The organism is Glycomyces tritici, assembly GCF_030403505.1.
This window is the reverse complement of sequence record NZ_JAUEMJ010000015.1, coordinates 1-55,089: the sequence shown is the minus strand read 5'-3', so window position 1 is coordinate 55,089 and position 55,089 is coordinate 1. Positions and strand designations below refer to the sequence as shown.

General features: G+C 70.8%; 57 protein-coding genes (1 of these 57 only partly in view). 26 read left to right on the top strand and 31 right to left on the bottom strand.

From position 1 onward, the window contains the following. The 4 genes from QWI33_RS28360 to QWI33_RS28345 all read left to right on the top strand — a co-directional run. On the top strand, positions 1–730 hold the 3' portion of the coding sequence (locus tag QWI33_RS28360; protein ID WP_289960054.1) for an MMPL family transporter. Its footprint begins 1,352 nt before the window's first position; 730 of the gene's 2,082 nt are visible here — the last part of the coding sequence; the start codon falls outside the window, past its left edge; it ends in the stop codon at positions 728–730. Positions 731–870: 140 nt separating this feature from the next. Continuing rightward, on the top strand, positions 871–1,110 hold the full coding sequence (locus QWI33_RS28355) for a hypothetical protein (RefSeq protein WP_289960053.1): 240 nt from the start codon (positions 871–873) through the stop codon (positions 1,108–1,110). Positions 1,111–1,150: 40 nt separating this feature from the next. Continuing rightward, on the top strand, positions 1,151–4,300 hold the full coding sequence (locus tag QWI33_RS28350; protein ID WP_289960052.1) for a helix-turn-helix transcriptional regulator: 3,150 nt from the start codon (positions 1,151–1,153) through the stop codon (positions 4,298–4,300). A gap of 409 nt (positions 4,301–4,709) precedes the next feature. Then, a complete protein-coding gene (locus QWI33_RS28345) occupies positions 4,710–6,248 on the top strand; it encodes a multicopper oxidase family protein (protein WP_289960051.1) in 1,539 nt (512 codons plus the stop codon). A 92-nt stretch (positions 6,249–6,340) separates the two neighbouring features. Here the strand turns inward: QWI33_RS28345 and QWI33_RS28340 are convergent, their stop codons facing one another. The 4 genes from QWI33_RS28340 to larB are packed head-to-tail and all read right to left on the bottom strand — an operon-like array spanning position 6,341 to position 9,599. Continuing rightward, positions 6,341–6,715, bottom strand: a complete 375-nt coding sequence (locus QWI33_RS28340) for a PH domain-containing protein (protein WP_289960050.1) — start codon at positions 6,713–6,715, stop codon at positions 6,341–6,343. Next, on the bottom strand, positions 6,715–7,089 hold the full coding sequence (locus tag QWI33_RS28335; protein WP_289960049.1) for a PH domain-containing protein: 375 nt from the start codon (positions 7,087–7,089) through the stop codon (positions 6,715–6,717). Before QWI33_RS28335 ends, QWI33_RS28340 begins: the two co-directional genes overlap by 1 nt. Beyond that, entirely contained in the window at positions 7,022–8,770 is a 1,749-nt protein-coding gene (gene larC, locus QWI33_RS28330; RefSeq protein ID WP_289960048.1) for a nickel pincer cofactor biosynthesis protein LarC, read from the bottom strand. Before larC ends, QWI33_RS28335 begins: the two co-directional genes overlap by 68 nt. A gap of 10 nt (positions 8,771–8,780) precedes the next feature. Beyond that, a complete protein-coding gene (gene larB / locus QWI33_RS28325; RefSeq protein WP_289960047.1) occupies positions 8,781–9,599 on the bottom strand; it encodes a nickel pincer cofactor biosynthesis protein LarB in 819 nt (272 codons plus the stop codon). Positions 9,600–9,796: 197 nt separating this feature from the next. Between larB and QWI33_RS28320 the strand changes: the two genes are divergently transcribed. The 3 genes from QWI33_RS28320 (at position 9,797) to QWI33_RS28310 (ending at position 12,439) form a co-directional block, all read left to right on the top strand. Beyond that, positions 9,797–10,528, top strand: a complete 732-nt coding sequence (locus QWI33_RS28320) for a glycerophosphodiester phosphodiesterase (RefSeq protein ID WP_289960046.1) — start codon at positions 9,797–9,799, stop codon at positions 10,526–10,528. Positions 10,529–10,641: 113 nt separating this feature from the next. Continuing rightward, on the top strand, positions 10,642–11,043 hold the full coding sequence (locus tag QWI33_RS28315) for an ATP-binding protein (RefSeq protein WP_289960045.1): 402 nt from the start codon (positions 10,642–10,644) through the stop codon (positions 11,041–11,043). Between the two features lie 67 nt (positions 11,044–11,110). Continuing rightward, on the top strand, positions 11,111–12,439 hold the full coding sequence (locus QWI33_RS28310; RefSeq protein ID WP_289960044.1) for a glycosyltransferase 87 family protein: 1,329 nt from the start codon (positions 11,111–11,113) through the stop codon (positions 12,437–12,439). A gap of 76 nt (positions 12,440–12,515) precedes the next feature. Here the strand turns inward: QWI33_RS28310 and dnaB are convergent, their stop codons facing one another. After that, positions 12,516–13,988, bottom strand: a complete 1,473-nt coding sequence (gene dnaB, locus QWI33_RS28305) for a replicative DNA helicase (RefSeq protein ID WP_289960043.1) — start codon at positions 13,986–13,988, stop codon at positions 12,516–12,518. A gap of 301 nt (positions 13,989–14,289) precedes the next feature. Between dnaB and QWI33_RS28300 the strand changes: the two genes are divergently transcribed. After that, entirely contained in the window at positions 14,290–14,679 is a 390-nt protein-coding gene (locus QWI33_RS28300; protein WP_289960042.1) for a hypothetical protein, read from the top strand. Between the two features lie 277 nt (positions 14,680–14,956). On the opposite strand, the gene rplI is transcribed toward QWI33_RS28300, so the two are convergent. The 4 genes from rplI to rpsF are packed head-to-tail and all read right to left on the bottom strand — an operon-like array spanning position 14,957 to position 16,572. After that, positions 14,957–15,418, bottom strand: coding sequence for a 50S ribosomal protein L9 (gene rplI, locus QWI33_RS28295; RefSeq protein ID WP_289960041.1), 462 nt, complete (start codon positions 15,416–15,418; stop codon positions 14,957–14,959). A 14-nt stretch (positions 15,419–15,432) separates the two neighbouring features. After that, positions 15,433–15,678 carry a 30S ribosomal protein S18 gene (gene rpsR, locus QWI33_RS28290; protein WP_270116456.1) on the bottom strand — a complete coding sequence of 82 codons (246 nt, stop codon included), beginning with the start codon at positions 15,676–15,678 and terminating at the stop codon, positions 15,433–15,435. A gap of 54 nt (positions 15,679–15,732) precedes the next feature. After that, complete coding sequence (locus QWI33_RS28285; RefSeq protein WP_289960040.1) at positions 15,733–16,242, bottom strand: single-stranded DNA-binding protein; 510 nt, start codon at positions 16,240–16,242, stop codon at positions 15,733–15,735. Between the two features lie 39 nt (positions 16,243–16,281). Further along, positions 16,282–16,572 carry a 30S ribosomal protein S6 gene (rpsF, locus tag QWI33_RS28280; protein WP_289960039.1) on the bottom strand — a complete coding sequence of 97 codons (291 nt, stop codon included), beginning with the start codon at positions 16,570–16,572 and terminating at the stop codon, positions 16,282–16,284. Positions 16,573–16,857: 285 nt separating this feature from the next. Between rpsF and QWI33_RS28275 the strand changes: the two genes are divergently transcribed. The 4 genes from QWI33_RS28275 to QWI33_RS28260 all read left to right on the top strand — a co-directional run bounded on the left by QWI33_RS28275 (position 16,858) and on the right by QWI33_RS28260 (position 21,354). Next, complete coding sequence (locus tag QWI33_RS28275) at positions 16,858–18,519, top strand: fumarate hydratase (RefSeq protein WP_289960038.1); 1,662 nt, start codon at positions 16,858–16,860, stop codon at positions 18,517–18,519. A 98-nt stretch (positions 18,520–18,617) separates the two neighbouring features. Beyond that, positions 18,618–19,610 (top strand): hypothetical protein, encoded by a 993-nt coding sequence (locus QWI33_RS28270; RefSeq protein ID WP_289960037.1) that lies wholly within the window; start codon positions 18,618–18,620, stop codon positions 19,608–19,610. A gap of 248 nt (positions 19,611–19,858) precedes the next feature. Next, positions 19,859–20,263 (top strand): hypothetical protein, encoded by a 405-nt coding sequence (locus QWI33_RS28265; RefSeq protein WP_289960036.1) that lies wholly within the window; start codon positions 19,859–19,861, stop codon positions 20,261–20,263. Positions 20,264–20,556: 293 nt separating this feature from the next. Further along, positions 20,557–21,354 carry an MHYT domain-containing protein gene (locus tag QWI33_RS28260; RefSeq protein WP_289960035.1) on the top strand — a complete coding sequence of 266 codons (798 nt, stop codon included), beginning with the start codon at positions 20,557–20,559 and terminating at the stop codon, positions 21,352–21,354. Between the two features lie 118 nt (positions 21,355–21,472). On the opposite strand, the gene QWI33_RS28255 is transcribed toward QWI33_RS28260, so the two are convergent. From QWI33_RS28255 to QWI33_RS28240, 4 genes are all read right to left on the bottom strand, one after another. Continuing rightward, complete coding sequence (locus QWI33_RS28255; RefSeq protein WP_289960034.1) at positions 21,473–22,669, bottom strand: glycosyl hydrolase family 18 protein; 1,197 nt, start codon at positions 22,667–22,669, stop codon at positions 21,473–21,475. A gap of 171 nt (positions 22,670–22,840) precedes the next feature. After that, positions 22,841–23,239, bottom strand: a complete 399-nt coding sequence (locus QWI33_RS28250; RefSeq protein WP_289960033.1) for an ArsR/SmtB family transcription factor — start codon at positions 23,237–23,239, stop codon at positions 22,841–22,843. Then, complete coding sequence (locus QWI33_RS28245; RefSeq protein WP_289960032.1) at positions 23,236–23,889, bottom strand: SRPBCC family protein; 654 nt, start codon at positions 23,887–23,889, stop codon at positions 23,236–23,238. The genes QWI33_RS28250 and QWI33_RS28245 overlap by 4 nt, the downstream gene beginning before the upstream one ends. Before the next feature lie 64 nt (positions 23,890–23,953). Continuing rightward, positions 23,954–25,318, bottom strand: coding sequence for a cystathionine beta-synthase (locus QWI33_RS28240; RefSeq protein ID WP_289960031.1), 1,365 nt, complete (start codon positions 25,316–25,318; stop codon positions 23,954–23,956). A gap of 177 nt (positions 25,319–25,495) precedes the next feature. Between QWI33_RS28240 and gnd the strand changes: the two genes are divergently transcribed. The 3 genes from gnd to QWI33_RS28225 all read left to right on the top strand — a co-directional run bounded on the left by gnd (position 25,496) and on the right by QWI33_RS28225 (position 28,609). After that, positions 25,496–26,926: an NADP-dependent phosphogluconate dehydrogenase gene (gnd, locus tag QWI33_RS28235; protein ID WP_289960030.1), complete on the top strand. Its 1,431-nt coding sequence runs from the start codon at positions 25,496–25,498 to the stop codon at positions 26,924–26,926. A 195-nt stretch (positions 26,927–27,121) separates the two neighbouring features. Continuing rightward, positions 27,122–27,916 (top strand): alpha/beta fold hydrolase, encoded by a 795-nt coding sequence (locus tag QWI33_RS28230; protein ID WP_289960029.1) that lies wholly within the window; start codon positions 27,122–27,124, stop codon positions 27,914–27,916. Between the two features lie 60 nt (positions 27,917–27,976). Then, a complete protein-coding gene (locus tag QWI33_RS28225) occupies positions 27,977–28,609 on the top strand; it encodes a TetR/AcrR family transcriptional regulator (RefSeq protein WP_289960028.1) in 633 nt (210 codons plus the stop codon). On the opposite strand, the gene QWI33_RS28220 is transcribed toward QWI33_RS28225, so the two are convergent. Genes QWI33_RS28220 through QWI33_RS28205 form a run of 4 tightly spaced genes read right to left on the bottom strand, consistent with a single transcriptional unit; the run spans position 28,606 to position 30,775 of the window. Then, positions 28,606–29,124, bottom strand: a complete 519-nt coding sequence (locus QWI33_RS28220; RefSeq protein WP_289960027.1) for an NUDIX domain-containing protein — start codon at positions 29,122–29,124, stop codon at positions 28,606–28,608. The two genes, QWI33_RS28225 and QWI33_RS28220, sit on opposite strands and share 4 nt — an antisense overlap. 11 nt (positions 29,125–29,135) lie before the next feature. After that, on the bottom strand, positions 29,136–29,654 hold the full coding sequence (locus QWI33_RS28215; RefSeq protein WP_289960026.1) for an NUDIX domain-containing protein: 519 nt from the start codon (positions 29,652–29,654) through the stop codon (positions 29,136–29,138). Beyond that, the gene (locus tag QWI33_RS28210; RefSeq protein WP_289960025.1) at positions 29,651–30,220 is read right to left on the bottom strand and encodes an NUDIX hydrolase; all 570 of its coding nucleotides are present in this window, start codon (positions 30,218–30,220) and stop codon (positions 29,651–29,653) included. The genes QWI33_RS28215 and QWI33_RS28210 overlap by 4 nt, the downstream gene beginning before the upstream one ends. A 24-nt stretch (positions 30,221–30,244) precedes the next feature. Next, on the bottom strand, positions 30,245–30,775 hold the full coding sequence (locus QWI33_RS28205; protein WP_289960024.1) for an NUDIX domain-containing protein: 531 nt from the start codon (positions 30,773–30,775) through the stop codon (positions 30,245–30,247). Between the two features lie 170 nt (positions 30,776–30,945). On the opposite strand from QWI33_RS28205, the gene QWI33_RS28200 reads away from it, so the two are divergent. Continuing rightward, positions 30,946–31,305, top strand: a complete 360-nt coding sequence (locus QWI33_RS28200) for a YybH family protein (protein WP_289960023.1) — start codon at positions 30,946–30,948, stop codon at positions 31,303–31,305. Positions 31,306–31,367: 62 nt separating this feature from the next. Here QWI33_RS28200 and QWI33_RS28195 read toward each other — a convergent pair whose 3' ends face one another. Both QWI33_RS28195 and QWI33_RS28190 read right to left on the bottom strand, forming a co-directional pair. After that, entirely contained in the window at positions 31,368–31,760 is a 393-nt protein-coding gene (locus tag QWI33_RS28195; RefSeq protein WP_289960066.1) for a DUF6220 domain-containing protein, read from the bottom strand. A gap of 19 nt (positions 31,761–31,779) precedes the next feature. Then, positions 31,780–32,781 carry a carboxymuconolactone decarboxylase family protein gene (locus QWI33_RS28190; RefSeq protein WP_289960022.1) on the bottom strand — a complete coding sequence of 334 codons (1,002 nt, stop codon included), beginning with the start codon at positions 32,779–32,781 and terminating at the stop codon, positions 31,780–31,782. A gap of 219 nt (positions 32,782–33,000) precedes the next feature. Here QWI33_RS28190 and QWI33_RS28185 point away from each other — a divergent pair, with 219 nt between their 5' ends. Together QWI33_RS28185 and QWI33_RS28180 are read left to right on the top strand one after the other, a co-directional pair. Further along, the gene (locus QWI33_RS28185; protein WP_289960021.1) at positions 33,001–34,155 is read left to right on the top strand and encodes a sensor histidine kinase; all 1,155 of its coding nucleotides are present in this window, start codon (positions 33,001–33,003) and stop codon (positions 34,153–34,155) included. Next, a complete protein-coding gene (locus tag QWI33_RS28180) occupies positions 34,152–34,814 on the top strand; it encodes a response regulator (protein ID WP_289960020.1) in 663 nt (220 codons plus the stop codon). The genes QWI33_RS28185 and QWI33_RS28180 overlap by 4 nt, the downstream gene beginning before the upstream one ends. 51 nt (positions 34,815–34,865) lie before the next feature. Here the strand turns inward: QWI33_RS28180 and QWI33_RS28175 are convergent, their stop codons facing one another. The 5 genes from QWI33_RS28175 to QWI33_RS28155 form a co-directional block, all read right to left on the bottom strand. After that, positions 34,866–36,284 (bottom strand): YihY/virulence factor BrkB family protein, encoded by a 1,419-nt coding sequence (locus QWI33_RS28175; protein ID WP_289960019.1) that lies wholly within the window; start codon positions 36,282–36,284, stop codon positions 34,866–34,868. Between the two features lie 75 nt (positions 36,285–36,359). Continuing rightward, positions 36,360–36,773, bottom strand: coding sequence for a DUF7144 family membrane protein (locus tag QWI33_RS28170; protein WP_289960018.1), 414 nt, complete (start codon positions 36,771–36,773; stop codon positions 36,360–36,362). A 144-nt stretch (positions 36,774–36,917) separates the two neighbouring features. After that, a complete protein-coding gene (locus QWI33_RS28165; protein ID WP_289960017.1) occupies positions 36,918–37,517 on the bottom strand; it encodes an anthranilate synthase component II in 600 nt (199 codons plus the stop codon). Between the two features lie 44 nt (positions 37,518–37,561). After that, positions 37,562–37,852, bottom strand: coding sequence for a hypothetical protein (locus tag QWI33_RS28160; protein WP_289960016.1), 291 nt, complete (start codon positions 37,850–37,852; stop codon positions 37,562–37,564). Between the two features lies 1 nt (position 37,853). Further along, positions 37,854–38,876: a class E sortase gene (locus QWI33_RS28155; RefSeq protein ID WP_289960015.1), complete on the bottom strand. Its 1,023-nt coding sequence runs from the start codon at positions 38,874–38,876 to the stop codon at positions 37,854–37,856. A gap of 300 nt (positions 38,877–39,176) precedes the next feature. Between QWI33_RS28155 and QWI33_RS28150 the strand changes: the two genes are divergently transcribed. Beyond that, positions 39,177–39,440: a cell division protein CrgA gene (locus tag QWI33_RS28150; protein ID WP_289960014.1), complete on the top strand. Its 264-nt coding sequence runs from the start codon at positions 39,177–39,179 to the stop codon at positions 39,438–39,440. A gap of 228 nt (positions 39,441–39,668) precedes the next feature. On the opposite strand, the gene QWI33_RS28145 is transcribed toward QWI33_RS28150, so the two are convergent. Beyond that, positions 39,669–40,826 carry a thiolase family protein gene (locus tag QWI33_RS28145; RefSeq protein ID WP_289960013.1) on the bottom strand — a complete coding sequence of 386 codons (1,158 nt, stop codon included), beginning with the start codon at positions 40,824–40,826 and terminating at the stop codon, positions 39,669–39,671. Continuing rightward, on the bottom strand, positions 40,819–41,337 hold the full coding sequence (locus QWI33_RS28140) for a YbhB/YbcL family Raf kinase inhibitor-like protein (RefSeq protein WP_289960012.1): 519 nt from the start codon (positions 41,335–41,337) through the stop codon (positions 40,819–40,821). Before QWI33_RS28140 ends, QWI33_RS28145 begins: the two co-directional genes overlap by 8 nt. Before the next feature lie 505 nt (positions 41,338–41,842). On the opposite strand from QWI33_RS28140, the gene QWI33_RS28135 reads away from it, so the two are divergent. Continuing rightward, positions 41,843–42,964 (top strand): aminotransferase-like domain-containing protein, encoded by a 1,122-nt coding sequence (locus tag QWI33_RS28135; protein WP_289960065.1) that lies wholly within the window; start codon positions 41,843–41,845, stop codon positions 42,962–42,964. Between the two features lie 309 nt (positions 42,965–43,273). Here the strand turns inward: QWI33_RS28135 and QWI33_RS28130 are convergent, their stop codons facing one another. Further along, the gene (locus tag QWI33_RS28130; RefSeq protein WP_289960011.1) at positions 43,274–43,594 is read right to left on the bottom strand and encodes a hypothetical protein; all 321 of its coding nucleotides are present in this window, start codon (positions 43,592–43,594) and stop codon (positions 43,274–43,276) included. Positions 43,595–43,752: 158 nt separating this feature from the next. Here QWI33_RS28130 and QWI33_RS28125 point away from each other — a divergent pair, with 158 nt between their 5' ends. Together QWI33_RS28125 and QWI33_RS28120 are read left to right on the top strand one after the other, a co-directional pair. Next, complete coding sequence (locus QWI33_RS28125) at positions 43,753–44,265, top strand: peptidylprolyl isomerase (protein ID WP_289960010.1); 513 nt, start codon at positions 43,753–43,755, stop codon at positions 44,263–44,265. A gap of 9 nt (positions 44,266–44,274) precedes the next feature. Next, positions 44,275–45,243, top strand: coding sequence for a rhomboid family intramembrane serine protease (locus QWI33_RS28120; RefSeq protein WP_435367609.1), 969 nt, complete (start codon positions 44,275–44,277; stop codon positions 45,241–45,243). 492 nt (positions 45,244–45,735) lie between these two features. Here the strand turns inward: QWI33_RS28120 and mobA are convergent, their stop codons facing one another. Beyond that, positions 45,736–46,368, bottom strand: a complete 633-nt coding sequence (mobA, locus tag QWI33_RS28115) for a molybdenum cofactor guanylyltransferase (RefSeq protein ID WP_289960008.1) — start codon at positions 46,366–46,368, stop codon at positions 45,736–45,738. A gap of 228 nt (positions 46,369–46,596) precedes the next feature. After that, on the bottom strand, positions 46,597–47,577 hold the full coding sequence (locus tag QWI33_RS28110) for a DUF4192 domain-containing protein (protein ID WP_289960007.1): 981 nt from the start codon (positions 47,575–47,577) through the stop codon (positions 46,597–46,599). A 302-nt stretch (positions 47,578–47,879) separates the two neighbouring features. Here QWI33_RS28110 and dnaE point away from each other — a divergent pair, with 302 nt between their 5' ends. Next, on the top strand, positions 47,880–51,422 hold the full coding sequence (gene dnaE / locus QWI33_RS28105) for a DNA polymerase III subunit alpha (protein ID WP_289960006.1): 3,543 nt from the start codon (positions 47,880–47,882) through the stop codon (positions 51,420–51,422). Between the two features lie 95 nt (positions 51,423–51,517). Then, positions 51,518–51,928 carry a hypothetical protein gene (locus QWI33_RS28100; RefSeq protein WP_289960005.1) on the top strand — a complete coding sequence of 137 codons (411 nt, stop codon included), beginning with the start codon at positions 51,518–51,520 and terminating at the stop codon, positions 51,926–51,928. A 1-nt stretch (position 51,929) separates the two neighbouring features. Here the strand turns inward: QWI33_RS28100 and QWI33_RS28095 are convergent, their stop codons facing one another. Then, positions 51,930–52,787 carry an oxidoreductase gene (locus QWI33_RS28095; RefSeq protein WP_289960004.1) on the bottom strand — a complete coding sequence of 286 codons (858 nt, stop codon included), beginning with the start codon at positions 52,785–52,787 and terminating at the stop codon, positions 51,930–51,932. Between the two features lie 105 nt (positions 52,788–52,892). Here QWI33_RS28095 and QWI33_RS28090 point away from each other — a divergent pair, with 105 nt between their 5' ends. Beyond that, a complete protein-coding gene (locus tag QWI33_RS28090) occupies positions 52,893–53,768 on the top strand; it encodes a LysR family transcriptional regulator (RefSeq protein ID WP_289960003.1) in 876 nt (291 codons plus the stop codon). Between the two features lie 95 nt (positions 53,769–53,863). After that, the gene (locus QWI33_RS28085) at positions 53,864–54,334 is read left to right on the top strand and encodes a carboxymuconolactone decarboxylase family protein (RefSeq protein WP_289960002.1); all 471 of its coding nucleotides are present in this window, start codon (positions 53,864–53,866) and stop codon (positions 54,332–54,334) included. A gap of 122 nt (positions 54,335–54,456) precedes the next feature. On the opposite strand, the gene QWI33_RS28080 is transcribed toward QWI33_RS28085, so the two are convergent. Beyond that, positions 54,457–54,804 (bottom strand): DoxX family protein, encoded by a 348-nt coding sequence (locus QWI33_RS28080; protein ID WP_289960001.1) that lies wholly within the window; start codon positions 54,802–54,804, stop codon positions 54,457–54,459. Positions 54,805–55,089: the final 285 nt, after the last annotated feature.

The following is a 55,089-nucleotide window of genomic DNA, read 5'->3' as shown; positions in this document are numbered from 1 at the left end:
CGGGCAGGTGGTGGAAGCCGAAGGGCTCGTGGAGATCGACGCCGTGCTGGAGGACGCGCCCGACAGCGACGCCGCCATGAGCACTGTGGAGCGCCTGCGCGACGCGGTGCACGCCGTGGACGGCGCCGACGCGAAGGTCGGCGGCCCCACCGCGATCCAGCTCGACACCCTCGAGACCTCCGAAAGGGACCGGGCCGTCATCATCCCGATCGTGCTCGCCGTCATCCTCGGCGTGCTCATGCTCCTGCTGCGGTCGATCCTCGCGCCGCTGCTGCTCACCGCCACCGTCGTGCTCTCCTTCGGCGCCACGATGGGCGTCTCCGCACTGGTCTTCAACCACCTCTTCGGGTTCCCCGGCGCCGACCCCACCGTGGTCCTGTTCGGCTTCGTGTTCCTGGTGGCCCTGGGCATCGACTACAACATCTTCCTGATGACCCGGGTCCGCGAGGAGTCGGCGCGGCTGGGCACCCGCGCCGGGACCCTGCGGGGCCTGGTCGCCACCGGCGGGGTCATCACCTCGGCCGGAGTGGTGCTCGCGGCCACGTTCTCGGCGCTCGCGGTCCTCCCGATCCTGTTCCTCGCGCAGATCGCGTTCGTCGTCGCCTTCGGGGTGCTCCTCGACACGGTCATCGTCCGGTCCCTCCTGGTCCCGGCCCTCACCTTCGACCTCGGCCGGGCCGTCTGGTGGCCCTCGCGGCTGTCCCGGGTAAGGCCCCTCAGCCGAAAGTAAGGGACTGAGGGGGCATCAGGCCCGAAACTAAGGCGGGTAAGGGCCCGCCCGACGCGGACGCCTGATGCCCCCGACCCGGCCTCAGCCGGAGCATTGGTGTCAGGCCGGAAAACCCGGCCGACGACACCGAAGGAAACCAGATGAACGACTTCGAACTCAACTACCTCCACTACTCCCGCTCCGAGGAGCTCATGAAGCAGGCCCGGAACGAACGCCAGGCCCGCGAGCTCGTCAACGCCGCCAAGGCCACCCGCCGCGGCGGCCACCACGTCCGCCACCAGGGCCTCGCGGCCCGCGTCGCCAAGGCCCTCGGCCGCGGCGAGCGGCCCGCCGAATCCACCGGAGGACGGGGCTCCGCCCGCGTGCAGCCAGCGAAATGACAGGCGCGGAACGTCGTAGGCCCGTGTCATGATTGCTGACATGCCGCGCCTGGGTTCCGACCTCCCCCTGTTCGCCCGCGACGCCGAACTCGCCTCGCTCCGCGAGACGCTCGACGCCGCCCGCGGCGGGCGCCCGGCGACGGTCCTCGTCTCAGGCGACGCGGGGGTCGGGAAGACCCGGCTCCTCCACGAATTCACCGACAACGCCGGTGACGGTGTCCTCACCGTCACCGGCCACTGCCTCGACACCGCCGACTCCGCCCTCCCCTACCTCCCCTTCGCCGAGATCGTCGGCGCCCTCGCGCGCGACAACCCCGACCTCGCCGCGAACCACCCCGGCCTCAGCCCTCTCCTCCCCGGCCACCCCACCCCCGCCGAAGGCGACCTCGGCCGCCTCGGCCTCTTCGAGGCCTTCCACGCCGCCCTCGCCGACCTCTCCGCCGCGCAGCCCCTCGTCCTCACCCTCGAAGACCTCCACTGGGCCGACCGCTCCAGCCGCGACCTCCTCGCCTTCCTCACCTCCCGCCTCACCGGGCAGCGCGTCCTCATCCTCGGCACCTACCGCGCCGACGCCGTCCACCGCGGCCACCCCCTCCGGCCCCTCCTCGCCGAACTCGTGCGCCTCCCCGCCGTGCAGCGCCTCCACCTCGACCCGTTCGACGCCCAGGACGCCGCCGACTTCGTGCGCGAACTCAACACCGGGCTCGACGAAGCGACCGTCTCCAAGATCGCCGCCGCCTCCGAGGGCAACGCGTTCCTCGCCGAAGAGCTCGCCGCCGCCGAGACCCACACCGTCACCTTCGAACTCGCCGAAGTGCTCCTCGCCCGGCTCGAACGCCTCCCCGAAGCGGCCAAGCAGGTCGTGCAGCTCGCCTCCGTCCTGGGCCGGCGCTTCACCTACCGGCGCCTCAACGCCGCCGCCTGGTCCATGCTCGACGAGACCGGTCTGCGCGCCGAACGCGAACTCGACCAGGCCCTGCGCGCCGCCATCTCGCACGGCATCATCGTCCAGAAGAGCGCGGACACGTACGCGTTCCGCCACGCCCTCCTCGGCGAGGCCGTCTACACCGACCTCCTTCCAGGCGAACGCATCCGCTACCACCGGAAGATCGCCGAAGCGCTCGCCGAGGACAACGGCAAGGGCGCCGAGGCCGAACTCGCCCACCACGCCCACGAATCCGGCGACCTCCCCTGCGCCCTCGCCGCATCCGTGCGTGCCGCAGACGAGGCCGTCGAACTCGCCGCCCCCGCCGAAGCCCTCCTCCACCTCGAGCGGGCGCTCACCCTCTTCGGCAAGGTCCCCGCCGAGAAGCGGCCCGAGGGCCTCACCGAACTGCGCCTCACCGTCCGCGCCGCCTCCAACGCCGAAGCCTCCGGCGAGATCAAACGCGCCCAGTCGTACTCGGCCGCCGCAGTGCGCCTCGCCGACGCCTCCGGCGACCGGCTCCAAGGCGCCTACACCCGCCGCAAGTACGCCAAGCACCTCCTCTCCATCGAAGGCGGCGAACAGGAGGCCCACCGGGTCGCCTGGGAGGCATGGCAACTGGTCAAAGACGATGAACCGCACACCATCAAGGCCTGGGCCCAGGCCGTGGTCGCGCGCACCGTCTACCACAGCCGCAAGTACGACGAGGCTGCCGAATGGTGCCTCCGCGCCATCGCCACCGCCGACGCGGTCACCGCGGCCGGCACCACCGACGACGAAGAGGGCCACCTCGCCGCCAAGGCCGACGCGATCCTCACCCACAGCATCGGCGCGTTCCGCCGCGGCGGCCAGACCCTCGCCGAGACCATCGTCCGCAACGACGAGGCCCGCGCGCTCGTGCTCGGCAAATGCTGGCACGAGGTCGAACTGCGCGCCCACTTCAACAACGGCCTCGTCATGGTCGAGGCCGCCCGCATCGCCGAGGCCCTCACCCACTTCAACCGCGGCATGGACCTCGCCCGCAGCACCGGCGACAAGTGGAGCGGCTACGGCCTCGAGACCGCGGTGCGCCAGGTCATCTCCAACTACATGATCGGCCGCTGGGACGAGGTCGACGTGAACGGCGAGATGGCCTCCAGCGTCCTGCCCGGCGTCGTCCTCACCCGCCTCGCCGCCGCAGTGCTCCTCGTCGACGTCGCACGCGGCCGCTTCGACGTTGCCGACCGGCGCCTCGACTACCTCGCCGACCGCTGGCAGCTCGACGGGCAGGTGCTCGCGCTGGCGGCGCTGTGCGGCGTCGAACTCGACCGCTGGCGCGCCCGCCCCGAGGACGCGGTGCGCCGCGCGGAGCGCGCGACCGAGCGGATGACCCGCATGCGCGGCTACTACCTGGCGGGCGTCTCGGTGTGCGCGGCCGGCGTGGGCGCCGCCGCTGACCTCGCCCAGCGGCTGCGCCGCGAGGGCGACGCGACCGGCGCGAAGTCCGCCGTCTCGGCGGGGGAGCGCCTGGCCGAGCGGGCCCGGTTCTTCAACGAGCACGGCCGCCCGCTCTCCGGCACGCTCGGCCCCGAGGGCCTGGCGTGGATCGCGCAGCTCGACGCGGAGGAGTCCCGCCTCTACGGCGACGGCGACCCGGCCCTGTGGCGCACGGCCGCAGCCGCGTTCGACTACCGCAACGCCGCGGCCGAGGAGGGGTCGGTTGCCGCGCAGCCGAAGCCCGCTGAGGACGCGGTCGGCTTCGCGGTGAACCTGGACGAGCAGGCGCGGCTGGAGCTCGCGCTCCGCGACCCGGTGGCGTCGGAAGCCCTGGCGCTGTTCGAGGCCGGGGCCGATGGCGCGGCGCCGGAGGACCGGACCTGGGCCGAGCCGTACCGGCAGGCGCTGGCGCACTGGCGGCTCGTGGAGGCGCTGCTGGCGGTGCCGGGAGCCGAGGCGCGGGCGGAGGCCCTCGCGGTGCTCACCGAGGCGAAGGCGACCGCGCTGCGACTGGGCGCTACCCCGCTGGTACAGGAGCTGTGCGCGCTCGCGGCGCGGGCGGGCCTGGACGCGGCGGTGCCGACGACGACGCCGTTGACGCCGCGGGAGCTCGCGGTGCTGCGGCAGGTGGCGCGCGGGCTCACGAACCGCCAGATCGGCGCGGAGCTGTTCATCTCGGAGAAGACCGTGAGCGTGCACCTCTCGCGGGCGATGGCGAAGCTCGAAGTCGCCGGCCGCGCCGCGGCGGTGAACGCCGCGCATCTGCGCGGCTTCCTCACCGAGGACTGACCGCGCCGGGTCGCGCCCGGTTTCGCCGCTGCTGCAACCCGATTCGTCTGGAGACCTTCGTGCCGTGCGCTCGCGGGTGCACAGGCGCGCCGCGCGCATACGGGCGGCCCCGGGTACCCACCCGATCCCACCTTCACCACTACCAGTGAAAAGGCCAGGCTCCCAGGCGGGTGCGACGGCCAGGTGTGCAGGCGGGGCCGCGCGGTTCGAACAGCAGCGGTCATTTCTGGTCAAACCGGATTGATGCCGGTCGGCGGGTTCATGCGAAAGAGGGAACGGAAGCGAGCGCCGCTCGCCCCGCACCGCTACCGGAGGTTGACGCTGCGGCCCGGCGTAGTCCCCGAGTGGTACGCGGATTGCCTTCCTCTGCCCGATGTAACGCGCAAGCCGCCGCACGAACATTGCAGCCATGAAGCGGCGTAAAGCACTGAAGTGGACCCTCATCGGCGTAGGGGGCGGGGTCGGGGCGGTCGTGCTCGGCGGGGCCGGGACCCTCGGGTACTTCTGGAACAAGTCCAAGCTCGAGACCGTCGGCAAGGTCGACTTCGACACCCCGCTGGCCGTCCCCCCGCTCGCCGAGTCGACCCGGGACGCCTCGGGCGCACGGGTCTTCAACCTCGAGATCCAGGCCGGCACCGTGGCCTTCAAGGACGGCCGCGAGACCGAGACCTGGGGCGTCAACGGCCCCTTCCTCGGCCCCACCATCCGTGCCAAGCGCGGCGAAGAGGTCGCCTTCGCCGTGCACAACGGCCTCGACGAGGGCACCTCGATCCACTGGCACGGCATGCACCTGCCCGCCGTCATGGACGGCGGGCCCCACCAGGAGGTCGAACCGGACGGCATCTGGACTCCTCAGTGGACGATGAACCAGCCCGCCGCGACCCTCTGGTACCACCCGCACCCCCACGGCCGCACCGGCGCCCACGTCTACCGGGGCCTCGCCGGGATGTTCATCGTCGACGACGACGAGTCGACGAGCCTGAACCTGCCCTCCGAGTACGGCGTGGACGACGTGCCCATGATCGTCCAGGACCGCAAGTTCAACGGCGACAACCAGTTCGACGACAAGTCCTCGTTCATGAGCATGCAGGGCGTCCTCGGCGACGAGATCATGGTCAACGGCACCATCGGCCCCTACTTCGACGTCACCACCCGCCTCGTGCGCCTGCGCCTGCTCAACGGCTCCGTCTCGCGCCTGTACAACTTCGGGTTCGGCGACGACCGGCCGTTCGCGCTCATCGCCACCGACGGCGGCCTCCTCCCGACCGCCTGGGAGACCAGGAGCCTCCAGCTCTCACCAGGCGAGCGCGCCGAGATCGTGGTCGCCTTCGAACCCGGAGAGACCGTCGCGCTCCGCTCCAACCCGGCCGACGAGGGCTACGAGGGCCCGCTCGGGCGCTTCAACGGCGGCGACGACCAGCTCGACATCTGCGAGTTCCGGGCCGCCGGCACCCTCGCCGACACCACCGAGATCCCCGAGGCCATGGGCACCGCACCGGATCTGGACGACGCCGAGGTCGCCGCCGAGCGCTCGTTCTCGCTCTCGGGCTTCAACCAGATCAACGGCGAGTCCATGGACCCCATGCGCATCGACTTCGGCGTCCGCGAAGGCACCGTCGAGGTCTGGGAGGTCGAGAACGCGGACGGCTTCATGCACAACTTCCACGTCCACGACGTCCAGTACCAGGTGCTCACCGTCGACGGCCGGGAGCCGCCGCCGCACCTGCGCGGGTGGAAGGACACCGTCCAGCTGCTGCCGCAGGTCAAGTACCGGCTCGCGATGCGCTTCGCGGACTACACGGACCCGAACCTGCCGTACATGTTCCACTGCCACATCCTCGCCCACGAGGACTCGGGGATGATGGGCCAGTTCGTGGTCCTCGCCGAGGACGAGGCGATCGGCACCGTCCCGCCCAGCGCGTCCGCGTCCTCGCACGGCGGGCACTGAGCCGCTCCGGGCCCGCCAGGGCCCGGGGACGAGAGCGGCGCCGGACCGGTCTCCGTAGGCACCACGTGAACCGGCCCGGCGCCGCACCCTCCTCAGAGGACGTACATGCCGATGAGGTTGGCGAGGTTCCGCACGTCGGCCCGGCCCTTGAACTCGAACCGGACCTTGCCGAGGCCGCTGAACCACAGGTCCAGTTCGGCGTCGAGGTCGAGCGTCCCGGCAGTCTCCACCGAGAACGCCTGGATCTTGCTGTAGGGGAGCGAGGTGTAGTCGCGCTTCTTGCCGGTGATGCCCTGCACGTTGACGGCGATGACCCGCTTGTCGGTGAAGACGACGGAGTCGCGCACGCCCCTGAACGCCGAGACCAGGTGCTCGCCGGGCACGAGCAGGGGCTGCAGTTCGGCGGCGATGCCCGCCGGGTCCACCTGCTGGAGCTTGAAGAGCGAGCCGTTCGCGAAGTCGATCATCAGAGCGTGCAGTTCGCGATGTGCTTGGCGATCGCGGGCAGGTCCACGTTCTCCTTGAACTCGAAGCGCACCTTGCCGAGGCCGCTGAACCACAGGTCGAGCTCGCCGTCGTTGTCCATCAGTCCGTCGGTCTCCACCGAGTACGCCTGGATCTTGTTGTAGGGCAGGGAAGCGTAGTCCTTCTTGCGGCCGGTGATGCCCTGCACGTTCACGGCGATGACTCGCTTGTTCGTGAAGACCACGAAGTCGCGCACGCCTTCGAAGACCAGGGCGACCGCTTCGCCGTCGGCCAGCAGGGGCTGGACTTCATCGCTGAAGCCGGGGTCGTCGGTGAGCTGGAGCTTGAATACCGAACCGTTCTCGAAATCGATCATGCGGGCAGGATATCGGTAAGCCCTCAGCGCCGGGGTCCGGTCGATACGCTTCGGCCGCAAGCGCAGTGGCCTGCGCGATCACCACTTTGAGCGGACGCGCCAAAGCGGCGGCCGCGGCGGCCGCGTCCTCGTACTCGACCGAGGCGTTCACGACCTCGCCGTGCTCCAGCGCGAGCTTCACCCCGATCGCGTGGCCGTCGACCTCGACGTGCGTGTACCGGCGTTCGAGCGCGTACTTCTCGATCTCGTAGGAGCGCATCCCGATCGTGGTGGTGTGCCGGACCAGCGCCGACCGCACCGCGTCGATCGTCTCGGGGCGGCACAGCACGTGGACCGTGTGCGCCGGACGGCCCTTCTTCATGAGGATCGGCGTCAGCCAGGCGTCCGAGGCCCCGGCGGCCAGCAGCGCCGCGAGGGCGGCGGGCCACAGCCGCGGATCGAGGTCATCCACATTGGTCTCGATGACGACGGGCTTCGCCGCCGGTGTCGCGGGAACGCCCTGGTGCTCCGGCTCCGCAGGCGATGCGTGCTCATGAGCCGGGCCGCTGTGTCCATGGCCGTGGTGCGCTGCTGGGGACTCGTGCCCATGACCGTGATGCGCTGCCGGGGACTCGTGCCCATGGTCGTGGTGCGCTGCCAGGGGCGCGTCCCCGTGCATCGCGCCATCGTGGGCGGGTGCAGCGTCTTCGCCTACGCGGGCACCGGTCGTGTCATGGCTGTGGCTGTGGCTGTGGTCGGCAACGTGACCGTGATGGTCGTGCCCGCCGGTGCCGGCGCGATGCACATGGGCGGTACCGGTTCTGCGCGGAGCAGCGACCTCGCGGCCGATGACGAGCCGCAGCAGGTTCGCGCGCTCCTGCGGGTCGCGACCGCCCGCGCCCACGCCGATCCGCTCGACCACCATCTCCGGCATCGACCCGTATCCCGAAGCCGCGGCGGCGATGATCGCCGCGCCCGTCGGCGTGCACGCCTCATACGGGACGCCCCCGACGACCGGCGCCGCCGCGTCCGCCAGCACCCGCAGCACCGCCGGGGCGGGCAGCGGGATCGACCCGTGCGAACCGCGCGTCGTACCGCCGCCCACGGTCACCGTCGAAGCGGTCAACCGCTCGATGCCCAAGGCCGCCAACCCGGCCGCCGCACCCAATATGTCCGCGATCGAGTCGAGCGCGCCCACCTCGTGGAAGTGCACGTCCTCCTCGTCGATCCCGTGCGCGGCGGCCTCGGCCGCCGCCAGCCGCGCGAACGCCCCCAACGCCAGCTTCCGGGCCGACTCCTCCAGCGTCGCGCCTTCGAGCATCGCCCGGATCGACCGCCAGCGCCGGTCCGTCGCGACCTCCGGGGCCTCGACGTCGACCTTCGTGCCGACCAGCCCGTGCCGCGTCACCCGATTGGCGCGCAAGCGGATCGGCTCGGTACCGAGCGCGTCCACGGCCGCCTGCATCACCGCCAGGTCCACCCCGGCGTCGACCAGCGCACCGAGGAACATGTCGCCGCTCGCGCCCGCCGAGCAGTCCAGCCATGCCACCACCACCGGGCGGCCTCCCTGGTGCGCCTTCACAGTGCCGCTTTCAAGAGTGCCGCTTCCAAGGGTGCTGCTTCCAAGAGTGCCGCCTTCACGAGCGCCGCTTCCAAGAGCACCGGCCTCGACCGTGCCGCCGTCCGCAGTGTCACCATCCACAGTGCCGCCTTCACGATGCCGCCTTCATGCCGAGCATCCGGGCGGCGGCCATCGCCGCGCCGAACCCGTTGTCGATGTTGACCACCGTGACCCCCGGCGAGCAGGAGTTCAGCATCGTCAACAGCGGCGCCAGCCCGCCGAACGCGGCCCCGTACCCGACCGAGGTCGGCACCGCGACCACCGGCGCGGACACCAGGCCCGCCACGACCGACGGCAGCGCCCCGTCCATGCCCGCCACCACGATCACGCAGGCGGCCTCCCGCAGCTCGCCGACCTTGTCGAGCAGCCGGTGCAGGCCGGCGACGCCCACGTCGGCGACCAGCCGCGTGTCGATCCCGTTGGCGCGGGCCACGATCCGAGCCTCCTGCGCCACCGGCAGGTCCGAGGTCCCGGCGCACACCACGGCGAGCAGCCCGGTCTCGGCGTCCGGGAAGTCGCCGACCGCGCACACCCCGCTCTCGACCAGCACGTCGTCGCCGAAGGACTCCCGCACCGCCGCAATGCACGCGTCGTCGCATCGGGTCGCGACCGCCACCCGGCCCGGGTGCGCCTCGCGCAGGGCTCTGAGCGCCCCGACGACCTGCTCGGGCGTCTTCCCGGCCGCGTACACGGCCTCGGCCGTGCCGGTCCGAGCCGGGCGGTCGGTGTCGATCTTGGCCCAGCCCAGGTCGCGGTAACCCGCCGCGACCGGCGCGGTCGAAGGCGCGGGCGCGCCGCCGGACGACGCCTGCGGAGCCGCAGCTTCCGGCCGACCGGTCGCCTCCGGGGCCGCGGTCTCCGGCCCCGCGTCGGACGCTTGGTGAGCCGTGAATTCTGGGTCATGTCGCACGCGTCCATCCTCCCTCCCCCGCCGCACCCGCCGCCACCGGAACCGGGCCCGTCCCAGCCGCGGGGACCCGCGCCCACCGCCCGGCGACGGCCCGGCGCTCACCCGGACCGCACCGCTCCGGGGACGTTCATCACCGCGTCCCCGGACGCACACCGCGAACCGGGCGCGGCGTCAGGCCCCTCGTCTATCGTCAAGGGGTGTCCCAGCCGCTGATCGCCGCCCACCGAGGCGCGAACGAGTTCCTCCCTGAGCACTCGATCGCCGCCTTCCGGCAGGCGATCGTCGAGGGCGCCGACGGGTTCGAGTTCGACATCCGCCTCACCGCCGACGGCCAGCTCGTGCTCCACCACGACCGCACCGTCAAACGCACCTCCGGCGCCAAGGGCGCCGTGTCGGATCTCACTCTCGAACAGTTGCGGGGGCTGAACTTCGCCCACCTGTTCCCCGACTGCGCCGGCAACCCCGAGGCCGAGCGCATCCCCACCCTCGAAGACCTCTTCGGTCTCGTCGTCGACTCGGGCAAAGACCTCAAACTGTTCATCGAGACCAAGCACCCCTCGAAGTTCGGGCCCCGCCTCGAGATGCGCCTGTGGGAGACGCTGCGGCGATGGCCCGGACTCGACGCCACGGTCATGTCCTTCTCCCGCGCGGCCCTCAAGACCTGGCGCGGCCTCGACACCGACACACCGCTCGTCTGGATCTTCGAGTACCCGTTCCGCCGCCCGCCCGAGGGGGTCCAGGTGCTCAGCTCGAGGGTCGACTACCTCGATTCGACCCCCGAATTCGTCGAACGCAGCCACGAAGCGGGCTACCAGGTGTACACCTGGACCGTCAACGACGCCGACACCGCCCACCGCATGGCGGGACTCGAGGTCGACGTCATGTTCACGGACCGCCCGGCCGCGATCAGGCACACCCTCGCGGGCTGAAGCGCCGCTCCGCGACGGACTCAGGGTCCGCCGGTAATGCTGGCGTCATGCCTTTGCAACAGGTAGGTTGCTGTATAGCCTCCCCACGGCACGGAGGAAGGAAGGGGACCGCGATGCCCGCTGCGATACCGGCGCCAGAGCGGCTGCGCGTCCCCCACCAGTCCGGGGCGGCGAGCCAGGTCCGCCGGTGGCTGCGCGAATCGCTCCCCGATCTCCCCGACGAGGTCCGCGACGACCTCCTCGTGTGCGCGACCGAGCTCGTCTCCAACGCCGTTCGGCACGCCCGCCCGCTCCCGGGCGGGGACGTGTGCGTGAGCTTCGAACTCGGCCCGTCCGACGTCGAGGTCCGCGTCATCGACGGCGGCTCCCGCACCCACCCGCACGTGTGCGCGGTCAACCTCGACTCGGCCCACGGGCGCGGCATGTTCATCGTCTCCAAGCTCTCCGCCGACTGGGGCGCCCGCTCCCTCGGCGACGGCACCCAGGAGGTCTGGGCCCGCATCCCGGTGCGCTGACCGGCCCGGGGCCGCACCGCCCGGATTGACCGGACAGGCCCTCGCCCCGCCCCCGTACGCTGTCCGGGTGTCCAACCGCCCGCTCTTCATCGACCTCGCCTTCTACGGCCTGGCCGCGCTCTTCGCGGGCGCGACCGCGCTGTGGACGACCCTCGACTCGCACGCCCAGTGGGGCGCGATCGCCTTCGGCGGCTACCTCCCCGCGGCGATCTGCGCCGCGATCCTGCTGGCCCAGCCCGGACCGGTGTGGCGCCGCCGGGCCTTCATCACCGTCGGCGCCGCCCTCGCCGTCACCGCGATCCCCTTGGTGTTCATGGCGATCGACCGCGCCGCCGGCGTCAGCGGCCGCGCCCAGGAAGAGGTCCTCGTCGTCGAGGCCTCCGGCGCCCGCCTCCTCGACACCGGCAGCCCCTACCTGCACGCCGACGCGATCAGCGCCCTCCCCGAACCGCTCCTGGGCTACAACCCGTACCAGCCCGGCATGGCGCTCTTCGGCATCCCCGCCGCGCTCCTCGGCGAGCACTGGTGGACCGACGCCCGCCTCTACTTCCTGCTCGCCGCCGCCGCTTGCGCGATCGGCGCGGTCCGGCTCCTGCGCGGCGGCTCCGGCAGCGACCCGGGCGTCACGGGCGCCGGCAAGGGCCCGCTGCTGCGCGCCGTCCAGGCCACGTTCGTCTTCCCCGTGTGCGCCTTGACGTTCGCCACCGGCGGGGACGACATGCCCGTCGTCGCCCTCATCGTCCTCGCGCTCGCCTTCGCCCACCGCGAACGCCCGCTCGCCGCAGGGCTCGCGATCGGCGCCGCCGCCGCACTCAAGCTCTTCGCGTGGCCCGCCGCCGTCGTGATCGCGTTCCTCATGCTGCGAGGCAGCGAGTCCCGCGCCGGTACGCGCCGCTACCTTGCCGGCTTCGCCGTGCCGGTCGCGGCGACGATGCTCCCGGTCCTGGCCGTGGACGCCCGCGGGTTCTTCGACAACGTGGTCGCGTTCGGCCTCGGCCACGGCGTGGTCACCTCGCCAGCGCAGTCGCCGCTGCCGGGATTCCTTGTCGCCCGGTACGTCCCGGGCGGCGACCTCATCGCCCCGGCGCTCCTCGGGCTCGCCGCGCTGGTGATCGCGGGGCTGCTGTGGACGCGCCCGCCGGTGACGGCCGCGTCGGCGGCGCTGTGGTGCGCGGCGGGGCTCTCGGCGGCGTTCCTGCTGATGCCGTCCACCCGCTTCGGGTACCTGCTGTACCCGGTGGTGCTGCTCGGCTGGTGGCTGCCGCTGCGCGATGCGGTGGCGGGCACGGTGACCGGGACCCTGTTCCAGGGCCTGGCGCAGGACGACGAGGCGGTCGACGAACTTGAGCAGGAGATCGGCCTCGGCCCGTCCATCGCGGTCGAGTGGTGGCGCTGAGGGTCGCTTCTCGGCGGAACCGCAAGGGGCCCAGCCGGAATGGACGGCAGATCCTCGGCGACTGGCCCCCGGCCTGCTACACGGCCATGTCGACGAAGCGCGAGAGGTGCAGCTGGGCCGCGACGGTGATCGTGTCCGTCGCGCCGTTGCGGTGCTTGGCGACGATGAAGTCGGCTTCGCCCGCGCGCGGCGACTCCTTGTCGTAGTAGTCCTCGCGGTGCAGCAGGATCACGACGTCCGCGTCCTGCTCCAGCGAACCGGACTCGCGGAGGTCGGAGAGCTGCGGGCGCTTGTCGGTGCGCTGCTCGGGTCCGCGGTTGAGCTGCGCGACCGCGATCACCGGGCACTGCACCTCCTTGGCCAGGAGCTTGAGTCCGCGGCTGATCTCCGAGACCTCCTGCTGGCGCGACTCGGTCTTCTTCGGCGAGGTCATCAGCTGGAGGTAGTCGACCACGATGAGCTTGAGGTCGTGGCGCTGCTTGAGCCGGCGGGCCTTGGCCCGGATCTCCATCATCGTCATCGAGGCCGTGTCGTCGACGAACAGGGGCGCTTCGGAGATGTCGCCCATGCGCTTGGCCAGGCGCGTCCAGTCGTCGTCGCTCAGGTCGCCCGAGCGCAGGACGTGCATCGGCACCCGCGTCTCGGCGCTCAAGAGGCGCATGACGATCTCGAGCTTGCTCATTTCGAGGCTGAACAGGGCCGCGGCGTGCCGGTGGTGGAGCGACGCGTGCCGCATGAAGTCCATTGCGGCCGTTGACTTGCCGGCGCCGGGGCGCCCGGCGACGATGATGAGCTGGCCGGCCTGCAGACCCGAGAGGAGCCGGTCGAGATCGGCGAAGCCGGTCGGGATGCCGGTCATGAGGCCCTGGCTCGCGCCGATCGCCTCGATCTCGTCCATCGCGGGCTGGAGGAGGTCGGAGAGGACCGCGAAGTCCTCGCTCTGGCGGTTGTCCGTGACCTCGTAGACGGCCTGCTGGGCGAGGTCGACGAGGTCGTCGATGTCGCGCCCGCCCTGGCCGCCGCCGTAGCCGTACTGGACGACCTTCGTGCCGGCCTCGATGAGGCGGCGCAGGATCGCCTTCTCCTTGACGATCTTCGCGTAGTACCCGGCGTTCGCGGCCGTGGGCACGGCGTTGAGCAGGTCGTGGAGGTAGGGGCCGCCGCCGATCTTGGCGAGGTCGCCGGTGTCGGCGAGGGCGGCGGCGATCGTGACGGCGTCGGCGGGCTCGCCGTTGCCGAACTTGTCGATGATCGCGTCGAAGACCATGCCGTGCTTGGGCTGGTAGAAGTCGCCCGGGCCGAGCACCTCGATGACGTCGGCGATCGCGTCCTTGCTCATGAGCATGCCGCCGAGGACGGACATCTCGGCCTGGTGGTCCTGGGGCGGGGTGCGCTCGTAGGCGCGGGCGGACCCGCCGCCACCGCCGCCGCTGCCGCTGAACGGATCCTCGGGCGGAGTGTCGAAATAGGAGCTGCTCGAGCCGTTCGCTCCCCGCGAGTAGACGCCTTCCGCCGACACGTCGGTCATGCCGTCCACCCCCTCGGTCACCGTGCGTTCATGGAGAATGTACCGCCTGCATACGACAGATGAGCGGCGTCAACGACGCTATGTCGCGCCGGGCACGGTTGCAAACGGGGCTGTGGACAACCCTGTGGACAAGGTTGTGGATAACCTGTGGATAACCGCGTCCGGCCTGTGGACAACCTGTGGACAGTTACATGAACCGGGCTCGAATCGCGGCGTTCACCTGTGGGGACGCCGTCCACCGCCTGTGGATGGAGATTCGATCGTGCCAACTTGCGGCTAAGGTGAGGGGCGACCCCGGCACGGATCAGAGGAGCGAGACCCCATGAACGCCCCCCGGCAACCCGAGCGCAGGCCCCGGCTCGACCCCGACGGCGACGACCGCCCGGGGGAGCGGGCGTTCACGCCGACGTTGCTCGTGACGCTCGCCTGGTACGCGGTGCCGATCGCGGTGTACCTGGCGTGGGTGCTGTGGCAGCCGCCGGTCGACGCGACGTGCGCCGAGGCGGGGTGCACAGTGGGCGGGCGGCTCTCGGCGGCGATCGCGGGCGGCTGGGCGTGGACGCTCTCGGCGCTCACGGCGAGCCTCCTGGTGGCGGTGCTCCTGCGGCTCCCGCGCGCGGGCTGGCGCGCCGGCGTGGCCGGCTCGGCGGCGGCGATCCTCGGCGCGGGCCTGGTGACGGTGGTGCTGCGAACGGCCGGCTGGGTGATCTGAGCGGCAGGGAGGCCGCCGGCCCGAGGCCGTACCGGGTGCCCCGGGATACCCGCCCGTTCCCACCTTCACCACTACCAGTGAAAAGGACACCGTCCCATACGCCTGCGACGCATTCGCGCGGGTTTCGAGCTCAAGAGCGGCAAGGGGTTCGAACACCAGCGGGGATATCGGGGCACAAGCGGCGAATGCCGCGGGCGGGGTTCATGCGAAGGAGTGAACGGACACGAGCAAGGCCCGCGACCTGAACGGTCGCGGGCCTGACTGTCGCTTTCGCGTCCTACTTCTTGCGGCGCTTGGCCGGCGTGACCTGAAGCTTGAACTTCGCGGTCACCTCCGGGTGCAGCTTGACCGCAACGTCGTAGGTGCCGATCGACTTGATCGCGGCGGGCAGCTCGACGCGGCGGCGGTCGATCTTCGGACCCCCGGCCTCGTCGACGGCCTTCACCACGTCGACCGCGGAGATCGAGCCGAAGAGCCGGTCCCCGTCGCCCGTGCGGGCGACGATGTGGGCGTCGGTCTTCTTCAGCTGCTCCGCAACGGCGCGAGCCTGGTCGAGGTCGTGGATCTGGCGGGCCGCACGGGCACGCTGGATCGCGTCGACTTCCTTCTGACCGCCCTTGGTCCAGGCGATCGCCAGGCCCTGCGGCAGGAGGTAGTTGCGGCCGTAGCCGTTCTTCACCTCGACCACATCGCCGGCCGAGCCGAGGTTGGGCACCTCATGAGTCAGGATGATCTTCATGTTGCGCTCCTTCCTTAGCGGGTCTGGCTGGTGTACGGAAGCAGAGCCATTTCGCGGGCGTTCTTGACGGCCGCGGCGATCTGGCGCTGCTGCTGGGTGGTCACGCCGGTCACCCGGCGGGCACGGATCTTGCCGCGGTCGGAGATGAACTTCCGAAGTAGCGCCGTGTCCTTGTAGTCGATGTACTCGATACCCTCTTTGTCAATCGGGTTCGGCTTCTTCTTCGGCTTCCGCAGGGGAGCCGATTTCGGGTTGGCCATGTGTCGTCTTGCCTCTTACTCGAGATCGTTACCGGACTGCCGAGGCAGTACCGGTTAGAACGGCGGGTCCTCGTCGAAGCCTCCACCGCCGGCGGAAGCGCCGGCAGGGGCGGCAGAGGCCCAAGGGTCGTCAGGTGCGGAACCGCCACCGGTGTTGCCGCCGCCCCCGAAGGAACGACCGCCGCCACCGCCGGAGCCTGCGCCCGACTTGTTGAGCTTCGCTGTGGAAAAACGCAGTGAAGGGCCGACTTCCTCGACGTCCAGCTCGTACACAGTGCGCTTCTCGCCCTCGCGGGTCTCGTAGCTGCGCTGCTTGAGCCTGCCCTGCACGATCACGCGGGTACCGCGCGACAGGGTCTCGGCGACGTTCTCGGCGTACTGGCGCCACACACTGCAGGTGAGGAACAACGCCTCACCGTCTTTCCACGCGTTCGACTCCTTGTCGAACGTGCGCGGGGTCGATGCGATTCGGAACTTCGCGACGGCGGCACCGGACGGCGTGTAACGCAGTTCGGGGTCGTCGACGAGGTTGCCGATAACCGTGATGACTGTCTCTCCTGCCATGACCTCTTCTCCCTAAGGTCTCGCAGTTACAGGGTCGGGTTACCGAAGCTCCGGTCGCAGCACCTTGGCACGCAGCACCGACTCGTTGAGTCGCAGCTGACGGTCCATCTCAGCGACGGGACCGGGCTCGGACTGCAGGTCGATGACGGCGTAGAGGCCCTCGTTGCTCTTGTTGATCTCGTAGGCGAGACGGCGCCGGCCCCAGACGTCGATCTTGTCGACGGTTCCCCCGGCGTCCTTGACGCCCTTCAGGAACTTGTCCAGTGTCGGGCTGACCTGGGCTTCCTCGATGTTCGGTTCGAGGATCACCATGAGTTCGTAATGCCGCAAGATAGCTCCACCCCCTTTGGTCTAAAACGGCTGCGGTCTCTCCGCAGCAGGAGGAATCACTTGCGCGTGCCGCGCCGTTCCGGAGAACCGGGCCGGTGCGGACAACCGGGCAATCGTACCTGCTTACAGGTGGTGCGCCACCGGCGCGCCGCCCGGATGTGACGCTACCGGCCGGGTACGACATTCAAGGGCCCGACACCGGAACCGGCGCGCGCTTCGCGGCCGGCGCCGACTGAGCTTCGCCTCACACACGGCCCCGGCACCCTGCGCGCTAAGTTGGAACGCGTGACATCGGAGTTCCGCTACACCGACCTGCTTCCCGTCGGCCCCGACACCGCCGAGTACCGCCTGCTCACCAAGGACGGGGTGAACACGGTCGAAGCCGCCGGGCGGCGCTTCCTCACCGTCGAGCCCGAGGTCCTGACGCAACTGGCGACAGAGGCCGTCAAGGACATCTCGCACTACCTGCGCCCCGCCCACCTCGCGCAGCTGCGCTCCATCCTCGACGACCCCGAGGCCAGCGGCAACGACCGGTTCGTGGCGATGGACCTGCTCAAGAACGCGAACATCGCCTCCGGGATGGTCCTGCCGATGTGCCAGGACACCGGCACCGCCATCGTCATGGGCAAGCGCGGGCGCCACGTCCTCACCGACGGCCGCGACGCCGAGCACCTCTCCCGCGGCGTCTGGCAGGCCTACCACGACCTCAACCTGCGGTACAGCCAGATGGCGCCGCTGACCATGTGGGACGAGAAGAACACCGGCTCGAACCTGCCCGCGCAGATCGAGCTGTACGCCGAGGGCGACGACGCGTACAAGTTCCAGTTCATCGCCAAGGGCGGCGGCAGCGCCAACAAGTCCTTCCTGTTCCAGGAGACCAAGGCGATCCTCAACCCCGACGCCATGATGCGGTTCCTCGAGGAGAAGCTGCGCGCCATCGGCACCTCCGCGTGCCCGCCCTACCACCTGGCGATCGTCATCGGCGGCACCAGCGCCGAGTTCGCCGTCAAGACCGCGAAGTACGCGTCCACGAAGTACCTCGACACGATGCCCACCGAAGGCTCGCCGCTGGGCCACGGCTTCCGCGACGTCGAACTCGAGCAGCAGGTCCTCGAACTCACCCGCCAGTTCGGCATCGGCGCCCAGTTCGGCGGCAAGTACTTCTGCCACGACGTGCGCGTCATCCGCCTCCCGCGCCACGGCGCCTCGCTGCCCGTGGCGCTCAGCGTCTCCTGCTCGGCCGACCGGCAGGCGATGGCCAAGATCACCGCCGAGGGCGTGTTCCTGGAGCAGCTGGAGACCGACCCGAGCCGGTACGTGCCGGACGTGCAGGAGGACGACCTCGCCGAGGACGTCGTCCGCATCGACCTGAACCGGCCGATGAGCGAGATCCGCGCGGAGCTGTCCAAGCACCCGGTGAAGACCCGCGTCTCGCTCACCGGGACGCTCGTCGTCGCCCGCGACATCGCGCACGCGAAGATCAAGGAGCGCCTCGACGCCGGCGAGCCCATGCCGCAGTACCTGCGCGACCACGCGGTCTACTACGCGGGCCCGGCCAAGACCCCCGAGGGCTACGCCTCCGGTTCCTTCGGCCCGACCACGGCCGGGCGCATGGACACCTACGTCGAGCAGTTCCAGGCCGCGGGCGGCTCGTTCGTCATGCTCGCCAAGGGCAACCGCTCCGACCAGGTCACCAACGCCTGCAAAACCCACGGCGGCTTCTACCTCGGCTCCATCGGCGGCCCGGCCGCGAAGCTCGCCCAGGACAACATCAAGTCGATGGAGGTCCTGGAGTACCCGGAGCTGGGCATGGAGGCGGTCTGGAAGATCGAGGTCGAGGACTTCCCGGCGTTCATCGTCGTGGACGACAAGGGCAACGACTTCTACGCCGAGACCCGCAAGCCCGTGCTCACGGTGGGCCGCAAGCCCAAGCTGACGGTCGCCTAGGCGAAATCGGCCGTGCCGAAACGGCGCGGCCCGCGTAGACTCGGGGGTACAGTGCGGCGGCCTTTCCGCCGCCTGTCCCTTGAGGAGCAGTGAGGCCGATGGGCCCTCCACCCCCTGTGGACCCGCGGATCCTCAGAACCCACGCCGGCAACCTGGAGTTGCTCGGCTACCGCATCGAACTGGTCGGGCACGTGAGTGCCGAAGCGGCCCTGTGCGAAGACGTCTTCGGCGACCTGTGCGCGCCGGTCGCGGCGCTCATCGAAGACCGGCGCCGCGACCAGGACGAGCTGACCGGTCGCTTCCCCGTGAACCTCGAGAACGCGACGCGCAAGCTCCACCGCATGGCGGACGGCAAGCGGAACGGCAACCGGGAACGCCGCGCCGACTACTGGGCGTCCACCGGCCGCGGCAGGAGCCGCAAGGCCCCTGAGGCCGGCACCGGCTCGCGGCCGAGCGGCGGAGGGGACTTCGACGCACTGGTCGCCAAGTTCCGGGAGCGCACCTGGCTCGACGACCGGCTCGCCGCCCGCGGCGCCGCCCCGGCCTCGACCGCTCCCGTGCGTTCCGGAGACGACGTGAACCCGGCGGCGCCGCTGGCGGACCCGCTCCGGTCGCTCATCGACCGGATGGACGTCGACCGCGAGGCCGCCGCCGCGGCCGCACGCCGCTGGGCGCTCATCGCGGCGGAACTGCGGGAGATCGCCGAGGACCTCGAATGGAGCATCGAGGCCGACCTCAAGGGGTGGCAGGGACCCGACCACCTCGCCTACCAGCACCTGATGGCGCGCAACGTGAACGGGATCGCAGCGGTCGCGGCGTCCGCCGCGGTGCTGGGCCACGCGGTCGAGGGCGCCGCGAGCGCGGTGCAATCGGCGCGCGAAGCGGTCTCCGGTCTCGTCGACCGGCTGGCGGCCGTCGGCCGTGAAGCCGTCCCGTGGTCCGCGCAGCGGATCCTCGGCCTGGTCCGGGCCGCGTTCGGGATCTGGGCGCTCGTGCTCGAGTACCTGCGGGCCCTGGCGCGGAGCATGGCGCACCTGCGGACGATGCTGGGCGTCCGGCGGTCGGGGGCACGTCTCGCATCGGAGCCGTAGGCTCCGCGGTATGCGGCAGCCTCGCCGGGATCGTCCGGTGACCGACACACGGCTGCACGCCCTCGTCGAGCGCGCCCGGATGCGGGGACGACCGCCCGCCCCGATCGACTGGGAGCAGGTCGCCGCCGAGACGGGCGCCGCCCCCGGACGGCCGCGGCGAGCGAAATCGAGCCGGCTTCGCATACGATCGGCGCGAGACCCGGACCTGCAGCGGCCGGTCCTCCCCCGGTATCCGTGAAAGGCTCCGCATGAAGCTCCGCTCGTCGCTCTGGATCGCCCCGATCGCCGCGCCGCTCGGCGTCCTGGCCATGCTGCCCGTACCCCTCGTCGATCAGGACGTGAACTACTCCGACCCCGGCTTCCTGCTCGCGGCGGCAGTGGTCGCCGGCGTGCTCGTTCTCCTCGCCCTCGGTGTCGCCCTCCGGTATCCGGGGATGGAGCTGGTGGAGGAGCGGTTCCTCGTGCGCGGCAAGTACGGATGGAGCCTCCGACAGTCGCTCCGGGCGGGCGAGCGGTGGGTGATCGCGGGGAACCAGCTCTGCCTTCAGCGGAAGGACGGCTCGCTCGTGAAGCTGCGCGTCGGCAGATGGGCGGTCAACCGGCGCGACTGGGCCGAGCTGGAGAAGTCGCTCCCGTTGCTCGACCGGTACTGAACGCCCACCCGCACGGCGGTGGCGGCCCGGCCGCACACCGTCGCTTGTGGTCCGAACGGTCGGTCTTCATTGGCCGTACGGGGCGTCCTTCGGAGTGCGCCGACCCCCTCTGACTAGATTTGTCCACATTTCACAGTTGCCGCACCGCCTTGGGAGCGGTTCCTTTGAGCGGCATAAGCATGACAAAGCCGCAAATCGGGAGATTCGCGAGGCCACTGAGGACGCCGCCGGCCGGTTACGATTCGCAAAACCGTACTGGTCAGTACAACATCCCTCACCTCTGGAACGCCCCCATGATCGAGCACTTCTCGTACGGCTACCTCACCCTTCCGATCGCATTCCTGGTGTCCATGACCGGATCGGCCCTCGGCCTGCTCATGGCCCGGCACGCCCGCCGCCACGAGCAGCCCGGACGCCGCGCCCTCTGGCTCGCCGTGGCCGCGTTCGCCATCGGAGGCAACGGCATCTGGGTCATGCACTTCGTCGCGATGCTCGGCTTCGCCGTCGAGGACGCGGAACTGCGGTACGACCCCGCACTGACGGCGTTGAGCGCCCTCGTCGCCGTCGCGGTCGTCGCCTGCGGCCTCCTGGTGATCGGCCTGGGCCGGTACTCGACGCTGAAGCTCGCCGTCGCCGGCCTGTTCACCGGCGCGGGGGTCGCCGCCATGCACTACATGGGGATGGCCGCGGTCAGCACGGACGTCGTGCTCACCCACCGACCCGGGTACGTGGCCGCGGCCGTCGCGATCGCCGTCGTCGCGGCAACCACCGCGCTGTGGCTCTCGTGGCGGGTCCAGCGCGCCGCCTCGATCTGGCTGGCCGCGGTCGTGATGGCCCTGGCGGTCAACCTCATGCACTACACGGCCATGTTCGGCGTCGCCACCGCCGGCGACTCGACCGCGAGCGCCCACGGCGTGGACTCGATGGACCTCGTCTTCCCCATGGCCACGCTCACCGCGATCGCGATGCTGATCCTCGTCTACACCGTCGTCATCGTCCCCACGGACGCCGAGATGCGCACCGAGGCCCGCATGACCTCCCTCGAGGGCCAGTTGCGCCGGGCGGCCGACACCCCGTCCTCTCGAACGTGAACGGCTCGGCCCGGTCGATCGACGGACTCCTCCGCGAGGCCGTCACCGCCTGACGCGACGACGAAATGATCCGGCCCCGCTCGATGAGCGGAGCCGGATCATTGGTGTGGACCTGCTGCTATCCGACGGTGTCGGCGAAGTTGTAGCCGTTCGTGGCGTCCCAGTTGATCGACCAGGTCATGGCGCCGCCGATGCCCGGGTAGGCCTGGTCGGGCACGAAGTTCCCGCAGCTCTGGCGGGTCTCCAGGCAGCGGATGGCGTCGTTGACCATCGCCGGGTTGACGTAGCCCGAGCCGGCGGCGCTCGGCACGGCCGGCAGGCCCAGGCCGACCTGGCCCGGATCGAGTCCGGCCTTCAGCTGGATGCAGGCCAGCGCCGTGAGGAAGTCGATGTCGCCCTGGGCGTACACCTGGCCGTCGCAGCCGAGCATCGAGCCCGAGTTGTAGTACTGCATGTTGACGATCGTCAGGAGGTCCTTGGTGTTGATCGCGAGCTGCGCGTAGCTGCCCTGGGCGGACTGGAAGTCGATCGTCTGCGGCGCCATCGTGTATGTGAAGCCGGGCTTCGAAGCGTTGATGGAGCGCAGCGCGGTCTCCATGGGGCCGGGGTTGATGCCGTGCTCGAGGTCGATGTCGACGCCGTTGAACCCGTACTCGTTCATGAGCCCGACGATCGAGCTCGCGAAGGCCGCCGCGGTGGTGGCGTTGTTGACGGTGACGGTGCCCCGCTCGCCGCCCACGGAGATGACGACGTCCCGGCCCTGGGCCTTGATCGCGGTGATGTCGGCCTTGAACTCGGCTTCGGTGTACCCGGTGTTGGTGAGGCTCGAGTCGAGCGCGAAGTCGACCTGGCCGGGCGTGGCCGTGGACTCGGCGAAGGCCACGGCGACGATGTCGTACGAGGCGGGGATCTCGTTGAGCTCCATGACGCCTGAGCCGTTGTCGAAGTTGTGCCAGTAGCCGGTGAGCAGGTTGTCGCTGTGGCCGGGGCCGCCGGTGGGCGGGTCGGTGGGCTCGCCGGTGGTGGGCGGGGTGGTGGGTTCGCCGCCGTCGCAGGCGCCGAGGTCCTGCCAGACGCCCCATTGGCCGGTGGTGCCGGGGGTCTCGCCGGTGGTCCACCATTTGGCGCGGTATTCGCGGCCGGCGTGGCTGACCTGGTCGCCGCCGACGTAGACCGCGCTGGACTGCCAGGCGGCGCCGACGCAGGCGACTTGGGCGGAGGCGGTGTTGGCGAGGGCCATGGGCACGGCGATTGCGGTGCCGGCCACGGCGAGGGCGGTGGCGGCGACGATGGCCGCTCTTCGATTGCGTCTCAAGGGACCTCCAAATATAAAGATTCCTAAATATATGCTCCTCATCGTGTCCGGGCGCGGGGTGATTGTCAAGGCGGCCGGGACAGAAAAATCCGACTCGCCCGGTTTGCGAGCGCCCTTTGCAAGGCCTGCAACCGAATGAGTCGGATACTTTCCTATTTGGATTCTCGGCGGCTACGCGGCCCCGCGGCGGCGCTCGCGGGCGGGGCGGTCGGCGAGGCGGCGTTCGCGCCGGCCCCGGGCCAGCTCGGTCTCGAGGGCGTCGAGCGGGCCGGCGAAGCCGTCCGCGAACCGCTCCAGCCAGGCCCGCACGCCGTCGAGGCCGTCGGCGTCGGCGCCGTAGATGCGCCGGGTCCCCTCGGCCCGCACGGTCACCAGCCCGGCCTCGCGCAGCACCTTCAAGTGCTGGGAGACCGCCGGCTGCGAGATGCCGAAACTCGCGCCGAGGAGCTCGGCGACCGCCCCTGCCGGGCGCTCCCCTTCGCTGAGGAGCTCCATGATCCGGCGGCGCATCGGGTCGCCCAGGGCGTCGAACGCGGCCTCGGCCGATCCGCCGTCGCCTGCCCCGCTCACGCTTCCGGCTGCTGCGGCGGCACCGTGTAGAACGCGACGACCGCGTCGACGGCGGCCTTCGCCTCGTCCGGGTCGTCCCCGTCGGCGATCGCGGCCGCGCCCCAGGCGTCGCCGAGGCGGCGCGCGTAGTCGGCGCCTTCGGGTCCGGTCATCCACCGCTCCCACTCGTCGGGGTCCAGCGACGCGTCGGTCTCGAGGTAGTAGCCGAAGCTGTGCAGGAGCCCGTCCCAGCCGATGCCGACCGCGCCGGGCCCGTACTGGGCCCACATCGCGGGGTCGACCGGGGCCTCGTGGACGAGTTCGAGCACCGTGCCGCCGCCGTCCTCGCTCAGGCGCACCTCGAGCCAGGACATGCCGCCGCCGAACTCCCAGGTGACGGCCAGCAGCTCGGGGGCGTCGCAGCGTTCGATCGTGCCGCCGGCCTGCGCCTCGAACTGGTACCGGCCGCCCACTTCGAGGTCGCCGCTGACCGGCTGGAACCAGCGCGGGAGCCGTTCGGGGCTGGTGAGCGCGTCCCAGACGTCGGGCCGGGGGGAGCGGTAGGTGCGGCGGGCGACGAGGACCTTCGTCGCGGCGCCGCCCCGCTCGCCGGTGCGGATCTCGCGGACGACCATCGCGGCCGACGCGATCGGGTCTTTGGGATCGGGCATGTCGCCTCCTAATATAAGTTTGAACTTATACTAGGAGGGTGTCGGCCGCTCCGTCAAATGAACATCAGTGTTCGACATAGCTGAGCAGGTCCTGCCGGGTGAGCACGCCGACCGGCTTGCCCTCCGCGAAGACCATGAGCGCGTCCCGGTCGTGCAGGGCCGCGACCGCCCGCTCCACCTGCTCGCCCGAGCCGATCGTCGGCAGCGCGCCCCCGATGTGCCGCTCGATCGGATCGTGCAGCGTCGCCCGCCCCGAGAACAGCGCGTCCATCAGGTCCCGCTCGGCGACCGCCCCGGCCACCTCGCCGCTGGTCACCGGCGGCTCCGCCTTGAGCACCGGCATCTGACTGACCCCGTACTGGCGCATGATGTCGATCGCCTCGCGCACCGTGTCCTGCGGGTGCACGTGGACGAGCTCGGGGATCTCCCCGCCCTTGCTCGCCAGCACCTCGCCCACCGTGGTCTCGCCCGAGCCGCCCATGAACCCGTACTCGGTCATCCACGCGTCGTTGAAGATCTTCGAGAGGTACCCGCGCCCGCCGTCCGGCAGGATCACCACGATCACGTCGTCCGGCTTCGCGTCGCGGGCGACCGCGAGCGCGCCGACCACGGCCATGCCCGCCGAGCCGCCCACGAGCAGCCCCTCCTCGCGGGCCAGGCGCCGGGTCATCGCGAACGACTCCGCGTCGGTCACCTCCACGATCCGGTCGGCCAGCTCCCGGTCGTAGTTCGCGGGCCAGAAGTCCTCGCCCACGCCCTCGACCAGGTACGGCCGCCCGGTGCCGCCCGAGTACACCGACCCCTCCGGGTCGGCGCCCACGACCTGCACCTTCCCGCCCGAGACCTCCTTGAGGTACTTGCCGATCCCGGTGATCGTGCCGCCCGTGCCGACCCCGGCGACCAGGTGCGTGATCTTCCCGTCCGTCTGCTTCCACAGCTCCGGGCCGGTCTGGTGGTAGTGCGAGGCCGGATTCGCCGGGTTCGAGTACTGGTCGGGCTTCCACGCCCCCTCGATCTCGTTGATCAGCCGGTCGGAGACCTTGTAGTAGGAGCGGGGGTCCTCCGGATCGACCGCGGTCGGGCACACCACGACCTCGGCGCCGTACGCCTTGAGCACGTTCCGCTTGTCCTCGGAGACCTTGTCCGGGCACACGAACACGCACTGGTAGCCGCGCTGCTGCGCCACCATCGCCAAGCCCACGCCGGTGTTCCCGCTGGTGGGCTCCACGATGGTGCCGCCCGGCCGCAACGCCCCGGAGGCCTCGGCCTCGTCGATCATGCGCTGGGCGATGCGGTCCTTGATGGACCCGCCGGGATTGAGGTACTCGACCTTCGCGAGCACGGTCGCGGCGAGGCCGTCGGTGACGGAGCCCAGCCGCACCAGCGGGGTGTTGCCGATGAGGTCGAGGACCGATTCGTAGTACTGCATGCTCACAGCCTAGGGCCACCGGGCGTGCGGACGGGACGGAGCGCGGCCCGTGTCGGGCGGCGTCGCCTCGCACGCGTCCCGCTGCGTGGATACGATCGGCGGTGGGACCGCCTCCGCCGGGCCGCTCGGCGAGAATCAGGGCGCACACCTCTGACGCAACGTAGGGAGACACAAGGCATGAGCACCGCCGACATCGGCGTGGTCGGGCTGGCCGTCATGGGCTCCAACCTCGCCCGGAACTTCGCCCGCCACGGATTCACCGTCGCCGTCTACAACCGCACGCACGCCAAGACCACTGAGCTGATCGAGGCCCACGGCGATGAAGGCGACTTCGTCCCCTCCGAAGCGCTCGCCGACTTCGTGGCCTCCCTCAAGCGCCCCCGCAAGGCCATGATCATGGTCCAGGCGGGCAACGCGACCGACGCCGTGATCGACCAGCTCGCCGCGCTCATGGAGCCCGGCGACATGATCATCGACGGCGGCAACGCCCACTTCGAGAACACCCGCCGCCGCGAGGCGGCCCTGCGCGAGAAGGGCCTCCACTTCGTCGGCACCGGCGTCTCCGGCGGCGAAGAGGGCGCGCTATTGGGCCCGGCCATCATGCCGGGCGGCTCCGAGGAGTCCTACGAGTCCCTCGGCCCGATCCTCGAGGCCATCAGCGCCAAGGCCCCCGACGGCACCCCGTGCTGCTCGCGCCTGGGCCCCGACGGCGCCGGGCACTTCGTCAAGATGGTGCACAACGGCATCGAGTACTCCGACATGCAGCTCATCGGCGAGGCCTACGACCTGCTGCGCCGCGGCGTCGGCATCGAGCCGGCCGACCTCGCCAAGACCTTCTCCGAGTGGAACGCCGGCGAGCTCGACTCCTACCTCATCGAGGTCACCGCCGAAGTCCTCGGCCACGTCGACGCCGCCACCGGGAAGCCGCTCGTCGACGTCATCGTCGACCAGGCCGGCCAGAAGGGCACCGGCCGCTGGACCGTCCAGATCGCCCTCGACCTGGGCGTCCCGGTCACCGGCATCGCCGAGGCCACCTTCGCCCGCGCGCTCTCCAGCGGCACCAAGCAGCGCGAAGGCGCCGTCGACGTCCTCACCGGCCCCACCGCCAAGGTGGACTTCCCGGCGGACTTCGTCGAAGACGTCCGCCAGGCGCTGTACGCCTCCAAGATCGTCGCGTACGCGCAGGGCTTCGACCAGATCGCCGCCGCCAGCGCCGAATACGACTGGGGCATCGACCTCGGCTCGTGCTCGGCCCTGTGGCGCGCGGGCTGCATCATCCGGGCGCGCTTCCTCGACCGCATCACCGAGGCGTGGCGCTCGAACCCGGAGCTGCCGACGCTGCTGGCGGCGCCGGAGTTCACGAAGATCGTGACGGACGCGCAGGACGCGTGGCGGCGGGTCGTCTCGACGGCGGCGCTGGCGGGCATCCCGACGCCGGGCTTCTCGTCGGCGCTGGCGTACTACGACGGGCTGCGTTCGCGCCGCCTGCCGGCGGCCCTGATCCAGGGGCAGCGGGACTTCTTCGGGGCGCACACGTACAAGCGGGTGGACCGCGAGGGCACGTTCCACACGGACTGGTCCGGGGACCGCTCGGAAGTCCAGCTCTAGGCTCGTTCTCGACGGCGCCGCCCCTGCTCACGCGAGCGGGGGCGGCGCCGTTTCGTCTGCCGCCGTAAGGAAGGCGGGCATGACGGCGGTCACTTTTACACTCCTGGGTTTCCTTTTTCGGCGCGTCGGTGTAGTCTCGAATTACACCAAACGGTTTCCTAAGGAAACCATTAAGTCTCCTCGAAGGGTCTCGTCATGCCGAGCATCACCGTCGCCGCCGCCCAGGTCGCCTACCGCGTCGTCCCCTCCGCCTCGGGCGCCGAGCGCCGCCTCGTCCTCGTCCACGGCACCGGCTCCGGCGGGGCCGAATTCGTCTGGGGCCAGCTCCTCGACCACTTCGCCGCCGACCACACCCTCGTCCTCCCCGAACTCTCCGGCACCCTCGCGACCACCGACGACGGCGCACCCCTCGCCGTCGAGACCCTCGCCCGCCAGGTCATCGCCGTCATCGAAGCCGAAACCGCCGAAGGCGAGACGGTCGACCTCGTCGGCTTCTCCCTCGGCGGCGCCATCGTCGCGGCCGTCGCCGCACTGCGCCCCGACCTCATCGCCCGCCTGGTCAGCATGGCCTCCTTCGCCCGCTCCGACCACGGCGGATTCCAGCAGTCGGTGCGCCTGTGGCAGTCCCTCGCCGACGACGCCGAGCGGTTCGGCCAGATGGCGGCCACCCTCGCGTTCAGCCCCACCTTCCTCGGGAGCATCGACGCCCCGACCCTCGCGATGATCAACGCCGGCATGGTCCCCGACGAGGGCACCCTGCGCCACATCGACCTCGACCTGCGGCTCGACATCCGCGACCTGCTGCCCCGCATCACCGCCCCGACCCTCGTCGTCGGCAACGCCAAGGACGCGCTCGTCCCGGTCGACCTCACCCGCGAGGTCGCCCAGGGCATCGCCGGCAGCGCCTACGTCGAGCTCGACAGCGGCCACGTCACCTTCGCCGAGCAGCCCGAACGCGCGCTCAAGGAGGTCACGGCGTTCCTCGCGTGAACCGCCGGCGTCCCCGGTCAATAGAATGTGGTCCGCACCGAGTGCCGTGAAGGGGACCAGATGACCGTGGACACCGGCAGGACCGGTCGACCGGACAAGCGGCGCGCCATCGTGCGCGCCGCCAACTTCGTGTTCGGCAGGGACGGCTACACCCGCGCCACCGTCGACGCCATCGCCCGCGAGGCCGGGGTCTCCAAGAAGACCATCTACAACCACTTCGCCGACAAAGAGGCCCTGTTCCTGACCGGCGCGCTCGAGGCGTCCCGGGAGCTCTCCGAGGAGATCACGGCCCTCGCCGACCGGCACCTGCACAAGATCGTGGAACTGGAGGCCGAGCTCATCGACTTCGGCGTCGACCGCACCCGGGCCGTGCTCACCAGGGACGACCACGCCGCGATCGCCCGGACGATCCGCGCCGAGGTCACACACCTGCCCCAAGAGATCCTCGACGCGTGGATGGAGACCGGGCCGCTGCACTCCAGGCGCGTGGTCGCCGAGCACTTCCGGGCCCTGAAGGCCAAGGGCCTGCTGGCCTTCGACGACGCCGAGAAGGCCTCCGCGCACTACACGCTGCTCACCTTCACCCCTGTGGCCGAGCGGACCTTCTTCGGGGCGCTGCCGTTCGAGGAGCGGGAACTGGTCGAGACGACCACTGAGGGCGTGCGGATGTTCCTGCGGCTCTACGGGGCCTAGTGGCCCCAGCGGGGGCTGTGCGTGCCGCCGAGCTCCACCGGTTCGGCCGGGACGTCGCCGTCGCGCAGGCGCTTGACGAGCGCCACGGTGCGGTCGGGCAGGATCGTCCCGTCGGCCGCCCCGCACTGGTCGATCGGCAGCCACGCGAAGTCGAACTTCTGCTCGTACGCGTCGCCGCCCGTGACCCGCGGCGCGAACCGCTCGGTGCGGTAGAAGAAGTACCAGTTCTTCTGCACCAGCAAGCGCCCCTTCGGGAACGCCGTGAACACCCCGAACGCCACCGGGCCGACCAGCGCCTCCGGGTCGATCGCGCACCCGGTCTCCTCGCCCGCCTCACGCACGGCCGCCGCGCGCAGGTCCTCGCCCGCCTCGACGCCGCCGCCGGGGGTGATCCAGCGCGTGACGCCGTCGAGGCACCGGTCGCCGCCCATGTGCAGGACCGTGTCGTGCTGGTCGAGGAAGATCACGCGGGCGGCGATGCGGAAGACCGCGCCGGTCTCGGATTCGATGCTCACAGCAGGCTCCTTCACGCCGCGCCCAGGCGGCGGCCGATGGTGTCGAGCTGGACCGGTTCGTCGGGCACATCGCCGCTGATGAGCCGCTTGACGAGGTGCAGGAGCGGCTCGACCTGCTCGAAGCCGTCCGTGGTCAGGAAGTCGTCGACCGGGATCCAGTTGAACTCGAGGTCCTGCTCGTAGGCGTCGCCGCCGGTCACCCGCGGCGCGAACCGCTCGACGCGGACCAGGAAGAAGTGGTTCTCCTGCGTGAACGTGCTGCCGGGGCGGGTCTTGCGGTAGTGCTGGCGGGCGACCGGGCCGATCAGGTCGGCGGGGGCCACCCGCAGGCCGGTCTCCTCGTAGAGCTCGCGCGCGGCCGCATCCCGCATGGACTCGCCCGGGTCGATGCCGCCGCCGGGGAGGATCCAGCGCGCGGGGCGGTCCGGGGTCGCGTACCCGCCGATGAAGAGGACGCAGTCCTGTTCATCCACGATGATCCCCCGGGCTCCCCGCCGGTCGATTCGGATGGGTTCGTTCGTCGCGCTCACCGGTCAAGTATGGGGGCACGCTCCGTAGCCGTCCACCCTCTATCGGGGTCCCACGTCCAAGCGCCCCACGGAATCTGCACGGGCGCAACGGGAACCATACCGGCCATGAGTCCCTTGAGCAGGTCCGCGACCGGTGCCGGGAACACCAGCGAGTCGACCGCCGCCAACTCCTGTGCGCCGAGCCACCGCGCGGCGGTGAACTCCGCCCGCTCGACGTCCTCGAGCCCGTCGCGCACCGGCGCGAAATGCGGCACCCGCAGGAAGAAGAACGAGTCCCGCGAATGGATCACCAGCTCCGGACTGTCCGACCAGTCGCCCTCGGTCTCGGCCACGACCGGCCCGAGCGCGCCCGGGTCGATTCTGAGCCCGGTCTCCTCGAACACCTCTCGGGCCGCGCCCTCGGCGAGCGACTCGCCCGCCTCGAGCCCGCCGCCGGGCGTCACGTAGTACTCCACGCCCGGACCCATGTAGTCGCGGCTGTAGAACAGCAGCACCCGGTCGTGCTCGTCCACGAGCAGCACCCGCGCGCACCGCCGCCGCACCGCCTTGCCCTCAGAGGCCACCATGCACCGAGTATCCGGCCGTACCGCTCATTCGGGCAACGGGAAGCGCTTGGTGTCACCCCGCCAGTTCACCCACGGGAGCTCGACGGCCTCTGCCGGGACGTCACCACTGAGGAGCCGCTTGGCCAGGTCCGCGACGGGCACCGGGAAGATCCCCTCGTCGATGGCCTTGACCTCGTCGATCGAGAGCCACGCCGACCCGGTGAGCTCGCCGATCTCGCTGGCCTCGAGGTGCGCGAAGTCGACCGTGAAGCGCTCGACGCGCAGGAGGAAGAACAGGTGGTCCTCGAACCCGAGCCACCAGGTCCCGAGCGTGTGCCCGACCGGCTCCCCGAGCGCGACGGGGTCGACGCGCAGCCCGGTCTCCTCGAACAGCTCCCGGGCCGCCGCTTCGGCGGCGCTCTCCCCGGCGTCGATGCCGCCGCCGATCGTCACGAAGAACTCCGACTCCGGGGTCACGAACCCCGAGCTGTGCAGCAGCAGGACCCGGTCCTGCTCGTCGACGACGAGCACCCGGGCGCAGCGCCTCGGCTCCACGTGCGGTCCAGCGGTGTCCATCCGCCCAGTATGCGGCCCGCCGACGGCACCGGCAATCACCGAGCAGCCCAGACCCCGCCCGCACCGGCCGCTGTGACCGGAATCGCGGCGCCAATCGGCGAAAGACCCTCACATCAGGGCGGCGCATCTGGTCGGCTCAATGGAACCGCCGAAACGAGAAAGGGATACCAATGGCAGCAGACGGCAAGCACGCCAACGAACCCGAACACGTCACCCGCCTCGTCGCGGAGCGGCTCAACGCGGGCGACATCGACGGCATCGCCGAACTCTACGAGGACGACGCCGTCATCGCGTTCCCTCCCGGCCGCACCACCACCGGCATCGAAGCGATCAAAGCGCTCTACGCCGGCATCAGCGAGCAGGGCGGGAAGTTCCCCACCGACGAAGAGCAGCTCCCCACCGTCCACTACGGCGGCCTCGCACTGACCTCCACGATCAGCGCCGACGGCAAGGGCACCCGCACCCAAGTGCTGCGCCGCCAAGCAGACGGCACCTGGAAGCGGATCATCGACCGCCCCGAAGTGCGCTGAGCGAGCACAGGGAAAGGCCCGCGGCGGGGTGTCGCCGCGGGCCCGGTTCCCTGGTCGCGAACTCAAGCGGCGGCCGGCGCCGCCTCGGCCTCGACCGGCCTGCGGTCCTCGATCAGCTGCTTCGCCAACCGGCCCGAAGCCTCCGCCAGACCCATGATCATCAGCGCGTTGATCGCGTGGAAGCCGAAGATGACCTGCCCCGGCGTCGTCCCCGCCACGCTCACCAGCGCGATCAGCGACTGCAGCACCACCAGCCCGAACACGCCCGCCGCCAGGCCCACCAGCTTCCCGCCCGACCGCGCCAGCGCCGCGAACAGGATGCCCAGCAGCGCCACCACCGCGATCACCCGGCCGTTCATGATGTGCAGCGAGAACGACTCGTCCGGCGAACCGGTCCCGATCGCCCCGTACCCGGCCAGGAAGAACTGGATCCCGATCAGCACGTGCAGGAGCATCACCCACACCCGGTAGAACCTAAGCATTGACACTCCTCGTCTCGATCTCGTCCTGCAGGGCGTCGACGCCCGTCATCGTGCCGTAGGCCAGCAGGTGGACCACGCAGTGATCCGAGTGCTTCTCGCCCCGCCACGCCCCCACATGCGCCTCGTTCACCGCGGCCGGCGCGAGCGCCGCCGCCACCGCCAGCCGCGCCCCCAGGGCCGGCCCCGGCTCCAGGCCCTCACCGCCCACCAGCTCCGGGAGGCTGGTTCCGACCGTGTCGCCGCGGACGCCGATCGTCCGCGCCACCGCCTCGGCCGCATCGCCCCCGAGCAGACCCGGTCCCGATGCGGCGTACGCCCGCAGCGTCCCGTACGCCGACCCCACAGGCGAACCCGCCGCCCACTCCGGCTCGCGCACCCGCAGGCCCCGCGCCCAACCCGGCCGGTCCTCCAGCAGCGCCAGGCTCGTACCCGGCTCCAGGTCGGCCATCACCGCCGCCCGCAGCGTCCGCGACGCCACCGAGCGGCCCAGCTTCGTCGCCGTCACCGGATGCGGCGACTCGTTGTGCGCCAGCACCTGCACCAGCCGCGTGATGAACTCGAACACCAGCACCGTCCCGATGAACCGCGGCGCGGCCGACGCCCTGAACGGCCCCTCCGGGCCCGGGTCCAGCGCCCACGCCGCCAGCGGCGCCCACTCCTTCGGCGGGCTGCCCGCGCGCAGGCCCTCGGCCAGCGCCGACTCGCCCAGGGCGTGCAGCAGCACCGTGTGCGCATCAGTGCAGAACCGGCAGCCGTTGCGCACCGCGATCGAGGTCGCCACGACCTCCTTCGCGAGCCGCTCCTCAGGGCCGCCGACCATCAGCGACTCCCGCAGCAGCGACCACATGGCCGCGAGCAGCTCCGGTGCGGGCGAGAGCATCTGGAACGGCGCGCCGACCGCGCCAAGCTCCCGCTTGGCCTGCGCGTACACGTCGGCGACCAGCCCGTCCGCCTGTCTGGCGTCGACCGGTTCCACATATCTGATCTGGGGCATGGGGTCCTCCTCGGTTCGCTTCGCGCCGAACGGTTCCCACGAGCGGCGCGTCATGCCTCCAGCCTCCCCGCCGCACGCCCGCGCCGCGTCGTCTCTGCGCTGGCTTTCCGGCCCGCGACGAGCGCCGCATTCGCGGTCCCCGTGTACACCCTGCGCGGTACGCGGCGGCTCCACCGCGGGCCGATGCCGAGGTGACGGCCCCGCCCTAGGATTGGGGCCATGTCGATACCCCTCGGGAGCCGCCTCGCAGGGCCGCGGCTCGACCTGGTCGTCGCCGCGGTCCTCCTCGGCGACACGCTGATCTCGGGCGCGGCCGTGGCCGTCGACGGCGGCCTGCCCTGGTACGGCTGGCCGCTGCTCGCCGTGGGGCCCTTGATGTTCCCGCTGTGGCGGCGGTACACGCGCACGGTCATGCTCGTCACCGTCGCGGCCCTGGTCGCGGTCGGGCACCTGCACGTGGGCCCGCTCGCGGCCGTCCCGGCTCTGGTGGCGATCGCGGTCTCGATGTACCGGGGGCACCGCAAGCTCACGGTCGGCCTCGTGGGGGTCGTCTCGGCCGTCACGATGCTCGGGAACTGGAGCGCCGCGGACTTCCGGTTCACGGGTGCGGTCATGGAGCAGTCCATGCTCGTCATCGGCTGGCTCCACGTGGCCCTCATCTCCGGCGAGTCGCGCCGCCAGCGCGACGCGTACATGGCCGAGGCCGAGCACACCCGCGAGGAGGCGGTCAAGCGCAAGGCCGCCGACGAGCGCGTGCGCATCGCCCGCGAGCTGCACGATTCGCTGACCCACTCGATCTCGGTCATCCGGGTGCAGGCCGGGGTGGCGCTGCACTTGGCGCGCAAGCGCGGCGAGGAGCCGGCGCCGGCGCTCGTCGCGGTCGAGGAGGCCGCGAAGGACGCGACCCGGGAGCTGCGCGAGACCCTGACGATGCTGCGCGACGACGAGGGCCACCGGCTCTCGCGCGTCAAGCCCCTCGCCGACCGGTACCGGGGCCTGGGCTTCACCATCGATGTGGAGTGCGAGGTCGACGAGGCCGCGGTGCTCGACGAGGAGGTCGACCACGCCGCGTACCGGATCGTGCAGGAGGCCTTGACGAACGCCGTGCGCCACTCCGACGGCGACCGGGTGCGGGTCCGCGTGCGCCGCGGCGACGACGCCCTCGTCGTCGAGGTCGCCGACAACGGCCGGGCCCGCGACGTCAAGCCCGGGCGCGGCCTCACCGGCATGCGCGAACGCGCGGACGCCCTCGGCGGGACCCTCGACGTCGGTCCCGGCGAGTTCGGTTTCACCGTCACCGCCCACCTGCCCATGCCCAGCTCGGAACCGCTGATCCCGGTCCAGGCCGCCGCCCGACCGGGGAGTCCGCGATGATCCGAGTCCTGCTCGCGGACGACCAGCCGCTCATGCGCGGCGGCTTCCGCGCCCTCATCGACGCCGAGGACGACATGACCGTCGTCGCCGAGGCCGCCGACGGCCCCACCGCGGTGCGCCTCGCGGGCGAGTACCGGCCCGATGTGGCCCTGCTCGACGTCGAGATGCCCGGCGGCGACGGCATCAGCGCGGTCAAGGCGATCGCCGCCGACGAGCGCCTCGCGTCCCTGCGGGTCGTCATGCTCACCAACTACTCGTTCGACGCGTACGTCTTCGACGCCCTCCGCGCCGGCGCCGCCGGCTACCTCGTCAAGGACACCGAGCCCGAGGAGCTGCTGCGCTGCGTGCGGGCCGCCGCGGCGGGGGAGACGCTCCTGTCGCCGCAGATCGCCGCGAAGCTCGTCGCCGAGTACGTGGCGCACCCGCCGTCGCGGCTCGCCGGGCAGGTCGAGGGGCTCACCTCGCGCGAGACCGAGATCGTCGCGCTCGTCGCGCGAGGGCTCACCAACGGCGAGATCGCCGAGCGCCTCTTCATCAGCCCGGCCACCGCGAAGACCCACGTGCACCGCGCCATGATGAAGCTGGCCGTGCGCGACCGCGCGGGCCTGGTCGTCTTCGCCTACGAATCGGGTCTGGTGCAGCCCAAGGGCGCCGCTTGACCGCTCGCCAGGCGCCAAACCCTTTAGGAATTGGACGGCCCGGGCGGGAGGTCAGTCCTCCATCGCCCGCATGGGCGCGCCCGCGTCCTGGGCGGTGCGGGCGAGGTCCCGCAGCGCCGCGGTGAACGCCCCATCGACGTGCGGCTCGAGCGCAGCGGCGAACGCGGTGATGTCGTCGGTGCTCACGACCGCCCCGAAGTGCGCGTCGCGGCCGCACCAACCGGCGTCCTCGTTCCAGTCCCGCACCAGCCGCGGCAGCGCCGCGTACCCGCCCGGCGGTGCCGTCTCGATCAGCTCGCCGAGCGCCCGGCCCAACCGGAGGCGGTCCACATCGACGGTGAACAGCGACCCGTCGAGTTCGTACCAGAACCGGTACCGGCCCGTGCTCGGGCTGCTGCCCGTGGGCTCCAGGAACGCGGCGACGGTCACGACCTCCACGATCCGCTCGAGACGGCGGCCGTCCACGAACGCGGTCCATCGCTCTTCGACCGCCGCATCATTACGCGCGGGTCGCTCAAGATTTTCAGTGTCAGGATCGGCACCGGTCTCGGCACCGGTCTCGGCACCGGTCTCGGCGTTGGTGTCGGTGTCGTCCTCTTCCTCAAATGCGGCGGCGCTCGGTTCGCCGGCCTCGCCCGCGGCCGTGCCCGCCGTGTCCGTCTCCGGCTCGGCCGTCGCGTTGTACTCGGCCCCGAACAGCAACGCCGCGTTCGTGATCCACAGCCACACCAGGAACACGATCGCGCCGCCCAGGGCGCCGTACGTCTTGTCGTAGCTCCCGAAGTTCGTCGCGTACAGCCCGAACGCGACCGATGCGGCGATCCACAGCACCACCGCCAGGGCCGCGCCGGGCGCGCGCCGCCGGAAGGTCGAGCGTTTCGCCGGGGCGAGCCAGTACAGCATCGCCACGATCACCATGACCAGCACGATCACGGCGGGCCACTTCACCCAGGTCCACACCGTGACGGCGGCCGAGTCGGCGTTGACCGCCTCCCCGATCGCGCGCGCCACCGACCCGCCGGTCGCGGCGACGAGGCCGGTCACCGCCGCCAGCGCGCCCACCACGACGGTGAGCACGATGCGCACGATGAGGACCGTCCACCACTTGCGGGTCTCGTCGGTCCCGTTGACCGCGTTGAGGGCCCGCGAGAACGCCGCCACGTAGTTCGACGCCGCCCACAGAGCGGCGACCAGGCCGACCAGGGCGAGCAGGCCCGCGGCGGCAGGGTTCATCTGGAGCCGCGCCACGGCGTCTTCGATGATCTGGAAGCCCTCGCCCGGGGCGAGCGTGGCGACGCCGTCCAGGAGGGCGGCGGTCGCGTCCTCGTCGAGCATGCCGATGATCGACGCGCCCACGAGTATCGCGGGGAACAGCGACATCACCGAGTAGTACGTGAGTGCCGCGGCGGTGTCGCCGCGGCTGCCGCCGGCATACTGCTTGGCGGCCTTGACCAATGATCGGGCGCCCATGACTCCACCGTGCCAGGCTTCGCGCGGGGGCGGGCCCGTTCGCGCGAACTCGGCACCCTCTTCAGGATCGGCTGCTCAAGAAGTGCCGCGGGTGCGCGTGGCGAGGCCCCAGATGACGAACACGTCCAACGCGATCACAATTGAAGTCCACAGAGGATACTGTGGGGCGAGGAGGACCTGGTTGACCGCCGAGACCGCTGCGACGACCATCGCGGGCACCGGGTGCGCGCCCCAGCGCGCGAAGCGGCTCCAGACGCCGAGCTGGCCGAGCCCGAACACGATGGCCGCCAAGCCGATCGCAAGGTTCACCCAGCCCCAGCCGGTGTTGTCGCCCCGGTACCAGTAGCCGCCGCCGGTGAAGACGAAGACGTCGCCGCCCGCGACCGCGTACCCGATGGCGACCTGCCAGGCGCCCATGAGCAGCAGCAGGACCCCGGCGGGCACAGAGCCGCCCGCACTGCGGCGAGGCAGCCAGTCCTCTCGAGTCATACGGGTTCCCCTGGGGCGATGCTCGGCGCCGACGACGCCGCTTGCGCACACAGCTTAGGCGACGCGGCGTCCCGATCGCGGCTTCCACGCTCGCCGCCGCCCGCACAGGGGCCGCGCCGCGATCGCGCGCCCGTTCTGCGGTGTCTAGGGGGTGTTGTCGCCCGCCGGCCCTTCCAAGCGGCGCAGCCAGTTGCCCAGCAGCGCGCTGCCGTCCTCGGTGAGGATCGACTCGGGATGGAACTGGACGCCCTCGACGTCGACGCTGCGGTGGCGCAGGCCCATGACCGTCCCGTCGTCGCTGTGGGCGGTCACCGTGAGCGGGTCGCGCACGCTCGAGGGCTCGACCGCGAGCGAGTGGTACCTGGTGGCGGTGAACGGGTTCGCGAGGCCGGCGAAGACGCCTTCGCCGTCGTGGCGGATCGGGGAGGTCTCGCCGTGCCGCAGTTCGGCCGCGCGCGTCACCTCGGCACCCCAGTGCTCGGCGATCACCTGGTGCCCCAGGCACACGCCGAGGACCGGCACCTCGCCGGCGAACCGGTCGAGCAGGTCGTGGCCGAGCCGGGCCTCGTCGGGCCGACCCGGCCCGGGGGACAGGAGCACCCCGGCGGGGCGCAGCCTCACGGCCTCGTCCACATCGGTCCGGTCGGAGCGGCGCACCTCCACCCGGGCGCCCAGCGCCCGCAGGTAGGAGACGATGGTGTGGACGAACGAGTCGCGGAAGTCGACGACGAGCACGCTACCCATCACGGTCTTCATCACCGCCCCCACCAGTGCGTTCGATCCTTGCTCTACTCCCCGTCTTCGGGGGACTCCGCGGTCTGCCAGTCCTCGGGGTCGAAACCGGTGCCCGGGCAGTCCACCCCGGGCGTGCAGGTCTCGTCCTCGGCCGGCGCGCCGGTCTCGCCGTTCTCGACGTTCACGCCGCCGGCCGGGTCGACGTTGCTCCACGGCATGAGCGGACGCACTGCCGGGAACACCACGAACCACAGGAGCGCCACCATGCCGACGCTCAAAGCGACCGAGCCGATCAGTTTACCCGGCAGCCCGCCGGGGAGCTTCCTCCAGATCCACGAGTACACGTCAGACCTCCGGGTCGATCGCCGCGTCGGGTAGGTCGCCCGCGGGGTCGCGCTCGATGGTGTCCACCAGCTGCGAGTAGACGACGTAGCGCTCGTAGTTGTCCCACCGCGGGTGGCAGGTGAACAGGGTCAGCCAGTAGTCCTCGTCGCCGGGCTCGGTGCCGGGCTCGCCCGGGACCGGCGCGGTGATGTCGATTTCGGTCTCGTTGACGACCTCGTGCGACTGCACCTCGTAGATGTAGAAGTTCTCCTTCGTCTCGATGACGACCTTGTCCCCCGGTTCGAGGGAGCGGATCTCGGAGAAGATCGCGGGCACGTTGTGGCCGGCGAGCGTGAAGTTGCCCTGCTCGCCCGGGAAGGCGCCGTCGAGGAAGCGGCCGGGCGCGTACTCGATGTCGGCCGGCTCGGTGCCTTCGACGAGCGTCCATGACTCGGCCCGGACGTCGGGCGCCCACATGCGCGCGAACGCGTCGCCCAGTTCGGGCACGGGCGCGCCGTCGACGCCCTCCTCGCCCTGGACCTCGTCCTCCCAGATGTTCTCGAGGTCGCCCGAGAGGGTCTCCTGCTCGTTGTTGATCTCCTGGGAGACGCCGAAGACCTCGTACCCGGCGTAGAGCAGGACGACCGCGCCGAGGGTGATGAGGGTTTCGCCGAGGCCGCGCACGGTGGTGCGCAGGCCGCCGTCGCTGCGGTGGCGCTTGACCGAGCGCTTCTTGCGGGCCTCGCTGTCGGCGCCGGGCGGGGCGGGCGTCTCGTCAGGGGGGATCACGGGCAGGATCGCGGTGCCGTCGGGCTCGGGCACGAGGGGCGCGTGCCGGACCTTCTTCGCGAGCCCGGGCGGGCGGAGCGCGGTGGTCCGGTCGGGGTCGGCGGCGGTGGGGGCGGCAGGAGGGGGCGGGACGCTGGCGCGGCCGGGGCTCGGCGAGGCGCCCGCCACCGGTCCCGGCGAAGGCCGCCGGGCAGGCGGCGGCTCGTTCGCGAAGGGGGACCAGTCCTGATCGCTCACCTGGAACTTCGCCTCCATAGCGCCGGTGTTCTCTTCGTAGGGGATCTCGTAACCATAACGCGCGAGGCAATCCTAGGGTTGTACTGCGAGCCCGAATATCAACCGAACGGGCAGGTCTGCGCAGGGCTCGCGTGGGCGCACGCCGCGCCCGGGGCGGCGTGCGCGCGTCGTGATGGAGTGCGGTGCGGTCCAGGCGCTTCGGCCCTCGGCGCGGCCTCCGGGCCCCGGGGTGTGAGCTACGCGATCCCGCGCGGACGGCCCGTCACCGGCGGACGGTACCCTGGACGCCGGACATGTCCCTCAGTTGGAGAGTCGTCGATGCCGAAGTCACGTGTGCGCAAGAAGAAGGTCTACTCGAGCTCCGGCGCGGGTACGAGTTCGACCTCGGGCGAGAGCTACGAGCCGAGCCCGATGTGGGTGCCGATCACCGCTGTCGCCCTCATCGTCATCGGCATCGGCTGGCTGACGCTGTTCTACCTCTCCGGCATGGCCTTCCCGGTCGGCTCCTGGGGCTACTGGAACCTCGCGGTCGGCTTCTCCTGCATGGTGGCCGCCCTGCTCGTCCTCTCGAAGTGGCGCTGACCCGCACCCTTCGCTGAGGCGGACCCGTTCGCCCCACGCCCGAACGGCGGAGGCGAGGCCCCCTCGCCTCGTGTTCGAACCCTTCGTCGTCGAACAGTGTCGGACCCCCGGCGTACCTTTATGCCAGGGGTCCCTAAGGGCGGATTTATCAGGATATTTCCTGACGCGCCCTGATTCGCCTCAGTGGCGGGACCCGCCGTTCGCGAGCCCGCCTCGCAGCCGACGGCGTCACAGGAGCTCGAACACGGTCGCGTTCGCCATGCCGCCGCCCTCGCACATCACCTGGAGCCCGCGCCGGGAGCCGGTGTCGCGCATGTAGTGCAGCATCGTCGCGGCCAGCCGCGCCCCCGAAGCGCCCAGCGGGTGCCCGAGCGCGATCGCGCCGCCGCGCGGGTTCAGACGGTCCTCGTCCGCGCCCGTCTCCGCCAGCCAGGCGAGCGGGATCGCGGCGAACGCCTCGTTCACCTCGAACACGTCGATCTCGTCCAGGTCCAGGCCCGCGCGCTGCAGAATCCTCGCGGTCGCAGGGATCGGCCCGTCCAGCATGAGCACCGGGTCCGAACCGACCGCGCACGCCGCCGCGATCCGCGCCAGCGGCCGCACCCCGAGCCGCCGCGCGTGCTCGTCAGTGGTGATCACCAGCGCCGCCGCCCCGTCCGAGATCTGCGAGGCCGACCCGGCCGTCACCGAGCCGTCCACGGTGAACACCGGCTTCAGCCCGGCGAGCTTCGCCATGCTCGTGTCCCGCCGGAAGCCCTCGTCCACCGCCACATCCCCCACGGGCGCGATCTCATCGGCGAACAGGCCGCCGTCGCTCGCGGCCGCGGCCTTCTCGTGGCTGGCGAGCGCGAACGCGTCCATCGCCTCCCGCCCGATCCCGTACCGCTCGGCCACCAGCTCGGCGGCCAGACCCTGGTTGAACAGCACCGGCGCTTCCGAGTCCACGTGCGCCGCATAGCGTTCGCGCACGACCGGCCCGTACGGCAGGCCCGCGCCGGCACCGACGCTCGACCCCATCGGGACGCGCGTCATCGACTCGACCCCGCCCGCCACGACCACATCGGCATGCCCGGCGAGCACCGTCGCGGCCGCGAACGCGACCGCCTGCTGGCTCGACCCGCACTGGCGGTCCACCGTCGTGCCCGGGATCCGGTCGGGCCAGCCCGCGGCGAGCACGGCGTTGCGGGCAATGTTCCACGACTGCTCGCCCACCTGCGAGACGCAGCCGAGCACCACGTCGTCGACGGCGTCCGGACCGAGGCCCGAGCGCTCGAGCGCCGCGTTCATCGCGTGCGCGGCGAGCTCGACGGCGTGCACGTCCGCGAGCACGCCGCCGCGCCGGCCCAGCGGCGTGCGGGCGGCGGCGAGGATGACGGCCTCAGGCATTGCGGTACACCGGCGCGATGACGGCCCGCGCGATCGCGTTGAACGTGAGGTGGAAGGCGCCCACCGCCATCGAGGCGCCCGGGTCGACCTCGACCGGCGCCTTCAGGGCGTGCACGGCGAACAGGTAGCGGTGCTCGGGGTCGCCGGGCGGCGGCGCGGCGCCCGCGTAGCCGATGGTCCCGGAGTCGTTGCGCAGCTGCACCGTCCCCGCGGGCGGCGCGGCGGCGGCGCCGGACGCCAGTTCGGTGACGGACGCGTCGAGGCCGAGCAGCATCCAGTGCCACCAGCCCGAGCCGGTGGGCGCGTCCGGGTCGAAGCAGGTGACCGCGAACGCGGCCGTCTCCGCCGGGAAGCCCGACCAGGCCAGGTGCGGGGAGACGTCGCTCCCGGCGACCTGCGCGACGTCGAGCGGCGACTTGTCGGCGATGTCGTCCGAGACGACGGTGAACTGGGGGAGCGGAGGCAGGAAATCGTAGGGCCACGGGGCCCTGGTGCGGTCGAGCGACGTCATCGTTCTCCTCAACTTCTCGGCCCGGCCCGCGGCGCCGGCCCTCCCCGCCCGCACAGGTCGGTGGAGCCGCTTTCGCTTGCGGGGCCGCGTATGCAACGACACGGTCAATGGTCTCGCGGGGGCGCCGGCCCCGCCTCTGCACCGTATCGCGGCCGGGCCGCCCGCACGAGCGCACCGCGCGACTCGCGCGCCCCGACCCGCCATCGACGCCCGCCCTCCGTCTCGCAGGCCGAGCCTCGCGCCCGCCTCCTGACGCGGAGCCGCGCCCGCCCTCCGTCTCGCAGGGCCGAGCCTTGCACTCGCGTTACGTCGCGGAGCCGAGCCCGGCACCCGCCTCCCGTCGCGGAGCTGCGCCCGCCGTCCGGCCCCGCGGGACGCGGTGTCCGCATCGTGGACGCCGCGTCGCACGGGGATGCCGACGCGTGCGCCGGTGTGCCCGAACCTGACCCGCCGTGCCGCCCGGTGAGCCGCGGCGCGGCGGCTCATATGCCGGTCGACGTCCACCCTGCGGGCCGCTTACGCTGGTGTCATGCCGAACACCGACGTCATCTCTTTCTCCCGGGGCGCCCCGTCGCTCGACATCGTCGACACCGAGGGCCTCAAGGCCGCCGCCGTGGCCGCGCTCGAAGCCGATCCGGCCGGGGTCACCGGTTACGGCACGTCCGTGGGCTACGGCCCGCTGCGCGAGTGGATCGCCGCCAAGCACGGCGTCACCCCCGCGAACGTGCTGGTCACCAACGGCTCCATGCAGGCCGACGCGTTCCTGTTCGACGAGCTCGTCAAGCCCGACTCGCCGGTGATCGTCGAGCGCCCCACCTACGACCGCACCCTCCTCGGCCTGCGCAACCGCCGCGGCGAGCTGCACCCGGTGCGTCTCCAGGCCGACGGCCTCGACGTCGACGAGCTCGAGGGCCTCCTCAAGGGCGGCGTGCGCCCGACCCTCGCGCACATCATTCCGAACTTCCAGAACCCGGCGGGCGTGACGCTCTCGGGCGAGAAGCGCACCCGGCTGCTCCAGCTCGCGAACGAGTACGAGTTCACGATCTTCGAGGACGACCCGTACTACGACATCCGCTTCCGCGGCGAGCAGTACCCGACGATGCTCGAGCAGGACGCGACGGGCCGCGTCGTGTACGCGTGCTCGTTCTCGAAGACCGTGTGCCCGGGCCTGCGCACCGGCTACCTGGTCGGCCCGGCCGACATCATCGCCACGATCGCCGCCGCCGCCACCAACACGTACATCGCGCCGAACATGTTCGCGCAGGCCACGATCTACCAGTTCGCGGCCTCCGGGGCGCTGGACCGCTCGATCGCGACGGTCAAGGCCGCCCTCGAGGAGCGCGTCGACCAGCTCTCCGCATCCCTGCGCGCGCACCTGCCGGGCGCCGAGTTCATCGTCCCCGACGGCGGCTACTTCCTGTGGGTGGACCTCGGCGAGGGCGTCGACTGCGCGAAGGTCGCGGCCGCTGCCGCCGACGAGGGCGTCCAGGTCGTCAAGGGCACCGACTTCGTGCTCGAAGGCGGCCAGAGCTGCCTGCGCCTGGCCTACTCGGCCGTGAAGGCCGACCGGATCGACGAAGGCGTGCGCCGCCTCGCGAAGGCCGTCGAGGTCGCGAAGGGCCTCTAGCGGGCACTTGCCCCACGCTCCGTGAGCGATCGGGGACGTAACGTCGACAATGGATGGCGGTTATGCGCCATGGCGTATAACCGCCACGGTGCTGCCCTTCCCAGAACGGATGCGGGGAGCGAAGATCGGTGCGTGACCGCGGTTCGCCGCGGTGCGGCCGTTATCCCGCCCCCATTGACGCCGGATCGGTGGACTCACCCACTCCCCCCGAGGTGAGACACCGGTCCGGCGTTTTTTCTCGCCACATGAGTCCGGGGGTCCGCGTCGCCGCGAACCCCCGATCTCTCATGCCCCCCTCAGGCGCCGCCTTCAGCGTGTGACGCTGTCGACGAGCTCCTCGGTGAGCGCCCGGTCGTCGAGCTCGGAGTCGTCCAAGAGCTCGTCCGCGAGGAGAGCCTCCCCGATCGACTCGGTCCGCTGCCGATACCACAGGTAAGCGGCGGCCCCCCCGAGCGCGAGACCCGCGCCGATCGCCCCCACGACCCACGGCCACTTCCGGGCCGGCGGCTTCCTGAGGCCGACCTTCGTGAGGACGACGTTGACCTTTGGCGCGGCCGCCTCCTTCGTACCCCTGGCCGCAGCGAAACCCGCTTCCTTCAGCGAGTTCACTCCCTGCGTGAAATGGTCCACGGCCTCCTTGGTCGGAGTCGTGGCATGTCGGCTGAACCCCATAGTGAATGCCTCCTCTAGGTGCCTGTAACTCTCATCGTGCCCCGGCCTGTGACACCCGTCGAGGGAAACGGGGGAGAAAGTTGGACGAACCTCGGCGGTCTGGCACCATAGACGCCATGACGAAGGCGACGCTCAAGACCAACGCAGGCGACATCACGATCGAGCTGCTCGACAACCACGCGCCCAAGACCGTGGCGAACTTCGTGGGTCTGGCGGAGGGCACCAAGGAGTACAAGGACCCGGAGACCGGCCAGCCGGGCTCGGGCCCGTACTACGACGGTGTCATCTTCCACCGGATCATCGACGGCTTCATGATCCAGGGCGGCGACCCGACCGGCACCGGCCGCGGCGGACCCGGCTACCAGTTCGCGGACGAGTTCCACCCGGACCTGCACTTCGGCGAGCCCTACCTGCTCGCCATGGCGAACGCCGGGCCCGGCACGAACGGCTCGCAGTTCTTCATCACGCTGGGCCCGACCCCGCACCTGAACTTCCGCCACACCATCTTCGGCAAGGTCGTCGACGAGGACTCCAAGTCCGTCGTGGACCGCATCGGCAAGGTCGCCACCGGCGCCCAGGACCGCCCGGTCAACGAGATCGTCATCGAGTCCGTCGTCATCGAGAAGTAACGACACTCGATGAGCGACGAGCAGTCGGCCCCCACCTGCTATCGCCACCGGAACCGCCAGACGTACCTGCGGTGCGTCCGATGCGACAAACCGATCTGCGCCGACTGCCGGATCGATGCTCCCGTCGGGTTCCAATGCCCTGACTGCGTGGCCGCCGGCCGCCGGACGATGCGCCAAGCGCGCTCCTCGTTCGGCGGCGGCGCCAGCGCGGGAGCCGCAGGGACGGTGACCAAGGCGCTCATCGGCGTCAACGTCGCGGTGTTCGTACTCGCGATCATCTCCGCGGGAAGCCTGGCTGCGGCGACCAGCTCGGGGGCGACGCCGCTCCACTGGCTCGGCGCTCAGATCGGGTACCTTCCCGGCTACCAGGCCGGGGCGCTGATCCCCGGCGGCATCGGGAGGGTCACGGACACCGCCGCCGAGGTGAACCTCTTCGGCGCGACCCTGACCTTGCCGTTCGTCGCCGACGGCGGCTACTACCGCATGATCACCGCGATGTTCCTGCACTTCGGCATCTTCCACCTCCTGTTCAACATGGTGGTGCTGTGGATGTTCGGACGGGTCCTCGAGCGCGACCTGGGACCCGCGCGGTTCCTCACGGCCTACATGCTCTCGGGCCTGGCCGGATCGGTGGCGGTCTACCTCTTCTCCTACGACACCCAGACTGCCGGCGCCTCAGGGGCCGTGTACGGCCTGTTCGGCCTCATGATCCTGATCAACCGCAAGCTGAAGCGCGACAACAGCGGCATCTATGTCCTTCTGGGATTGAACCTGGCCCTGACGCTCTACATGGGCTTCAGTTTCGCCGGGCATGTCGGCGGCCTCGTCGGCGGCGCGATCTGCGGCGCGATACTGACGTTCACGCCGCGCAACCGGCGTTCCCTGCACTGGGTCGGCTTCGCCCTGTTCCTGGTGGTGCTGGCGGCGATCACGTTCTTCCAGACGGGCGTGCTCGACAACCAGTTCGACATCGTCTGACCCGGACCGCCGCTCGCGGCGGTCCGCAGCGAGTTCAAGCTTTGCGACCGACGCCGCTTGCGGCCCGGTCGCCGCCCGAGCGCTTTGCGCTCGGGCTTTCTCATTCTCGGATGGGGGACTGGCGCGCTGCCCGAACTGATTCGCAGTGGCCTCTGAGGGCCTCTCTCCCCGCCCGAACTCATTCGCATTTGGCCTCTGAGGGCTCTTTCCCTCGCCCGAACTCATGCTCGGCTGGGGATACTGGCGCGCCGTCCGAACTGATTCGCATCGGACTCTGGGGGCCCCTCCCCCCCCCGCCCCCACCCCCCTCGCCCACCCGCCCTGTTGTAGTTGCGTGCACGGTGTTGAGGGCCGTCGCTTTGGAGCGACTGGCCGACGGTCGTCGTTGACCGCCTCGATGCGGTAGTTCCGACTCGTCGCGCCGGGTGGCGCGTTCAGATCGGGTCGGACGCCTCAGGTTCGGTAAGCAGTGGCGCTGTTCGCGTATTGCCGCTATTTGAGGTCGGCGGCCCAAGTTCGGGCTTGGGCGAGGTCGTCCGGTGTGTCGCAGTCGAACCACGGGGGCGGACTCGCGTCCTCCCAGGTGACGGTCTCGACCTCGATGCCGGTGAACAAGAGCCTCGCCGGGGCCCCCGGTTCGACCTCGGCCGCGTTTCGGCGGACCGGGTCGGTGGGCCACACGCCGCACAGCCACTGCCTTCGACCTGCGTTGTCGCAGAACAGCGCCCCTCGCTTGCGGTCGTCTCCGCCGTCCGGGCCGGTTCCGCTCGCGTGCTGCTGGAGCAGGCGCAGCGCCTCGGAGGTCAGGAACGGCAGGTCGCCGCCGAGGATCGCCACCCGGTCGCAGTCGTCCGGGACTGCTGCCAGGCCGGCCTGCACCGCGCGGGCCGGGCCGGAACTCGGCGGATCCTCCAGGACCTCGAGCACCCCCTCCGGGAGGGGCTTGGCGTCGGAGGGCCGCGTGCCCACCACCACTCGGAACACCGCGTCCTCGGTGGCCGAGAGCATTCGCTCCAGGATCGTCGAACCGCCGACCACCAGTTCGCTCTTCGCGCACCCGGCGAATCGCCGCGCCTTGCCGCCGATGAGGATGATCGCGGCAAAGCCGCCAAGCTGCTCAACCATGCCCCCAGCGTAGCGATCACTCCGCGGTGGCGGGGTGCTGCTGCGCGGTCACTTGCTTTGGGTTTCCTGCGGACTCTGTTGGTCATGGATTGTTGTTCTCCTTCTTTGGTTTCAGTGCGGCCGGTGGGTTAGTAGTGGTGGGTGCGTGGGTGCGTGGGTGCGTGGGTGCGTGGGTGCGTGGGTGCGTGGGTGGCCGGTGGGCAGTGAGATCGGCTTCGATCGGGTCGGTCAGTCGTTGACCTCTGCTTCCTCCCGGTCGCCGCAGCCGATCCGCGACAGCGCGCCCGGCGGGATCCCCGCCTGCAGGGCGGCCATGAGCATCTGCGCGAGCTGGTAGTGCGGACTCGCCTTCAATGCGAGTTCGAAGGCCTCCAAGGCGAGTACGCCGTTGCCGAAGCGGTAGGCGGCGAAGCCCGCCACCGTCGCGGCCGGGGCCACCAGGTCGTCCTCCAGATGCCGGGTCACCCAGAGCCACAGGTCCAGCCGGTTGCCCTCGAACCGCCCCGAGTTGATGCGCCGCAGCGCGTAGTCGCGGATGTCCAGGTCGCCGAGCGCGAGACCCACCGCGGCGATCGCCTCCGGTTCGGGGAGGGACTTCGCGTCCATCCAGCGGTCGATCGCCTGGAGGTCGTGGTCCCGCTGTGCGGCCCAGTCGAATTCGGCGTCCGTGGTGAGCGCCGCAAAGACCGCCCGCGCCACCGCCGCGCGCCTGCCCACCGGGGCCGGTGCGAGCTGGGCGGCGACGGCGCTTCGATCGGCCTCCGCGTAGCCGCCCGCGACCGCCACCTCGCAGGAGGCCGCCGAGGTCTCCGGGAGCTGCAGTCCCTCGACCGGGCAGCAGGCCTTGCGGCAGGTGAGGCTGAACCAGCGGCCCTCCGCGACCCGCAGCAGGTCGAGCGGTGCGATCCCGGCGTCGTGGAGCCGGATCGCCACGCGCTCGGCGACCGCTTGAGCGAGCTCGGCCTCGCCGTAGACGACGACCACGCAGCCGTCGCATTCGTTGAGGCTCAACTGGCCGGTGAGGTCGGGCAGGTGCTCCAGATGATCGGCCGAACCCGGCAGGTCAACCCGGAACGTGCACTGGAGTTCGCCGTCGCGAAGGCCCACGATCACGAGGCTGTGGTCGGGATGGAAACCGAGCAGCAGAGGCACTGTCGTAAGAAGATCGGTGGGGCCGTTGAGGCGGATTCTCGCTTGTGTCGTGTGCATATGTCAACTGTCCGTGAAGTACCGACAACCGGCAAGAATTAATTTTTCTCCTGTGGATAACCGAAACGACCCTGTGGATTGTTTGCCCGTTTTCGGGCGGCGTGGTAACGGCGTGTCGCGGCCTTTCCAGGAGGGTCGCGAGGGGCTGAGAGGGAGGGCATTCCGGGTGCCGAGTCCGCGCGGCCGCGCGGCGCGAGGCGATAGGGTGGAAGGTCTTGAACCGGGCCGCCCGCGCCGGTGCTGAAGGCAGCCGCGCAGGGGCCCGCAGCGGGCGAAACCACAGGTCAAAGCGGGAGCGAAGCGTGTCGAACCAGTACGTCCACCTGCATGTGCACACCGAGTACTCGATGCTCGACGGGGCTGCGAAACTCAAACCCCTGTTCGCAGAGGCGGAGCGGCTGGGCCAGCCCGCGATCGCGATGACCGACCACGGGAACATGTACGGCGGATACGCCTTCTATCAGCAGGCGAAGAAGACCGGCGTGAAGCCGATCATCGGCATTGAGGCCTACCTCGCGCCGCACGACCGATTCCACAAGAAGCCCGTCTGGTGGGGCCAGCCCTCCCAGCGCGGCGACGACCTCTCCGGCGCCGGCTCCTACACGCACATGACCATGGTCGCCAAGGACTCCACGGGACTGCGGAACCTCTTCCGCATGTCCAGCCTCGCCTCCTTCGAGGGCTACTACTACAAGCCGCGCATGGACCGCGAGCTCGTCGCGCAGCACTCGCAGGGCATCGTCGCCACCACCGGCTGCCCCTCCGGCGAAGTGCAGACCCGCATGCGCCTGGGCCAGATGGACGAGGCCTACCAGGCCGCCTCCGACTACCGGGACATCTTCGGGGCCGAGAACTTCTTCCTCGAGATCATGGACCACGGCAACGACATCGAGCAGCGCGTCAAGAACGAGCTGTACGAGCTGGGCAAGAAGATGGGCATCCCGCCGCTGGTCACCAACGACTCCCACTTCGTGACCGAGGCCCAGAAGGACACGCACGCCGCGCTCCTGTGCGTCCAGTCCGGCACCACACTGGACGACCCGAAGCGCTTCAAGTTCGACGGCCAGGGCTACTTCCTGCGCTCCGCCGAGCAGATGTACGGCGTCCGCTCCGACGAGATGTGGCAGGAGGGCTGCGCGAACACCCTCCTCGTGGCCGAGATGGTCGAGTCGTACGACGAGATCTTCGCCGTCCAGGACCGGATGCCCGTCATCGACGTCCCCGAAGGCCACGACCAGGGCTCCTGGCTGCGCCAGCTGGTCATGGAAGGCCTCAAGGAGCGCTTCCCCGGCAAGGAGGTCCCCGCCGGCTACCTCGAGCGGGCCGACCTCGAGCTGAACGTCATCATCAACGCCGGGTACCCCTCGTACTTCCTCGTCGTCGCCGACCTCATCAGCCACGCCCGCTCCATCGGCATCTACGTCGGCCCCGGCCGCGGCTCGGCCGCCGGTTCGCTCGTCGCGTACGCCATGAAGATCACGAACATCGACCCGATCGAGCACGGCCTCCTGTTCGAGCGGTTCCTCAACCCCGAGCGCGTCTCGATGCCCGACATCGACATCGACTTCGACGACCGCCGCCGCGGCGAGATGATCACCTACGCGACCGACAAGTACGGCAAGGAGTTCGTCGCCCAGGTCATCACCTTCGGCACGATCAAGACCAAGGCCGCGATCAAGGACGCCGCCCGCGTCCACCACGGCCAGCCCGGCTTCTCCATCGCCGAACGCATCACCAAGGCCCTCCCGCCGCCGGTCGCGGCCCAGGACATCCCGCTCTCGGGCATCGTCGACTCGAGCCACCCGCGGTACAAGGAGGCCGGCGAGGTCCGGGCCCTCATCGAGAACGACAACGACGTCCGCCAGATCTTCGACACCGCGCTCGGCCTCGAGGGCCTGATCCGCAACGCCGGCGTCCACGCCTGCGCGGTCATCCTCTCCTCGCAGCCGCTCATCGACTGCATCCCGATGTGGGCCAGGCCGGACGGATCGATCATCACCGGTTGGGACTACCCGTCCTGCGAGGACATCGGCCTCCTGAAGATGGACTTCCTGGGCCTGCGCAACCTCACCGTCATCGGCGACGCCATCGAGGCGATCAAGCTCAACCGGGGCGTCGAGATCGACCTCGACACGCTCGCCACGGACGACCCGAAGGCCTACGAGCTGCTCGCCCGCGGCGACAGCCTCGGCGTGTTCCAGCTCGACGGCGGCGCCATGCGCGAGCTCCTCAAGCGCATGCAGCCCACCGAGTTCAACGACATCATCGCCGTCAACGCCCTCTACCGGCCCGGCCCGATGGCCGCGAACTCCCACAACAACTACGCCGACCGCAAGAACAAGCGCCAGGAGGTCGTCCCGCTCCACCCCGAGCTCGGCGAGGCCCTGGAGGACATCCTCTCGGAGACGTACGGCCTGATCGTCTACCAGGAGCAGATCATGCGCATCGCCCAGAAGCTGGCGGGCTTCACGATGGGCCAGGCGGACATGCTCCGCAAGGCCATGGGCAAGAAGAAGATCGACGTCCTGGAGAAGATGTACGCCGACTACGAGGCCGGCATGCTCGGCAACGGCTACTCGAAGGACTCGATCAAGACCCTGTGGGACATCATGCTCCCCTTCGCCGGGTACGCGTTCAACAAGTCGCACGCCGCCGGCTACGCCCTCGTCGGGTACTGGACCGCCTACCTCAAGGCCAACTACCCGGCCGAGTACATGTCCGCACTGCTCACCTCCGTGGGCGACTCCAAGGACAAGGCGGCGATCTACCTCTCCGAATGCCGCCGCATGGGCATCACCGTCATGCCGCCGGACGTCAACGAGTCGCGCCACATGTTCCACCCGGTCGGCACCGACATCCGCTACGGCATGGGCGCCGTCCGCAACGTCGGCGCGAACGTCGTCGCCGGCATCATCGAGGCCCGCGAGGAGAAGGGCGCCTACGCCGACTTCAAGGACTTCCTCCAGAAGGTCCCCGCGCCGGTCTGCAACAAGCGCACCGTCGAGTCGCTCATCAAAGCGGGCGCGTTCGACTCGCTCGGGCACGCCCGCCGCGGCCTCGCCGAGGTGCACGAGAAGGCGATCGACGCGATGGTCTCCATCAAGAAGGAGGAGGCCCGCGGCCAGTTCGACCTGTTCGGCGGCATGATGGAGGACACGACCGAGACCCTCGGCGTCGACCTCACCATCTCGGACGACGAATGGGACCGCCGCGACAAGCTCGCCTTCGAGCGCGAGATGCTCGGCCTGTACGTCTCCGACCACCCGCTCAACGGCTTCGAGCGGCTCCTCTCGTCCAATGCGGACCGCCCGGTCGCGGCGCTCCACGGCGAGGAGATCGCCGACGGCGCGAACGTGCGCGTCGCGGGCATCCTCCAGAACGTCGCCAAGCGCGTCACCAAGCAGGGCAAGCTGTGGGCCTCCGCGACCCTGGAGGACCTGGCCGGCTCGATCGAGGTCCGCTTCTTCCCCAACACGTACGAGCTCGTCTCCGATTCGCTCGCGGACGACCTCGTGTGCTGCGTCAAGGGCAAACTCGACCGCCGCGACGGCACCGCCCAGCTCATCGCCCAGGACCTCGCCGTCCTCGACACGTCGAGGGGGCCGGAGTCGAATTCGGCGCCGGTCACGCTCGCGCTGCGGGCCGCGGCGGTGAACCCCGACCTCATCGAGAAGCTCTCCGACACGTTCAAGACCCACCGCGGCGAAGCCCAGGTACGCGTCCAGCTCGCGAACGGGCCGAAGACGACCCTGCTCGCCCTCGGCGACCAGTGGCGCGTGCGGCCCTCGGTCGAACTCTCGGCCGACCTCAAGGCGATCCTCGGCGTGGGCGCCCTCGTCGGGTAGGTGCACGACGACCGGGCCCGGCCGCTGGAAAGCGACCGGGCCCCTCGCCTGCCACCGGTCGGAGCGTCCACGGTGCACTGCGCCAAGATGAGCGCATGACCCCCGTTCACGATCTCGGCGCCGCCTCGCCGACCCGGCGGCGAGCGGCCCTGCTGCGCTTCGCCACCGAAATCGGCGCCTGGGCCGCCATCGGCACGGCCTTCGCCCAGATCTCCATCCCGCTCGCCATCGCCGTCGTCCTCGCCTCGGTCGCCCTCCCCACGGTGTACGCCACCCCCGGCGACAAACCGCAGGCCATGGTCCCCGTCCCCGGCTGGGTGACCATCGCGATCCTCGTCGCGACCATGGCCGGCGGCGTCGCCGCCGCCTGGATCGCCTGGCCCTGGTGGGGCGCGGCCGCCTTGAGCGCCCTGACCGCTGCGAGCCTCGTCGCGGAACTCCCGCGCTGGCGCTGGCTGCTCACCGTCGGGACCGACGGTGATGCCGACATGACCGGCGGACCCTGAACTAGGCGTCGAAGTTCATCGCGCGGGAGACGTGCTCCCACGCCGCCAGTTCCTCGGTCTGGGCCTGGAGGTCGGCCCTGATCGCGTCGACTGCGGTGTCGCCCAGGGCCAGCCGGAACGGGACCCGCTCAGCGTCGAGGGCGGCGAGGATCGCCTTGGCGGCCTTCGCCGGGTCGCCCGGCTGCTTCCCGTCGGTGGTCGGGAACGTGGACCGGAACGGCCCCACCGTCTCCTCGTACGCGTCGATCGGCGCCGACTCGCTCTGCGCGCCACCGGCGAAGCTGGTGCGGAACGCGCTCGGCTCGACCACGAGCACGTCGATCCCGTGGGGCCGGACTTCCGCGGCCAGGGCCGCGCTCATGCCCTCCAAGGCGAACTTCGTCGCCGAGTACGCGCCCACGCCGGGGAACGACATGCGCCCGCCCATGCTGCTGAGCTGCACGATCGCGCCACTCCGGCGAGCGCGCATGTGCGGCAGTGCGGCTCTGATCAGATTCGCGGGCCCGAAGACGTGCAGGTCCATAAGGGACCGCAGTTCGCCGTCGGTGGTCTCCTCGACCGCGCCGAGGTGCCCGCGGCCGGCATTGTTGACCAGGACGTCGACGCGGCCGAACCAGAGGACGGCCTCGGCCACCACCGCTTTGACGCGGGCCGGGTCGGTGACGTCGAGCTGGACCGGGACGGCCCGGCCCGGGTAGGCGGCGGCCAGGTCGTCCAGGGCCTCGGGCTTGCGGGCTGTGGCGATCACGGTGTCGCCGGCTTCGAGGGCGGCCTCGGCGATGGCGCGGCCGAAACCGGCGGAGGTGCCGGTGATGAGCCAGACGCGGCCTTCGGCGGTGCGAGTGGGGTTGTCGCTCATGGTGTTCCTTCCGAATGAAGTGTCCGTACCTTTATCCCCCTGCGGCGGGCGGGGCGTCCAATACCGGAATCGGAACGGGCCATAAACGCCGTTTATGATCGCTGGATGGAGTTGCGGCAGCTGCGGTACTTGACCGCCATCGCCGAGCACGGGAACCTCGGACGGGCGGCGAAGGCGCTGTACGTGAGCCAGCCCGCGCTCTCGTACGCGCTCAAGCGGCTCGAGACCGAGTTGGGGCTGCGGATCTTCGACCGGACCCCGGCGGGCGTCGTGCCGACGGACGCCGGACGTGAGGTGCTGGACGCGGCCGCCGAAGCGGTCGCGGCAGCCGATCGCGTGGCGGCCGTGGCGGATCGGCACCGCCTCGGGCAGATGCTCCGGGTCGGCTTCGAGGCGAGCGGCGCAGGTGAACTGACCACGCGGGCCCGCGCGGAGTTCGCGCGCCGGCACCCGAACGTTCGCGTGGCACCCAAGCGCTTCGACTGGGGCGGCGAGGCGTCGGCACTGCGGGAAGGCCAGGTCGACGTCGCTTTCGTCTGGCTCCCAGCGGACCTCACCGGCTGCCGGAGCGTCGTGGTCCACGCCGAGCCGCGCGTGGTCGGCCTCCCGGTCGGGCACCGGCTCGCCGCACGCGAGGGCGTGTCCGTGGTCGAGACCAACAACGAGCCCCTCATGTGGACGGACAAGGCGCCTCGCGCATGGGTCGACTGGTGGGCCGTCAACCCGCGGCCCGACGGCTCGGCGCCGCTGTGGGGCCCGCAGAACGACAACGTCGAAGAGATGCTCGAGCAGGTCGCCGCGGGCGCCGCGATCTGCTTCGCACCGCAGAGCATGGCCGCCTACTACGCCCGGCCGGACCTGGCGTGGGTGCCGCTCACCGACGCCGAGCCGCTACGCGTCGCCCTGGCCTGGCGCGGCACCGACGACTCACCGCTCGTGCGCGGGTTCGTCGAGGTCGTTCGCGAACTCGCCTCCATGTGACGCGGGACTCATCCCTTTCGTGGGACCCAGCGGTCACACTCCCGGCCCGGCTTTCGTCCTTGTGGTGTACCGACCAACCCGAGAGGAACACCGCAATGAGCACCTACCCCCGCATCGAGAACCCCGTCCAGCACCTTCCCGTCATCGGCGAGATCGCCGCGGCCGTCAACCGCGTGAACGAGGAAGGCGTGCTGCCGAAGACCCTCGTCAACCTGGTGGGCCTGCGCGTCGGCCAGCTCGTCGGCAGTTCCTACTTCACCGCCCGCCAGCTCGGCGACGCGGAAGACACCCCCGAGCGGCTCGGCGCCGTCGCCACCTGGCGCACCTCGCCGTACTTCACCGAGGCCGAGCGGGCCGCACTCGCCATCGCCGAGGCCGTGCACACCCCCAACCCGACTGGCGAGCGCGTCAGCGACGAATTGTTCGACGAAGCCGCGAAGCACTTCAGCGACAAGGAGCTCACCGTCCTCACGGCCGTGCTCGGCCAGATCGGGTACTTCATCCCGCTGGCGCTCATCGGGAACCCGAAGGTCGGCGTCTCCTTCGCCGAGCAGTGGCAGAAGTAGGCCGCACACGATCGGGCCCGCGCTCGGCGCGGGCCTGATCGGCTGGAGGTTCGCGGCACTGCCGCGATAGGGCGGGCGGCGCTGTCGCCGCACAGTGGAGAGGAGGCAGGGCGGCTCAGAGTTCAGGCCAGGGCCCCGAGGATGAGCGCCGCGGCGGCCGGGACCAGGTACATGACCGGGTAGACCACCGTGGCGTACGAGCGGGCCCGCAGCACGGTGACGACCGCACCGAGGAAGTAGAGGATGATGCCGACGGCGGCGGCCACGCCGATGAACGGAATGAACAGGCCGACGATGAGACCGAGCGCGCCGGCGGCCTTGGCGAGGCCGAGCCACGGCCACCACGACTGCGGCACGCCGTAGTTCTGGAGGGGCTCGACCACGAAGGCGGCCTTGGTGAAGATCGAGTAGGCCGAGAAGCCCACCCAGAGCGCGGCGGCGATGGTGACGATGATGTGGGCGATGGTCATGGTTGTGCTCCGGTTCGTTTCGCGGTGACGCTGACATCCGGTTGAACCGCGGCGGCCCGCGAACGTGACAGCGAATCCCGCTGAGTGGCGCGGATCACGGCCATTCAGTGCCGGGCGCAGTGCTGGCGCGGCGACTGCGTCCTACCGTGGTCGCCGACCCGACCCGACCCGACCCGACCCGACCCGACCCGACCCGACCCGACCCGACCCGACCCGACCCGACCCGACCCGACCCGACCCGACCCGACCCGACCCGACCCGACCCGACCCGACCCGACCCGACCC

What these genes read in the sequence shown, in the direction of transcription:
- QWI33_RS28355 (WP_289960053.1), top strand. Translation starts at nt 871, where the DNA reads ATGAACGACTTCGAACTCAACTACCTCCACTACTCCCGCTCCGAGGAG.
- QWI33_RS28350 (WP_289960052.1), top strand. Translation starts at nt 1,151, where the DNA reads ATGCCGCGCCTGGGTTCCGACCTCCCCCTGTTCGCCCGCGACGCCGAA.
- QWI33_RS28345 (WP_289960051.1), top strand. Translation starts at nt 4,710, where the DNA reads ATGAAGCGGCGTAAAGCACTGAAGTGGACCCTCATCGGCGTAGGGGGC.
- QWI33_RS28340 (WP_289960050.1), bottom strand. Translation starts at nt 6,715, where the DNA reads ATGATCGACTTCGCGAACGGCTCGCTCTTCAAGCTCCAGCAGGTGGAC.
- QWI33_RS28335 (WP_289960049.1), bottom strand. Translation starts at nt 7,089, where the DNA reads ATGATCGATTTCGAGAACGGTTCGGTATTCAAGCTCCAGCTCACCGAC.
- QWI33_RS28315 (WP_289960045.1), top strand. Translation starts at nt 10,642, where the DNA reads ATGCCCGCTGCGATACCGGCGCCAGAGCGGCTGCGCGTCCCCCACCAG.
- QWI33_RS28300 (WP_289960042.1), top strand. Translation starts at nt 14,290, where the DNA reads ATGAACGCCCCCCGGCAACCCGAGCGCAGGCCCCGGCTCGACCCCGAC.
- rplI (WP_289960041.1), bottom strand. Translation starts at nt 15,418, where the DNA reads ATGAAGATCATCCTGACTCATGAGGTGCCCAACCTCGGCTCGGCCGGC.
- rpsR (WP_270116456.1), bottom strand. Translation starts at nt 15,678, where the DNA reads ATGGCCAACCCGAAATCGGCTCCCCTGCGGAAGCCGAAGAAGAAGCCG.
- QWI33_RS28285 (WP_289960040.1), bottom strand. Translation starts at nt 16,242, where the DNA reads ATGGCAGGAGAGACAGTCATCACGGTTATCGGCAACCTCGTCGACGAC.
- QWI33_RS28270 (WP_289960037.1), top strand. Translation starts at nt 18,618, where the DNA reads ATGGGCCCTCCACCCCCTGTGGACCCGCGGATCCTCAGAACCCACGCC.
- QWI33_RS28265 (WP_289960036.1), top strand. Translation starts at nt 19,859, where the DNA reads ATGAAGCTCCGCTCGTCGCTCTGGATCGCCCCGATCGCCGCGCCGCTC.
- QWI33_RS28260 (WP_289960035.1), top strand. Translation starts at nt 20,557, where the DNA reads ATGATCGAGCACTTCTCGTACGGCTACCTCACCCTTCCGATCGCATTC.
- QWI33_RS28245 (WP_289960032.1), bottom strand. Translation starts at nt 23,889, where the DNA reads ATGCCCGATCCCAAAGACCCGATCGCGTCGGCCGCGATGGTCGTCCGC.
- QWI33_RS28240 (WP_289960031.1), bottom strand. Translation starts at nt 25,318, where the DNA reads ATGCAGTACTACGAATCGGTCCTCGACCTCATCGGCAACACCCCGCTG.
- gnd (WP_289960030.1), top strand. Translation starts at nt 25,496, where the DNA reads ATGAGCACCGCCGACATCGGCGTGGTCGGGCTGGCCGTCATGGGCTCC.
- QWI33_RS28230 (WP_289960029.1), top strand. Translation starts at nt 27,122, where the DNA reads ATGCCGAGCATCACCGTCGCCGCCGCCCAGGTCGCCTACCGCGTCGTC.
- QWI33_RS28225 (WP_289960028.1), top strand. Translation starts at nt 27,977, where the DNA reads ATGACCGTGGACACCGGCAGGACCGGTCGACCGGACAAGCGGCGCGCC.
- QWI33_RS28210 (WP_289960025.1), bottom strand. Translation starts at nt 30,220, where the DNA reads ATGGTGGCCTCTGAGGGCAAGGCGGTGCGGCGGCGGTGCGCGCGGGTG.
- QWI33_RS28205 (WP_289960024.1), bottom strand. Translation starts at nt 30,775, where the DNA reads ATGGACACCGCTGGACCGCACGTGGAGCCGAGGCGCTGCGCCCGGGTG.
- QWI33_RS28200 (WP_289960023.1), top strand. Translation starts at nt 30,946, where the DNA reads ATGGCAGCAGACGGCAAGCACGCCAACGAACCCGAACACGTCACCCGC.
- QWI33_RS28195 (WP_289960066.1), bottom strand. Translation starts at nt 31,760, where the DNA reads ATGCTCCTGCACGTGCTGATCGGGATCCAGTTCTTCCTGGCCGGGTAC.
- QWI33_RS28190 (WP_289960022.1), bottom strand. Translation starts at nt 32,781, where the DNA reads ATGCCCCAGATCAGATATGTGGAACCGGTCGACGCCAGACAGGCGGAC.
- QWI33_RS28185 (WP_289960021.1), top strand. Translation starts at nt 33,001, where the DNA reads ATGTCGATACCCCTCGGGAGCCGCCTCGCAGGGCCGCGGCTCGACCTG.
- QWI33_RS28180 (WP_289960020.1), top strand. Translation starts at nt 34,152, where the DNA reads ATGATCCGAGTCCTGCTCGCGGACGACCAGCCGCTCATGCGCGGCGGC.
- QWI33_RS28175 (WP_289960019.1), bottom strand. Translation starts at nt 36,284, where the DNA reads ATGGGCGCCCGATCATTGGTCAAGGCCGCCAAGCAGTATGCCGGCGGC.
- QWI33_RS28170 (WP_289960018.1), bottom strand. Translation starts at nt 36,773, where the DNA reads ATGACTCGAGAGGACTGGCTGCCTCGCCGCAGTGCGGGCGGCTCTGTG.
- QWI33_RS28165 (WP_289960017.1), bottom strand. Translation starts at nt 37,517, where the DNA reads ATGGGTAGCGTGCTCGTCGTCGACTTCCGCGACTCGTTCGTCCACACC.
- QWI33_RS28155 (WP_289960015.1), bottom strand. Translation starts at nt 38,876, where the DNA reads ATGGAGGCGAAGTTCCAGGTGAGCGATCAGGACTGGTCCCCCTTCGCG.
- QWI33_RS28150 (WP_289960014.1), top strand. Translation starts at nt 39,177, where the DNA reads ATGCCGAAGTCACGTGTGCGCAAGAAGAAGGTCTACTCGAGCTCCGGC.
- QWI33_RS28145 (WP_289960013.1), bottom strand. Translation starts at nt 40,826, where the DNA reads ATGCCTGAGGCCGTCATCCTCGCCGCCGCCCGCACGCCGCTGGGCCGG.
- QWI33_RS28140 (WP_289960012.1), bottom strand. Translation starts at nt 41,337, where the DNA reads ATGACGTCGCTCGACCGCACCAGGGCCCCGTGGCCCTACGATTTCCTG.
- QWI33_RS28125 (WP_289960010.1), top strand. Translation starts at nt 43,753, where the DNA reads ATGACGAAGGCGACGCTCAAGACCAACGCAGGCGACATCACGATCGAG.
- QWI33_RS28120 (WP_435367609.1), top strand. Translation starts at nt 44,275, where the DNA reads ATGAGCGACGAGCAGTCGGCCCCCACCTGCTATCGCCACCGGAACCGC.
- mobA (WP_289960008.1), bottom strand. Translation starts at nt 46,368, where the DNA reads ATGGTTGAGCAGCTTGGCGGCTTTGCCGCGATCATCCTCATCGGCGGC.
- QWI33_RS28110 (WP_289960007.1), bottom strand. Translation starts at nt 47,577, where the DNA reads ATGCACACGACACAAGCGAGAATCCGCCTCAACGGCCCCACCGATCTT.
- QWI33_RS28100 (WP_289960005.1), top strand. Translation starts at nt 51,518, where the DNA reads ATGACCCCCGTTCACGATCTCGGCGCCGCCTCGCCGACCCGGCGGCGA.
- QWI33_RS28095 (WP_289960004.1), bottom strand. Translation starts at nt 52,787, where the DNA reads ATGAGCGACAACCCCACTCGCACCGCCGAAGGCCGCGTCTGGCTCATC.
- QWI33_RS28090 (WP_289960003.1), top strand. Translation starts at nt 52,893, where the DNA reads ATGGAGTTGCGGCAGCTGCGGTACTTGACCGCCATCGCCGAGCACGGG.
- QWI33_RS28085 (WP_289960002.1), top strand. Translation starts at nt 53,864, where the DNA reads ATGAGCACCTACCCCCGCATCGAGAACCCCGTCCAGCACCTTCCCGTC.
- QWI33_RS28080 (WP_289960001.1), bottom strand. Translation starts at nt 54,804, where the DNA reads ATGACCATCGCCCACATCATCGTCACCATCGCCGCCGCGCTCTGGGTG.